The organism is Burkholderia sp. A2 (assembly GCF_001729305.1).
GTDB classification, from domain to species: domain Bacteria; phylum Pseudomonadota; class Gammaproteobacteria; order Burkholderiales; family Burkholderiaceae; genus Burkholderia; species Burkholderia sola.
The window spans coordinates 109,124-165,608 of sequence record NZ_LZXX01000099.1; the positions used below are offsets into that span (position 1 = coordinate 109,124).

Below are 56,485 nucleotides of genomic sequence, written 5' to 3' on the forward strand. Positions count from 1 at the left end.
GGGGCGCTGATCGGCGATTACGAGATCTCGCGCCAGCCGGAAGACATGTACTTCATCGAGCAGATGTCGCACGTCGCCGCAGCCGCGCATGCGCCGTTCATCGCGTCGGCGTCGCCGGAACTGCTCGGCCTCGAGTCGTTCTCCGACCTCGGCAAGCCGCGTGACCTCGGCAAGGTGTTCGACACCGTCGAATACGCGAAATGGAAGTCGTTCCGCGACGCCGAGGATTCGCGCTACGTCGGCCTGACGCTGCCGCGCTTCCTCGGCCGCCTGCCGTTCAATCCGAAGGACGGCCAGACCGCGGAGAACTTCAACTTCGTCGAGGACGTCGACGGCACCGATCACGACAAGTACCTGTGGTGCAACGCGGCATGGGCCTTCGCGGCTCGCCTGACGGCCGCGTTCGACGACTTCGGCTGGTGCGCGGCGATCCGCGGCGTCGAAGGCGGCGGCCTCGTCGAGGACCTGCCGACCCACACGTTCAAGACCGACGACGGTGAAGTCGCGCTGAAGTGCCCGACCGAAATCGCGATCACCGATCGCCGCGAGAAGGAGCTGAGCGACCTCGGCTTCATCCCGCTCGTCCATTGCAAGAACTCAGATTACGCCGCGTTCTTCGCCGCGCAGTCGGTGCAGAAGCCCAAAAAATACAGTACCGACAGCGCGAATGCGAACGCCGTCCTGTCCGCCCAGCTTCAGTACATCTTCTCGGTATCGCGCGTCGCGCACTACCTGAAGGCGATGATGCGGGACAAGATCGGCAGCTTCGCATCGGCGCAGAACGTGGAGACTTTCCTCAACCGGTGGATTTCGCAATACGTCCTGCTCGACGACAACGCCTCGCAGGAACAGAAAGCGCAATTTCCGCTGCGCGAGGCATCCATACAAGTGTCGGAGATTCCGGGCAAGCCGGGCTCGTATCGTTCGGTCGCGTTCCTGCGCCCGCACTTTCAGCTCGACGAACTCTCGATTTCTCTGCGACTTGTCGCTGATCTGCCCAAACCGGCAAATTCATAAGCGAGTAAATCGCCCGGGCGGGCCGCCTGGGTAGGACGTTAAAACCACCTCTTTGGGGAGTCGAAGGGCCATGTTACATATGCACTTGCAGTTTGGTAGTCCCGCGGTGAAGGGCGAATCCGCGGACAAGGACCACCAGGGCTGGATCGAACTGAAATCGTGGGATCACTCGATCGTTCAGCCGCGTTCGGCAACCGCATCGACCGCTGGCGGTCACACGATGACGCGTTGCGAGCACGGCGACATGATCTTCACGAAGGAAATCGATTCGTCGAGCCCGCTGCTGTACCAGCACGCTTCGGGCGGTACCACGTTCGACGAAGTGACGGTCCATTTCTCGCGCGCGGACGGTGAAGGCAAGCGCGTGCAGTATCTGGAAGTCAAGCTCAAGTACGTGATCATCTCGAGCATCGCCCCGAGCGTTCGCGAGGAAGGTCTGCCCCTCGAGACGTTCTCGTTGAAGTACGCAGCCGTGCAGTGGAAGCAAACCCAGCAGAAGATCGGCGGCAACCAGGGCGGTAACACGCAAGGCGCCTGGAGCCTGACGAAGAACGACAAGACCTACGCGGTCTAAGGTCGGTTGCGGCAACGGGGCGCTTCGCGTCCCGTTGCCGTTTTCGCTGTCCACACCGGCCGATGAAACGATTCGAACCCAGTTTTCTCGACAAGCTGTTCGATGACGAACCGCACCTGCCGGCCTCGGCAGCGATGCGGCAATTGTCGCTGGACGAGCTCAAGAACACGGTCGCCCGCGACGTCGAGGCGATCCTCAACACCCGTATCGCCCACACCGAGAACGAGCTGGCCGCGCTGCCGGAATGCCAGAAATCGGTGCTGACCTACGGGCTGAACGATTTCGCGGGGCTGAGCCTCGCGAGCCACTACGATCGCGCATTCATCTGCAAGTCGATCCAGCAGGCGATCGCGCGCCATGAGCCGCGCCTGCAGCAGGTGCAGGTGACGTTCGAGCTGAACGAGCAGGCCACCAACGCGCTCTATTTCGCGATCCAGGCACTGCTCGTCGTACACCCGGCCGAGGAGCCGGTGAGTTTCGACGCGATGCTGCAACCGTCGACGCTGCAATACTCGGTCACGCGCGCACGCGCCGCACGAATGCAGTAAATCAAGTCGCCGAGCGGGCCGGACCGCCCGGTGGTCAATCAGGTCCGGCAGGAAATATTGAGGTTCGGGGTCGTCGATGGAAGAATTGCTGCCGTATTACGAACGCGAATTATCGTTTTTGCGGCGCTATTCGCGAGATTTCGCCGAACGCTATCCGAAGATCGCCGCGCGTCTCGCGGTGTCGGGCGAGCACTGCGAGGATCCGCACGTCGAACGGATGATCGAGTCGTTCGCGCTGCTCGGCGCACGCATCAACAAGAAGCTCGACGACGACTACCCGGAATTCACCGAAGCGCTGCTGGAAGTGCTGTATCCGCACTACCTGCGGCCGTTCCCGTCGTGCTCGATCGCGCAGTTCACGCCGGCTTCGCCCGGCCAGCAGACCGAGCCGGTCGTGATCGATCGCGGCACCGAGCTGAAGAGCCGCCCGATCCGCGGCGTGCAATGCCGGTTCCGCACCGCCTACGACGTGACGCTCGCGCCGATCCGCATCTCGGAGGCGCGCTACACGCCGGTCGCGCTCGCGCCGAGCGCGACGGTGCTGCCGTCGAACGCGACGGGCGTGATCTCGATCACGTTCGAATCGCTCGCCGCGCAGCTCGATCTCGGCGCGCTGAAGCTGTCGACGCTGCGCGCGCATCTGCACGGCGAGCAGTCGTTCGTCGCCGCGCTGACCGACTGCCTGTTCGTCAACGTGCTCGGCGCGTATGTCGAGCCCGAACGCAACGGCCGCTGGACCGCGCTGCGCAAGCTGCCGATCGCGCAGGCCGGCTTCGCCGAGGACGACGCGCTGATCGACTACCCGGCGAAATCGCATCCCGCGTACCGGCTGCTCACCGAATACTTCGCGTTTCCCGACAAATTCGATTTCGTCGACTTCGACCTCGCGGCGATCGCACGCGCATCGGGCCGCTGCCAGCGCGCGACGCTGCATCTCGTGCTGCAGGACGTGCGCAGCGATTCGCATGTCGCGCGCCTGCTGGAGCTGCTGACGGCGAGCCATTTCCGGCTGTTCTGCACGCCGATCGTCAACCTGTTCCGCCAGCACGGCGAGCCGATCCGCATCACGCACCGCGCGGTGTCGTATCCGGTGATCGCCGAGGCGCGGCGCGCGTTCGCGTACGAGGTGTACTCGATCGACTCGGTGAAGCTCGTCCGGCAGCAGGCGCACGAGGAATCGGTGATCGAGTTCCGTCCGTTCTATTCGCTGCATCACGGCGAATCGGCGCGGATCGGCCATTACTGGTTCGCGCGCCGCAACGACTGGGTCGCGCAGAAGAGCCCCGGCTACGAAACCGAGATCTCGATCGTCGACATCGACTTCGAGCCGACGTCGCCGCAAACCGACACGCTGAGCCTCGACCTCACCTGCACGAACCGCGACCTGCCGGCGATGCTGGCGTTCGGCCTCGAGGGCGGCGACCTGTTCCAGGAAGGCGGCGCGCAGACGAGCGGCATCTCGATGCTGCGCCGCCCGACGCAGAGCGTGCGCTTCGAGCGCGGCCGCGCCGCGCACTGGCGGCTCGTGTCGCACCTCGCGCTCAACCACGTGTCGCTCGTCGCGCACGGCCTCGCGCCGCTGAAGGAAATGCTGACGCTGTACGACCTGCGACGCACGGCCGTGTCGATGCGCCAGATCGACGGCCTGGCCGGCGTCGAGCAGCGCGGCGCCGTGCAGTGGCTGCCCGGCAAGCCGTTCGCGACCTTCGTGCGCGGCATCGAGATCCGGCTGACGATCGACGAGGAACACTTCGTCGGCGCGAGCCTCGCATCGTTCGTGCGCGTGCTCGACAGCTTCTTCGGGCTGTACGTCCACCTCAACAGTTTCGTTCAATTGGTCGTCGTGTCGAAGCGCACCGGCGAGGAGATCATCCGATGCAAGCCCCGAACCGGCGAATCGATCCTGGCGTAGTCGACGCGCTGCTCGACGAGCCGCATCGCTTCGAGTTCTTCCAGGCGGTGCGCGTGCTTGAAGGGCTGTTCGCGCGGCAGGCGTCGGATGCGCCCGGCGCGTGGCGGCAGGGCGACGTCGTCGCGCAGCGCATCGCATTCCGCAACACGCTGTCGCTCGGCTTCCCGCCGAGCGAGATCGAAGGCGCGCGCTCGTTCGACGGCGACGGCGCGCCGCTGAACTCGGACGAGCAGCGCGGCGCCGCGCTGGCCGCCGGCGAGCTCGGCCGCGTCGAGCTGACGCCCGCGTTCTTCGGGCTGCTGGGCGGGCAGGGCGCGCTGCCGCTGCACTACACCGAACAGATCGTCGCGCGCGAGCACCTGAGGCGCGACCACGCGGCGCGCGCGTTCTTCGACGTGTTTTCGAACCGCGCGACCGCGCTGTTCTATGCGGCGTGGAAGAAATACCGGCTGCCGTTCCATTACGAACTCGATCGCGACGAGCGCTACCTGCCGCTGTTGCTCGCGATCGCGGGCGTGCCGAGCGACGAGGTGCGCGACAGTCTCGCGGCCGGGCCGGGCGGCGTGCTGGACGAAGCCGTGGCCGGCTACGCGCTCGCGGCGCGGCACCGGCCGATGTCGGCCGCCTACCTGCAGCGCACGCTGTCCGATTACTTCCGCGTGCCGGTGAAGATCGACCAGTTCGTCGGCAAGTGGTACGACGTGCCGCCCGACCAGCTGAGCGTGCTCGGCGAAGTCAATGCGGTGCTCGGTGCGACGGCGCTCGTCGGCGAGCGCGTGTGGCAGCGCGACATGCGCGCGCGGATCGTCGTCGGCCCGCTGTCCAAGCGCGATTATGAGGCGTTCCTGCCCGGCGGCGCGCACGCCGTCGCGCTCGAGCGGATGCTGACGCTGCTCGCCGGCGTCACGCTGGAGTACGAGGTGAAGCTCGTGCTCAAGCGCACGGAAGTCGGCGCGAGCGTGCTCGGCGCGGGTTCGCGGCTCGGCTGGGACGCGTTCCTGTGCACGCGCGACGCGCTCGAGGACCGCTCGGACGCCCGCTACGAACTGCACGTGATTCACTGACCCTAACAACAACACGCAATCGAACCTGAGATCGACGCCATGAGCACGCCTCTGAAGACCCTGATCACGAAACTGAACCCGCTGTGCCGCCACGCGACCGAGCGGGCGGCGAGCGCGTGCCTGGCGCGCGGCCATTACGAGGTCGATCTGGAGCACCTGTTCCTCGCGTTGCTCGACGAAGCAACGGGCGACCTGCCGCTCGCATTGCGCGCGAGCCGCGTCGATCCGCATGCGCTGCATGCCGATCTCGAACGCGAGCTCACGCGCCTGAAGACGGGCAACACGCGCACGCCGGTGTTCTCCGTGCACCTGATCGCGCTGTTCGAGCAGGCGTGGCTGATCGCGTCGCTCGATTCGCAGCTCGGGCGCATCCGGTCGGGGCATCTGCTGCTCGCACTGCTGACCGCGCCGGATCTCGCGCAGTTCGCGCAACGGATGTCGTCGCGGTTCGCGGAAATGAACGTGACGGACCTGAAGCACAAGTTCGACGAAATCATGGCCGGCTCGAGCGAAGCCGAGCCGCGCCAGGCGGACGACGAGGACAGCGACGCCGCGCCGGCCGCCGATGGCCTTGCACCCGCGGCCGGCCCGTCGAAGACGCCCGCGCTCGACACGTACACGACCAACCTCACGCAGCGCGCGCGCGAGGGCAAGATCGATCCGGTGATCGGCCGCGAAGCGGAGATTCGCCAGGCGATCGACATCCTGATGCGCCGCCGCCAGAACAACCCGATCATGACCGGGGAGGCCGGCGTCGGCAAAACGGCGGTCGTCGAAGGGCTCGCGCTGCGGATCGCGGCCGACGACGTGCCGCCGCCGTTGCGCGGCGTGGCGTTGCACGTGCTCGACATGGGGCTGCTGCAGGCCGGCGCGAGCGTGAAGGGCGAGTTCGAGAACCGGCTGAAGAGCGTGATCGACGAGGTGAAGAAGAGCGCGCACCCGATCATCCTGTTCATCGACGAGGCGCACACGATCATCGGCGCGGGCGGCCAGGCCGGCCAGAACGACGCGGCCAACCTGTTGAAGCCGGCGCTCGCGCGCGGCGAGCTGCGCACGATCGCCGCGACGACGTGGAGCGAATACAAGAAGTACTTCGAGAAGGATGCGGCGCTCGCGCGGCGCTTCCAGGTCGTGAAGGTCGAGGAGCCGAGCGAGCCGCTGGCCGCCGCGATGCTGCGCGGGATGTCGGGCCTGATGGAGAAGCACTTCAACGTGCGGATTCTCGACGATGCGATCACCGAGGCCGTGCGCCTGTCGCACCGCTACATCAGCGGCCGCCAGCTGCCGGACAAGGCGATCAGCGTGCTCGACACCGCGTGCGCGAAGGTCGCGCTCGCGCACAGCGCGACGCCGGCGGCGATCGACGATACGAAGAAGCGCATCGAGCGCATCGATGCGGAAATCGCGTCGCTGGAGCGCGAGGCGGCGGGCGGCGCGGCGCACGACGAGCGGCTCGGCGAGCTGCGCGGCGCGCGCGGCACGGCGCTCGAACAACTGGCGAAGGACGAAGCACGCTACGAGGCCGAGCGCGTGATCGTCGCCGAGATCACCGAGCTGCGCGACGCGCTCGACAAGGCGCGCGGCCCGTCGGAAGACCGCCAGCCGGTCGACGTGCAGGCCACGCGCGACAAGCTCTCCGAACGCGTCGCCGCGCTGCATGCGCTGCAGGGCGGCGAGCCGATGGTGCCGCTGCAGGTCGACGGCCACGTCGTCGCCGAGATCGTCGCCGCGTGGACGGGCATTCCGCTCGGCCGGATGGTGAAGGACGAGATCGACACCGTGCTGAACCTGCAGCCGCTGCTGACCGCGCGCGTGATCGGCCAGGATCACGCGCTGGAGGCGATCGCGCAGCGCGTGCGTACCGCGACCGCGAACCTCGAGGATCCGAACAAGCCGCGCGGCGTGTTCATGTTCGTCGGGCCGTCGGGCGTCGGCAAGACCGAGACGGCGCTGGCGCTGGCCGACATCCTGTACGGCGGCGAGCGCAAGATGGTCACGATCAACATGAGCGAGTACCAGGAAGCGCACAGCGTGTCGGGCCTGAAGGGCTCGCCGCCCGGCTACGTCGGTTACGGCGAGGGCGGCGTGCTGACCGAGGCCGTGCGCCGCAACCCGTATTCCGTCGTGCTGCTCGACGAGGTCGAGAAGGCGCACCCGGACGTGCTCGAGATGTTCTTCCAGGTGTTCGACAAGGGCACGATGGACGATGCGGAAGGGCGCGAGATCGACTTCCGCAACACGCTGATCATCCTGACGTCGAACGTCGGCTCGGCCGCGGTGATGCAGGCGTGCCTGAACAAGCCGGCCGAGGAACTGCCCGATCCGGACGCGCTCGCCGAGACACTGCGTCCGCAGCTGTACAAGACTTTCAAGCCGGCGTTCCTCGGCCGGATGAAGGTCGTGCCGTACTATCCGATTTCCGACGACGTGCTGGCCGAGATCATCGAGCTGAAGCTCGAACGCATCCGCCGCCGGATCGACGCGAACCACAAGGCCGCGTTCGAGTGGGACGAATCGCTCGTCGACGCGGTGCTCGCGCGTTGCACCGAGGTCGATTCGGGCGCCCGCAACGTCGACCACATCCTGAACGGCACGCTGCTGCCGGAGATCGCGGGCCACGTGCTCGGCCGGATCGCCGACGGCGCGGCCATCGCGCGCATCGCGGTGCGTGCGGACGAGGCCGGCGAATTCGCGTACACCGTCGAATGAGCGCGGCCGCGCAACCCGCATTGATGAACTGACCGAACCATGCCGATCAATCTCCCCGAGCTGCTGACGCCGATCAGCGACGCGTCGCCCAGCGGCGACGACCTGCTGTTTTCGAACGAATTCGACGCGATCCAGGACGCGCGGCGCTACGACGATCCGACGCTCGACCAGGGCGAATGGGTGACCGAGATCAAGGAGGCCGACTGGGGCTTCGTCGTCGATCATGCGGGCGAGCTGCTGCGCACGCGCACGAAGGACCTGCGGCTCGCCGTATGGCTGACCGAGGCGCTCGCGCTCGAGGACGGCATCACGGGCCTCACCGAAGGCTATGCGCTGCTCGAGGGCCTGTGTCGCGACTTCTGGGACACCTTCCACCCGCTGCCCGAGGACGACGACATCGAGCACCGGCTCGGCAACGTCGCGTGGCTCTCCGGCCGCACGGCCGAGCTGCTGCGCGCGGTGCCGCTGACGGACGGCGCATCGAATGCATTCAGCACGCTCGACTGGGAAGTCGCGCAGCACGTCGCGCAGTCGATCAAGCGCGATCCCGAACACGCGGACGACATCGCGCGCGGCAAGCCGTCGATCGAGCAGATCGATGCGTCGCGGCGCGTGACGTCGATCGCGTTCTACACGGCGTTGCTGGCGAACCTGAAGGCGTTCGAATTCGCGCTCGATGCGTTCGAGGAGCGGCTCGTCGAGCGCGCCGGCGATTCGGCGCCGAGCTTCCGGCAGGCGCGCGACGCGTTCGAGACCGTGTACCGGCTCGCCGAGCGCTTTGCGCGCGAACAGGGCTATACGGGCAGCGCACCGCACACGCAGGCGGCGCCGCAGGCCCAGTCAGAACGCATCGAGCCGGTGTTCGGCCAGCCGATCCAGACCGAGGAGACTCACGTGCAGCAGCAGACCGCTTCGCGTCCTCCGGTGACGCAGATGATCGCCGGCATCCAGAACCGTGCGCAGGCCGTCGACCAGTTGCGTGCGGTGGCGCGCTATTTCCGTCAGACCGAGCCGCACAGCCCGGTCGCGTATCTCGCCGACAAGGCGGCCGAATGGGCCGACATGCCGCTGCACAAATGGCTCGAGAGCGTCGTGAAGGACGACGGCTCGCTGTCGCACATTCGCGAACTGCTGGGGGTGAGGCCTGACGAGCAGGCGTAAACGCAGGACGGGCGGCGCATTGCTGCCGCCGCCCGTCGTGTGCCGTGCCGTGCCCGCTTCGCCATAGCGCGAGCGGCCGGCCGGTTTCCCGTTACTGCCCCACCCGGAACTCGATCCGCCGATTCCTCGCCCTGCCATCCGCCGTATCGTTCGGCGCGATCGGCTGATCCGGCCCGACCCCCGTCGTCGTCATCTGCTGCGGCGGGATGCCCTTCGTGATCAGATACCCCTTCACCGCATCCGCGCGCGCCTGGCTCAGCGCGATGTTCGACGTCCGGTTCCCCGAATTGTCGGTGTGGCCGATGATGTCGACCGTGCGGTTCTGCATCTTCGCGAGCGCGGCCGCCATCTGGTCGAGGATCAGCTTGCCCTGCGGCGTCAGCGTCGCGCTGCCGGTCTCGAACTCGATCGTCCGGTTCGCCAGCGTCTGGTCGAGCACGCCCTGTTCGGACGCCGACACGCGCAGCCCGTTCTTGATCGTATACGTCGGGTTCAGCGTGTTCGCCATGTCGCTCGCGAGCTGCTGGCGCTGCGCCTCGTTGTGCACCTCGCCCTTCATCTCGATCTGCGTCCCGTTGATCTTCAACTGGCCCTTGCTGATCTGCTTGAGCTGCGCGCCGAGCAGCTTCTGCACGTTCGCGCTCCAGTTCGGCGGCGTCGCGACGTCGCCCACCTCGATCTGGTCGACGACGTTCGTCGCGCCGTAGGTGTCGCGCAGCTTCTGCAGCACGGCGGCCTTGGTCGCCTCGTCGGGCACCTTGCCGCCGACCACCACCTGGCCGGGCGTTGCGTTCGCGGGCGGCGGCGCGATCGTGCCGGCGGTGCCGTGCACCACCGTGCCCGACGCACCGCCGGCGTTCGGGTTCGCCTGCGGCAGCGCGGTCGTCGCGACCGTACCGTTGCCGACCGGCGTGACGGTCGCGCCCGTGTTCTGCGCGAACGCCGCGCCGCTCGCGACGAGGCCGGCGGCGAACAGCGCGGCGAGGGCGGGCGAGACGGCGAACGACGAGCGCGTGCGCCGGACCTGAATCGTGCGATGCATGCGGTCAGCCTCCGATGAACGCTTCGCGGAACGCGTCGATGGCGACGCGCAGCGAGAGTTGCGGTTGGTCGAGGTAGCTGACGAGCTTGCTGATCTGATGATCGTTTTGCGCATGGGCGTCGATCCACTCGGGATCGTCGATGTCGATGTTGTGGGCGGCGTAGGTCTGCGGGTCGACGACGCTCAACAGCGTCTTCGCCGACGCGCCGTTGAAGCCGATGATCAGCCGTTCGCGTTCGGCGATCGTGCCGATGAAGATCGCGAGCTCGAAGTCGGCCTGCGCGACGAACGGCGCGATCAGCTCGAGCCAGAACGCGGCGACGAGGCTGCGGTAGAACGGATCGACCGGCAGCGGCAGCGTGAGGCCGCGTTCGATGTGCGACGAGCCGCTCTGCATCACCGGCCGCAGCAGCGAGCCGAGCGCGAGCATCGCGCCGCGCAGCCGCACCGGATGACCGCTTTCGAGCAGCATCTCCTGCAGGCCGTGCAGCGACTGGTGTTCGACGAAATCGTTGAAGGTGCCGTCATGCGACGTGCCGGGGCCGCCGATGTCGATCGGCACCTGCGTGTCGCCGAGCGCCTGCAGCGCGCCGGGCGGCTCGTCCTTGCCGAGCAGCGGCGGGATCTGCGCGGCGACGCGCGACCACAGCCGCGCGAACGCGAGCGGGCTGCGCGCGAGGAACGCGAGCGGCCGGTCGACCTCCAGCGCGGTGGCGCCGAGGAACGGGAAGCGGCGCATCGACACGTCATGGCTCGCGACCATGTGGCCCGCGATCGCGAGCTTGCTGCGCGAACCGAGGAACGCGAAATGCATCGGCTTCGCGTCCTCGTAGACGATCTTCCAGCGCGGATCTTCCGCGAGCAGCTCGAGCGCCTGCGCGATCCAGCGATCGAGCGTCTGCAGCAGCTGCGGATTGTGCGCGCTCTTCACGAAGTCGCCGCGCGACGGAATCTTGCCGAAGTAGGCGATTTGCGCCTGTACGGTTTGCGTCATTGCGCCCTCTGTGCATTCGTTGCGTTGGCGGCCGCGACGGCCGGCGCGGCGCCCGGCGTGCCGGTGCCGGCTTGCGTCGCGTTCTGCGCGGCGCCCGCGCTCGCGTCGGCGACCGACGACGGCAGCTGCAGGCCGCGCAGGCTCTGCTGCTGCGGCTGGTCGCCGCCGCCGGCTGACGGTTGCGACGTGCTGATGATGCGCATCGTCACCGACACGTTCACGCTGCCCTGTGCCCACGTCAGGTCGAAGGTGCCGTCCGGACGGCGCTTGCGCTGCGCCGAGTTGATCAGCTTCTCGAGACCGTAGCGGCCCGGCTCGTTGACGAGCTGCACCGTACGGCCGTCGAAGGTCGTCGCTGACAGCGTCGCGCCCGGCGAGCCCTGCGGGTTCGGCCACACGAAGTTGGTCCACTGCGGCGGCGTGTTGCGGTAACGCAGCTGCTGGCCGTCGATCGCGATCGTGTATTCCGTCGTGCCCGTGCTCGGTTGCGGCAGGATCTGGAACACGGTCTGCGGCTCGGCCGACGCGGCCGCGCTGCCGGCGGCGCCGCCCGCGAGCGGCGCGACCCAGCGGGCGAAGCCGTTCGTGAAGTCCGGCGTGAGCCCGATGCCCATGTCGCCCCACGTGCGGGCGGCGAGCGTGTCGCCGCGGCGCACCGCGAGCGGCCCGAGCGTCGTGCCGACGAACTTCGCGATCGAGCCGTCCGGACCGAACACCTGCGCGATCTCGCCGGCGCCGGCCTCGACCTTCGCGTTCGCCGCGAACGGGTACTTGGTCGCGAGCGAACTCTGGAACGGCTGGTAGACCTGCGCGTTCCACACCTTGTTGACTTCGGCGCTGGCCGGCTGGATCACGACCGCGAACGCCTGCATCAGCGGCCGCACCAGCAGCGGACGCAGCGACTTGCGTTGCGAATCGGTCAGGCCCGTCAGCATCTGCTCGTCGACGAGCTTCAGCGAATCGGCGAGTTCCGAGCCGCTGCCGTCGAGCGTCTGCTGCATCAGCTGGCGCGCGCCCGGCCCCGGGTCGCCCTGGTTCTTGATCACGTTGAAGCGGGTACGGACCTTCGACAGCGACTCCATGTAGCCCTTCAGCATCGACGTGCCGTCATGCGTCGCGACGATCCGCGCGAGCCCGACGAACTCCTGGCCGATCGGCCCCATCGGCACCTCGGCCGGATTGCCGTTGATGTCGATGTTGGCTGCCGCCATCTGGCCGGCCTGCGAGCGCGTGAACAGTTGCTTGACCCAGTTCACGACGCCCGTCTGCGCCTTCTTGATCGTCACGTTCGCGAGCGACGGGTTGTCCCACGACGTCTGGTCGTACGCGGTCTCGAGGATCTTGCGGATCGGCGAATCCTGCGGGTCGCCCAGGCGGTTCATCCCGTCGACGGCCTGGCCGAAGCTCGTGAAGCCCTGCACCGCAATGCCCTGCATGAACTTCTGCCAGTGCTGCGCGTACTCGGTCTTGTACATGCCGACGAGCGTCTTCTGGATCTGCTCGGGGCTGCCCTCGAGCGTCAGGTCGTCCTGCGTCGACGTGTTGAGCACCCAGTCCTTCGCCTGCAGTTCCTTGGTCGCCGCATCGCGGATCGCCGGCTGCACGTAGTCGAACCACGCTTCACGCGTGAACGTGCCCGGAATCGCGTAGCTGCCCGCCACGAGCCCCTGGTTGCCGTCGCCGACGATGCGCGCGATGGTCATCGGCGCGAAGCGGGTCGACGCGCGGGCCTTGATTTCCTCGTACACGCGCTGGCGCGCCGGCATGCCGCGCACCACGCGGCGCAGGTTCTCGCGGGTCTGGTCGACGAGCGCGAGATTCGCGTCGATCATCGGCCAGTCGTCGTCGTTCACGCGCGACAGGTAGAACGAGATCATGCGCTCGGCGCTCCGGATCATCTCGTCGCGCGGCATGTTGCCCCGATTCGTCTCGAGCCAGCCTCGCCAGAAGCGGGCGAGCTGGTCGGTCAGGTGCGCCTGTTCGACGTGCCGCTTGTCGGACAGCATCAGGTAGGTCTTCAGCGCGTTGTACGCGTCCTGCACGTTGGTCGGCGACGCGTCGCTGTAGAGGCCGCCCTGCGGCGCGGCGGGCTGCTGCGGGGCGGCGGCCGGCGCGGCGCCCGACGCGGCCGGCACGGCGCCGGCCTGCGGCGCAGCGCCTGCCGCGTTCGTCGACACCGGCATCGTGCCGCCCTGCACGGCGCCCGATTCCGGCGGGCGCGTCATCGGCACCAGCTGCTCGGGGTGCGCGTTCACGTCCTTCATGAACGACGCGAGGTTCTGCGACACGGGGGCCAGCAGGATCTGGCGCACGCCGTTGTAGTACTCGGTCAGCAGGTGCTGCTCGAGACGGTCGCCCTGGTACAGGCCGAGCGACACCGACAGCGGCTTGTCGCGGCGGAACTGTTCGAGTTGCTCGATCCGGTCCTCGAGGATGTCCATCGCCTGCAGGCGCGACTGCAGGTCGTTGCGGCCCTGCTGCAGGCGCGTGACGTTGTCGAGGTCGGCCTGCACGTTCGACACGAGCTGCTGGTTGCCGATCGTCGACCAGGTCCAGCCGCCCAGCGCGAGCGCGAGCGCCGCGACGAAGCCGAAGAAGGTCGCGTAGCGCAGCCGCGTCTTGGTCGGGCTCGCGAACTGGCGCACCGTCTGGCGGTCCGCGAAGATCACCTTCGAGAACAGGTCGCGCAGGAAGAAGCCGTTCTTCGAGAACGCGCTGTGCGGTTTCGGCAGCGCGCTCCCGTCGAGGCCGAAGCGGTGCGCGATGCGCTGCGCGGCCGCGCTGTTGGTTTCGCCTTCCTGCAGCGCGCTGGTGAAGTAGAAGCCACGGAAGATCGGCTTGTACTGGAACGGGTTGTTCTCGAACAGCGTCGCGAGGAACGCGCGCAGCGACGGCTTGATCGTCGAGAATTCGAGCGGGAAGCTCAGCTGGCCCGGCGACAGCTGGTTGCCGCGCGACAGCGACAGCTGCGCGACGCTGATTTCCTTCAGCCCTTCGTAGAGTTCCTCGAAGTGCGTGTCGAACTGCGCGACGACGTCGCGCTTGTCGTCGGGCTCGTAGGGCAGGGTGGCGCCCCACACGCGGTCGTACTCGTGCTTGTCGCTGCTGCTGAAGAATTCGGTGAAGCCGGTGATCAGGTCGGCCTTCGTGAACATCACGTAGACCGGCGCGAACACTTCGAGCTTTTCCGTCAGCTCCTGAACGCGCTGACGAAGGTTTTTCGCGAGGTTGATCGCGAATTCGGGGCGGTTGCCGGTGAGTTCGGCGATGCTGGCCGTGACGATGATGCCGTTGATCGGCGCCTTCGGACGGTAGCGCTTGAGCAGCCCGAGGAAGCCGAGCCACTCGCTGCGGTCTTCCTCGTGCACCGAATAGCGGCCGGCCGTGTCGAGCAGGATCCCTTCGGTCGTGAAGAACCAGTCGCAGTTGCGCGTGCCGCCGATGCCGTGGATCACGGCGCTGTTCTTGTCCGCGAACGGGAATTGCAGGCCGGAATTGAGCACGGCGCTGCTCTTGCCCGCGGCCGGGTTGCCGATCACGATGTACCACGGCAGTTCGTACAGCGCGGAGCCGCCCGACACCTGGCCGATCTTCGACGTCTTGATCGTCTTCACCGCGTCCGACAGGCGCGTGCGCAGCACGTCGAGGTCGGCCGTCTTCGCGTCCGGCGCGAGCGCGGCGGCGGCCGGCGCGGCGATCTTGCCGGTTTCCGCCTGTTCTTCCAGCACCTGGCCGAGCTGCTGGTTCGCGCGCTTCACGCGCCAGCGGCGCCACAGCGCGACGACGAGCCACAGCGCGAGGACCGCTGCGAATGCGATCGCCGCCCACAGGAGCGGCAGCTGCAGCATGTCGGCGACGATGAACAGAATGGCCGCTAGCGCGACGATCCCGACGATCGAGAGCGTACGCGGATGAGTCAGCACGTTGAGGATGCGTTGCATAGGACGTTCAGGTTCCGGTGCGATTCGATGAGGCGACGCAGGCGCGCCGAGCGGCAAGGGTGGCGCCGCGATGTGTCGCCATGCTGTCAAACGGGATGAAGGAGGCTGGCATCAATGCGCTCGCGGCATCGGAGAAGGCGCGCGCATTAACGAAAGGACGCTGTGAGATTTAAAACGGAAGCGGCGGCCGGAAAAAATCGCGCACCGGAATGCCCGATTGTTTGCGCCGCCCAAATCGTTTCCTGCCGGGTGATTAAAAAGCCCCATGCCGCCCTCATTATTTCTTGTCCGGCAGCCCTGACTAGCTGCCGCGTCCCAGTTTAAAACCGGGTTTATGGTATTCCACGTGCCCGAGATCCATCATTTTCCATCGGCCGCCCCAGGTCAGGCCGACTTGCTCGGCGACCTGGCCGTACAACTGGTAGCCGCGCATCGCCCACGGATCTTTCTCGGAAATGACCAGCTTGCCGTCGCGCAGGAATGCGTTGTCGGCCGCCAGCCCGAACTGGTGATAACTCTGGAACGCCGCCGCATTGGTCACGTTCGTGCCCATCTGCGCGAGCCGGTTCTGTCGTTCCGGGCTCCGGTAGCCTTCCAGCAGCGCCATTTCATAACCATGTTGTTCGTGCATGATCTTGTAGACCAGCAGCAAACGCGTCCGGAAATCCGGGTCCAGCAGGTTCCAGTCGCGGCTTGCGTCCTTCAGCGCCGGGCGGACCTGCTCGACTTCCTTCGTGGCAAAGACTTCCGGCGGCAACGGCGGCGGCGGCACGAGTTGTTCGCCCTGCAACAGCGCGGCGATCTTCTCGTCGGGCACGCGCGCCGTGTCGTCGTACTGAAATAATTGCCGACCGCGTAACGCAATGGCCACCAATGGCGGCGTCGCAAGAATACCTGCCGACACCATAATCATCAAGCGCCGCCGAACCAGTAAATTTTGCACGTCGCTTAATGCGCCGCGCGTCACGGTTGCCGATTTAACAATCTGACTCCGCGCGCGGGCGGCGCGATCGTTCGCCCGGCGCGTCAGGCGGCCGTGAAGCTGGGCGACCGATTCGAAAACGCTCGCGCGGATACCCGGTAAAAGCAACAGTGCCGCAACCGCGACGGCTAGGGCGAAATAGGCGACGAGTGCGACGGCAATCAAAGAAATCCCCGGAAATTGGAATTGATTGTGTTTTGCAATGCTTGCTCTTAGAATCAGGCTGCTTCAAGAGGCCGGGCTATATTATCGCGGTGAATTAAACCAGGATTCAATGAGACGCTGAATGAGTGCGCCGGAAAATTCAAATTCGAAAACTCCGCCCAGCCTGCTGTCCGATACTAAACCGGCAGGGGAGGGAGGGCCTCGGCAGTCGCGCATTCTCGCGGATCTGGAAGGGCGTGTCACGCCGCCCGCCGAGCCGCCGCGCCGTTCGCTGAAGGCGCCGATCGCCGCCGTCGTGGCGTTGGTCGTGGCCGTCGGCGGTTGGGGCGCGTGGCGCATGCAGCAGTCGTCGGGCGAGCGGCCTGCCGCGATCGCGGCCGCGACGGAACCGTCGGCGGCCGCGCCGGCCAAGGCCGCACCGGCCAGCGGCGCCGCCGCGCAGGTCGCGCAGAATGGCGCGTCCGCTGCACCGGCCGCGCAACCGGCCACGATCGTCAACGACGATTCGGCGTCCCAGACCGTTGCATCCGCATCGGCGTCCGGCGCATCCGCTTCCGCCGCGGACAACAGCCGCCTGTCGCGCGCGCTCGCCAACGGCGCCGACGAGGGTTCGGGCGCGGCGGCCACGGCCGGCGTCGCCGCAACTGCGGCCGCCGCGGCAGCGGCGACGACCAAGACGGCGAAGGCCGACGCGTCGAAGGGCACGAAGGTCGCGGCCCACGGCAAGACCGACACGAAAACCGATGCGAAGGCCGAAGCCCGCAAGCATCGCAAGGAACAGCAGGCTGAGCTCGCGCAGGCGAAGAAGCGCCGCGAAACGGCGCCGACCCGAACCGCGAAGGCGGGCGCGAAGGACGATCCGGATGCCGATCTGCTCGCCGCGCTCGTCGCGCGCACGAAGCCGGCCGACAAGAAACTCGCCGCTCAGAAGGCGCAGGCCGTGCCCACCAAGACGGCGGCGACCGGCGGCGCGCTGGCGTCGCGCGTGAAGGAGTGTTCGGAGCGCGGTTTCTTCGAGGATCAGCTGTGCCGCTGGCGCGTGTGCGACGGCCACTGGGGCAAGGACCCTGCGTGCCCGAGCGCCGCGCAGTCGGAGACGCGGCAGTAACGCGTGTCGCGCACGCCCCGGCGTCTTCCCTGTCAGCGCCGCCCATTGGGCGGCGCGTTGTTTTCGGAGGCACGGAGAAGCTGCCGGTATGATGCCGCATGACGCTGTCACGAACGCGTCACGCCCGTCGGGCATACGTTTCCTTTCTTTTCCCGGCGCGGGCCCGCGACCCGCGATGTGCGGCGCGCCGCGCGCCGCATCACCTTCGACACGATGGACCTGATCGTACAGACTTACGGCGCCGATACGTCCGGCATCGTGTGCGGATTCCGCTTCGTTCCGGGCGGCGCCGGCGCGATGCTCGATGCCGACGCGGCCGCCGCGTGGCTGCGCACGTGCCGCGAGCACGGCGCGGCCGCATCGGGCGATTTCGTCTGGCTGCATTTCAATCTCGCGCACGGCGCGAGCGAGCGCTGGATGCGCACGCATCTCGGGCTGCCCGACAGCTTCTTCGAATTCCTGCACGAAGGCTCGCGCTCGACGCGCATCGAGCAGGAGGACGGCGCGTTGCGCGCGATCGTCAACGACGTGATGTTCAACCTCGAACTCACGCCGTCGGAGATCGCGACGCTGTTCGTCCACGTCGAGCGGCGCATCATGGTGACCGCGCGGCTCAAGCCGCTGCGCTCGGTCGACACGCTGCGCGCGTCCGTGCGCGACGGCGAGCGATTCCGCTCGCCCGCGGAGCTGCTCGTGCATCTGCTGCGCGATCAGGCCGACCTGCTGATCCAGATCATGCGGCGCACGAGCATCGACGTCGATCGCATCGAGGATCGCTTCCTGTCGCAGCGGCTCACGTCGAGCCGCATCGAGCTCGGCGCGATGCGCCGCACGCTCACGCGGCTGCAGCGCATGCTCGCGCCGGAACCCGGCTCGATCTTCCGGCTGCTCGCGAAGCCGCCCGCGTGGCTGCACACGGAAGACGTGCAGGAGCTGCGCGAGTCGACCGAGGAATTCTCGCTGGTGCTCGCCGATCTGGCGGGGCTCAACGAGCGGATCAAGCTGCTGCAGGAAGAGATCGGTTCGCGCCTCGACGAGCAGAACAACCGGACGCTGTTCACGCTGACGCTCGTCACCGTGATCGCGCTGCCGATCAACATCGTCGCGGGCTTCTTCGGGATGAACGTCGGCGGCGTGCCGTTCTCGGAGAACAAGCACGGTTTCTGGCTGATGGTGCTGCTCGTTGCCGGCTTCACCGCGCTGGCCGCGTGGTGGGCGTTCCGACGCCGCGACGATCGCTAGCGCCGCATCGGGCGACGCATCAACGCATCAACGCAGCAGCGCGATCGCGCGTTCGCCGATCACCATCCCGAGCAGGCCGACGAGCGCGACGAGCGGCGGGGCCGGCGAGCGTACGTGCAGCAGCGCGTACAACACGCCGACGCCGATGCCCACCGCGAGCGAGGTCACGTAATCCATCATGGCGGTCTCCCGTAGGTTCGGTGTCAGGGCTTGAGGATGACGCGCTCGCGCGCACCGGCCAGCACCGCGCGATACGCGTCGTGCGCACGCTCGAGCGGATACACGTAGTCGTCGCCGATCGGGAACGGGCGCAGCGTGCCATTGCCGAAGCCGGGCGCGAGCGTGTCGAGGATCTGCGCGACCGCGGCCGCGCCGAGCTGCAGCGAATCGATGCCCACGAACGTATGCTGGCCGCGATAGAACGAGAAGATGTCGAACGGCACGCTGCGCTCGATCGTCGAGATGAAGATCTGCCGCGCGCCGATCGCCATCGACGCGTTCGCCGCTTCGAAATACGGGCTGCCGACCGTGTTGTAGACGACGTCTGCGCCGTGGCCGCCGGTCAACTCGCGCACCGCGTCGGCCACCGTCCGGCTCGACGCGTCGATCATGTGGACGTCGCCCGACGCGTGGCCGCGATAGTCGCCGGGCCGGCGCTCGACGCCGATCACGGTCGCGCCGCGCGCGCTGGCGAGCTGGATCGCGGCCTGACCGACCTTGCCGTTCGCGCCGAACACGAGCACGACGTCGTCGGCCGTCGGCATGCCGGCCCGGCGCAAGCCTTCGTACGCGGTGACGAACGGCACGCCGACGCCGGCGGCCTCGTCGAGCGTCAGCACGCCCGGCTTGCGGCGCACGTGCGCGGCGTCCAGCACGAGCCATTCCGCATGCGAACCGTCGCGCCCGACGCCGAGATCGCCGCCCGAGCCCCACACCGGCGCGCCGATCCAGTCGTCGGGGCCGCTGCGCACGATGCCCGCCCAGTCGCGCCCGGGCGTGCGCGGCCACACCGCGTGCGGCATGCGGCCGAGCGCGGCCTTCACGTCACTCGGGTTCACGCCGGCCGCGCGCACCTCGATCAGCATCTGGCCGTCGGCCGGTACGGGCGGGGCGATGTCCCGGACCCGCGCGTCGAGCGACTCGATGTCGGCGGCGGGGGTGTCGAAGCGGATGCTGCGCATGATGATCTCCGTGAAGTGGCGGCCGCCCGGCCCGGCGGGCCGGCGCGTGCGGCGGATGAAACCGGTGAATGCAGTCTAGTGGGCCCGATTTGACGCGGAAACGTGCAAAGGCGGATGATAGTTTTGCGTTTTCCGCATAGCCAACGCCACAGGCTCCCGAATGGACGACTTCCTTTCCCCGCACCTGGCGCTGTTCGTCGACGTGGTCGACCAGCAGAGCTTCTCCGCGGCCGCGCGCCGGCTCGGCGTCGCCGCGTCGTCGGTCACGCGGCGCATCGACCGGCTCGAGACGCAGCTCGGCATCCGCCTCCTGCATCGCACCACGCACGCGTTGCGGCCGACCGAGGCCGGGCAGCTGCTGTACGGGCGCGCGACACGCATGCTGGCCGAGCTGCGCGGATTGCAGGAAGACCTGCACAGTCAGCACGACGAACCGGGCGGGCTGCTGCGCATCGACTGTCCGGCGCCTTTCGGCCGGCGGCACCTGATGGCCGCGCTGGCCGCGTTCATGCAGCGCCATCCGGCGCTGCAGGTCGATCTCGTGCTGACCGACAGCATGGTCGACCTGCAGGGCGCGCGCCTGGGCTCCGACGTCGATCTCGCGGTGCGCATCGGCCCGCTCGAGGACACGCGTTTCGTCGCGACGGTGCTGGCGCCGCAGCGGCGCGTGCTGTGCGCGAGCGCGGCCTACCTCGCCCGGCGCGGCGAGCCCGCATCGCCCGACGCGCTCGCCGGCCACGACTGTCTCGCGTGGCATGGCGCGCCGCCGCCCGGCGCATGGCGCTTCGGCGAGCGCCGTCACGCGCCGGCGCAGCCGCGGTTTCGCAGCAATCATTCGGAAGCGTTGCTCGAGGCGGCGATCGACGGGCTCGGTCTCGCGCACCTGCCAACCTGGCTCGTGGCGGACGCGCTGCGCGACGGACGGTTGCGCGCGCTGTTGCCGCAGTACGCGGCGGCGCCCGAGGCGGCGACGATTCACGTGCTGCGCCAGCAGCCGCGCGGCAGTGCGCGCACGTCGCGGCTCGTCGCGTTCCTCGCCACGTGGTTCGCGCAGCCGGCGTGGGATGCCGCGTGGGCGTGACGGCCGGCGAACGCCGTGCCGCATGAAAAAAGGGCCTCGCATGCGAGGCCCGTCAACAGGTCGGAGAAACCGGTACGCCGGCCGGCGCCGCGGGTCGCGCGGCACCGGCCGGAGCCGCACCGTTACTGCGTCACTACCTTGCGCGGCTTGAAGAGGCCCTGGTATTGCCGTGCCGGGCGTTCCTTCGTCACCGGTTCGATGCCGCCGAAGGTCGGCGTCTGGCGCAGCTTCATCGCGGCGGGCGAAGCGACCGAGCCGATCGACGTCGAGCGCGAGGCCGGCGCGAGGTTGTTCGCGACCAGCAGCGCCGCTTCGCTCTTCAGGTTCGCCAGCAGCACCGGATCGGTCGAGCTGTTCACCTGCGTCAGCAGCCCGCTCCAGGCCGCGTCGCTGTAGTTCACGACGTAGTAGTCGAGACCGCTCGGGTCGGCGACCACGCCCGTGCAGCCGTCGATCCGCGTCTGCGCCTGCGTATCCTTCAGCGCGAGCGTCGTGCGTTTCGCGAGGCCCTGGCCGTACGCGAGCGTGATCGGCACCGTCCACTGCAGGCCCGGATACGCGTTCTTGTTCGGGAACGGCTGCTGTTTCAGCGTGACGATCGTCTGGTTCTTCGTCATGTCGCACTGCGTGTCGAGCGAGATCAGCGGCACGCCGGTCTGACGCACGTAGCTGTCGCCGATCGGGCCGACCGACTGGCCGCTTTCCTTCGACAGCGCGTCCCACAGACGCTTCGGCGTCCCGTTGCCGAACGAGTAGTCGACCAAGTACTGCTGCAGGCCCTTGCGGAGCGTCTGCTCGCCGAGATAGTTCTCGAGCGTCTTCAGCACGTGGCCGCCCTTGTCGTACGTGAACGCGCTCGCGCTCAGCACGAAGTCGTTCGACGCCCAGTCGTTGAAGTTCGGCGCGACCGGGAACGCGTTCGGGCCGATGTCACGATTGATCACGCGGTACTTGTTCTTCACCTGGTCGAGCCAGCTGAACTCGTCGGGGAAGAACTGGATCGTCGTCTTCGTCTCGAAGAACGTCGCGAACGATTCGTTGAGCCACACGTTGTCCCACCAGTCGGTCGTCACGAGATCGCCGAACCACTGGTGCGCCACTTCGTGCGTCAGCACCTCGTTGCCGTAGCGCGACATCGGCTGGCCCGGCTGCGGCAGGATGTCGTCGGCGAACTCGAGGATCGACCCCCAGTTCTCCATCCCGCCGAAGTTCAGGTCCTTCTGCTCCTTGAACGCGTCGTTCGCGGCCACCGTGTCGAACTTCGTCAGCGGCAGCGGGATGCCCGTGTAGCGGTAGTAATAGTCGAGCGCCTGCTTGGTGCGGTCCATCGCCGGCTTCGCCCAGTCGCTCATGCCCGGCGGCGTGAACACGCGCAGGTGCAGGCCGCCCTTGCCGCCCGGCAGCGGGCTCGTGAAGTCGTCCTCGTAGGTGTCGAACAGGCCGCCGCCGAAGAACAGCAGGTACGACGGCATCGGCGGCGTCTTCTCGAACTGCACGAGCTTGTAGCCGCCGCCGACGTTGGTCGACGGCTTCTCGGCCGCGTTCGACACGACGCGCCAGCTTTGCGGCACTTCGGCCGTCACTTCATAAGTCGGGCGGAACGCCGGCTCGTCCCAGCCCGGGAACCACTGGCGCGACAGGTTGGTTTCGCCCTGCGTCAGGATCGCGCCGCTCGTCTTGCCGTCGGTGCCCTTCAGGTCGACGCGGAATACGCCCTCCGCGGCCGAGCAGCCCGGATACGGATCGTCGCCGCAGCTGCCGCCCGTCTGCGTGGCCGGATCGTCGTACGACTTGAAGTTGATGATGCCCGACCACTCCATGTGCAGCGAATAATTGCCCGGCGCGATCGTGCCGGCGGCGGGGCGCAGCTGATAGAAGTCGCCCTTGTCCTGCGGCGTCGCGATCAGCTGGATGTTGCCCGGCTGCAGCGTGATGCGGCCGTTGGTGAACTTGATCCGGTGGCCGGCGATCACGATGTTGTTGACCGGCTTCAGCACCTTGATCTCGACGTCGGCGCGGCCGTCGAACGCGTCCAGCGCGTCGTTCGGGCGGAACCACAGCCGGTAGTTCACGGGCACCACGGTGTCCGGCAATTCGACAGGCGAGACGCTCTTGTCGACATTCGATGCGCTCGGCGGCGCGGTGACGGCGGGCGACGAGCCCGTATGCGGCGCGCCGGCGGAGCTGAGTGCGGAAGCGGAGCCTGCACCGCCGTCGTCGCCGCCGCACCCGGCTAGCGCGAGTGCGGCGACGAGCGGCAGATAACGCATCTTGCGAATATGAATCGACATGACTGAAACCTCGATTGTTGAAAGAATCGTTCAGTGCTGCGAAAACGCCGGCAAAAGCAATCCCCTCGCCGTTTAATCAACAGCGAAAAAATGCCAATGACGGATTATTCGAAAAAGACGGCGGCCGACTACGTGAAGGTAATCATGGTTTACTGCCCCCTCTGGATTTCCGGATGTCGTTTAACTGGCCGGTTCAAAATGGCCGGGCGCGTGTTGTACTGAATTGATTTCGCGCGCACGACACGGGGCCGCACGCCCGGCACGGGCGCGCAATCCCTTTGAACCGACGACCTACGGGGCTGGCCGGGCCAGGCCGCAGGACGGATGGACAGCGTATCGCCGTCCCGTAAATTCGCCGTCATGCGGCTTCAAGGTTTGTCGGCTTGCTCCAAGGATGCGTAAATATACTTGATGGTTTTGGGTAAAGGAAACGAAAAATTTAGAAAGAGCATCTATTGAAATCCGGGCGCTTCATTGAATGCTGGAAGTCATTAATGCGCTTTCCGTTTGTCCGGCAATTTCGTAGTTTTAATCTATTAACGATCTCGCGCCGCCGCGAAAACTACGAAATCCCGTGACGGGCGGCACGGCCGGTACAGGCACGGTCGGTACAATGCAGCGACGCGCCCCGTTCACCGATTGCCGCGAGGAGGCCTTCCCATGCCGCGAACCCTGTCCCGTCTCGCGCCGCTGCGCGCCGTGCTGCTGCTGTTCGCGGCCGTGTTCCTGCTGGGCGGTTGCGCGGGGCTCATGCGCGAGCCGGTGCGCGTGTCGGTCGCCGGGCTCGACCCGCTCGTCGGGCAGGGTCTCGAGATGCGCTTCAGCCTGAAGTTGCGCGTGCAGAATCCGAGCGATGCGCCGATCGACTACGACGGCATCTCGGTCTCGCTCGACCTGAACGGCACGCCGTTCGCGAGCGGCGTCAGCGACCGGGCCGGCACCGTGCCGCGGTTCGGCGAGGCCGTGCTCGACGTGCCGGTTTCGGTGTCGGCCTTCGCGGCCGCGCGGCAGGCGTGGAACCTGCCCGGCGCGGCCGCGAACGGTGAGCTGCCGTATGCGCTGCGCGGCCGGCTCGCCGGCAGCGGGCTGGGCACCGTGCACTTCAACGGCGCGGGCATGCTGCGTCTGCCGAGCCTGCCGGGGTGGGGCGGATAGATTGTGCGGCCAACTTAAACGTCGGTCAAATGTGTCGGAAAATTCACCATTTGACAGTCTTTAACGTCTATTTCGCCGGGATGTCGACTTTTGTCGGCGCACCCCCTTACACTTGCCGATGTCCGAGGGTCGGACATTCTTTTAGGGGAACGCCATGGCGGCAAAATTCGAGCTCAAGAAGGCCACGAACGGCCAGTACTACTTCCACCTGAAGTCGGCGAACGGCGAGATCATCCTCGCGAGCGAGCGGTACGAGGAGAAAAGCGGCGCGAGAAACGGGATCGCGTCCGTGCGGGAAAACGCGCCGCTCGACGAGCGCTACGAGCGCAAGCTCGCCCACAACGGTGAGCCCATGTTCAACCTGAAGGCAGCGAACCACCAGGTCATCGGCACGAGTGAAACGTACAGCAGCGCGCAGGCACGCGACAACGGCATCGCGGCCGTCAAGCGCGATGCGCCCGTGGCGGAAACCGTCGATCTCGCCTGATTGACGGCGGCGCCGCGACGGATGCCTTCGGGCGATCGTCGCGGCGCCTGTTTTTGCCGGGTCGGGCAAAGCGCGGTATGGTGTGGTCCGCGCGGTGAATTCTCGCCGCCGTTGAAGCCAACCGTACCGAGTTCGCGTGACCGATTTCCCCCTTTTCCACTGGACCGACGCCGACGGCGTCGATCATGCCGTGCGCTGGCGCTCCGAAGCCGGCGTGCAACCGCCGAAGCGCGCGGTGCCCGCCGACGACCGCCTCACGGCCGATGCGGCCTACCGCCTCGCTTGCGAGGGCACCGCGCTCGTCTGGCAGGGCGACTTCCAGAATGCGCGCCAGCTCGTGCAGGCGATGGCGCGCCGTGTCGAACGCAAGCCGAAGAAGGCGAAGGCCGGGGCCGGCGTCGAGGCGTTCAACCTGCATCGTCTCGCGCAATCGCAGCGCGCCCGCACGCTCGGCATGCTGCTGATCCCGCTCGACGCCGATTACACGATCCCGCTGCGCCGCGCGCCCGACGTGCGGGCGGCCTGCGAAGAGGCGTACGGCCCCGGCGGTGTGCCGTCGGTCGTGTCGCTGCGCGAACTGCTCGGCCTCGTCGGCGCGCACGAGTGGCGCAAGAAGGGTGTGCCGATCCCGGCGCTCGGCGGTGCGCCGATCCATCCGCACTACGGCGTGTTCTCGCCGGTGCGCGGCGAATACGTCGAGCTCGTCGCGCGTGCGCCGCTGCCGGCGACGTCGCTCGCGTTCGATATCGGCACGGGCACCGGCGTGCTGGCGGCGGTGCTCGCGTCGCGCGGCGTCGAGCGCATCGTCGCGACCGACCAGGATCCGCGCGCGCTTGCCTGCGCGCGCGAGAACGTCGCGCGGCTCGGCCATGCGGGCCAGGTCGAGATCGTCGAGGCCGACCTGTTCCCCCCCGGCCGTGCGCCGCTCGTGGTCTGCAACCCGCCGTGGGTGCCGGCCCGGCCGAGCGCGCCGATCGAATACGCGGTCTACGACCCGGACAGCCGCATGCTGCGCGGTTTCCTCGCGGGGCTGGCCGCGCATCTGGAGCCGGGCGGCGAGGGCTGGCTGATCCTGTCCGATTTCGCCGAGCATCTCGGGCTGCGGCCGCGCGACACCTTGCTGCAGTGGATCGACGAAGCCGGTCTCGTCGTGCTCGGCCGCGACGACATCCGTCCCGCGCATCCGAAGTCGGCGGACGCCGACGATCCGCTGCATGCGGCGCGTCGCGCCGAGGTCACGTCGCTGTGGCGGCTCGGCGCCCGGGCCTGACCGCGTATTTTCGGTAAACTACCGCCATTCCTCACGAATTTCCGCCGCCGGGCCGTGGTCGACCGACCGTGGCCCGGCGTCGCTTCACGATGTCGAACAAGACCCACGAAATCCGCCCGGAGCAGTCCGTCGAGCTGCTGAAGGAACTGCACATCCTCACCCGCGACGGGAAGCTGAACCAGGACAGCCGCCGCAAGCTGAAGCAGGTCTATCACCTGTTCCAGTTCATCGAGCCGCTGCTCGCCGGCGTGCAGGCCGACAAAGGCCACGTGACGCTCGTCGATCACGGCGCCGGCAAGTCGTATCTCGGTTTCATCCTGTACGACCTGTTCTTCAAGCAGCAGCCGGGGCACGGTACGCCGGCGTTCGCGTCACACGTGTACGGCATCGAGACGCGCGAGGAACTCGTCACGCGCTCGACCGAGCTCGCCGCGCGGCTCGGGTTCGGCGGCATGTCGTTCCTGAACCTGTCGGTCGCCGATTCGATCACGTCGCCGCGACTGCCCGACACGGTCGACGTCGTCACCGCGCTGCACGCATGCGACACGGCGACCGACGACGCGATCCGCTTCGCGCTCGCGAAGCGCGCGCAGCACATCGTGCTGGTGCCGTGCTGCCAGGCGGAAGTCGCGGGCGTGCTGCGCAGGAACAAGGGCAAGTCGCTCGCGAATGCGCTGACCGAGGTGTGGCGGCATCCGCTGCATACGCGCGAATTCGGCAGCCAGATCACCAACGTGCTGCGCTGCCTGCAGCTCGAGGCGCACGGCTACCAGGTCAGCGTGACCGAGCTGGTCGGCTGGGAGCATTCGATGAAGAACGAGCTGATCATCGCGCAGTACAAGAACCTGCCGCGCCGCAAGCCGGGCGAGCGGTTGAACGAAATCCTCGCGATGTTCGGGCTCGCCGAGCTGAACGAGCGCTTCTTCGTCGCGCAGGCCGCCGCGGCGGGCGACGCCGCCGTCGAGCCTGCCGAAGGCTGACGCGCGGGCAGCGCGCCCGCCCGCCGCATCACACGTCGTCGCCCGGCCGGCGCATCCATTCGCGCCAGCCTTCGTGGCCGAGGCGGCGCAGCGTTGCCTGATTCTTTTCGTAGATCGCGGACGCGTCCGGAAACGCGTCGACCGCTCGGGCGATGCTGTCCTCGCGCAGCAGGTGCAGGATCGGATAAGGCGCGCGGTTCGTGTAGTTCTCGATGTCGTCGGGTTCGGTGCCGTCGAATCGGTATTGCGGATGGAAGCTCGCGATCTGCAGCACGCCGTCGAGCCGCAATTGCCGCACGAGCCGCTCGGCGAAGAACAGCGCATCGTTGTAGTCGACGAAATCGGCGAACGCGTGCGGGTAGATCACGAGCGTCGTATCGACCTGCTGCGGGTCCGCCGCTTCCAGCGCGCGCAGCTCGGTTTCGAGTTCGGCGAGCGCGTCTTCCAGCGTCGTCGCTTCGCTGATCGCGTAGCGCACCTGTTCCTTCACATAGACGCTTTTCGCGAACGGGCACAGGTTGAGTCCGATCACCGCACGCGCGAGCCAGTGTCGCGTGGCGGCGAGGATGTCGTCGTGCGAGTCGGGGCGGGTGTCGATCATCGTAATACCAGTCGGGCGGAAGTGCGAAGAGGGCCGCATTGTAGCCGGCGCGCCGGGGACGCACGCGCGCGGCCCGTCACGCGCAGGCCGCTTCGATCAACTGCGTGACGAGCGCGGGTGCGGTGCCGATCGGCGTTTCGCCATGCCGGTAGGTCTGGCTCGCCGCATAGATGCCTTCGACCACCAGCGCGAGCGCATCGGCGAGCGCCTTCGGCTGTCGCGCGCCGGCGCCTTCGCACAGCGCGACGAGGCGTTTCATCAACTGCTCCTTGTTCTGCGCGACGCGTTCGCGCGCCGGGTGCGACGCATCCGGGAATTCGGCGGCGACGTTGACGAATGGGCAGCCGCGGTAGTCCTTTTGCGTCGCACGCTCGGCGAGATCGACGAAGTACTGGATCAACTGCGCCTTCGGCTGCCCCGGATGCTTCGCGGCGCTCGTGTCGAGCCGCTCGAAGAAGCATGCGTCCATCCGTTCCAGATACGCGAGGATCAACTCGTCCTTCGACGAGAACTGGCGGTACAGGCTCATCTTGTTGACGCCTGCGCGTTCCACCACCGCCTCGACGCCGACCGTTCGCACCCCTTCCTTGTAAAACAGCTCCTCGGCGGCACGCAGCAGGTGCTCCTGCGCGGTGGCGCCGTCGATCGGCCGGCGCGTGCGCCGCGCCAGCGGTTTGGCGACCTCGATGCCCGACATGATGACCCTCGACTACGTAATGGATTGCTTGACATGTTACCGACTGGTAACTACGATCGCAACACAGTTGTGACCGGTCGGTAACAATCGCGGCCGGATCGACAGACGAATGCCAAGCGTCGGCCCGGGTCAGCCGATGTTGAAATGCGCGGCGGAGGTGGCCTGATCGGGGCGGAGCGGGTGCGACGACACCGGAACGCCAACTGGAGAACATGAAGATGAACTGGGCGGTGACACGAATCGGCGGGCGCTTCCATTACGGGTGGCTCGCGGCGGCGGTGGTATTCCTGATCCTGCTGGCGGCAGCCGGCACGCGCGCGACGCCGAGCGTGCTGATGGTGCCGCTCGAACGCGAGCTCGGCTGGAGCCGCGCGGCGATTTCGCTGGCAATTTCGGTGAACATCGCGCTGTACGGCCTGACGGGCCCGTTCGCGGCCGCCGCGATGCAGCGCTTCGGGTTGCGCCCGACGATCCTCACCGCGCTCGTGACGATGAGCGCGGGCGTTGCGCTGTCGTCGATGATGACGCAGAGCTGGCAGATGGTGGTGATCTGGGGGCTGATGGTCGGCTGTTCGACGGGCGTCGTCGCGCTGACGCTGTCCGCGACCTTCGTCACGCGCTGGTTCCATGCGCGGCGCGGCCTCGTGATGGGAATTCTGACCGCGAGCACGGCCACCGGCCAGCTCGTGTTCCTGCCGATGCTCGCGGCGATCGCGCAGCGCCACGGCTGGCGGCCGGTCGTGCTGGTCGTCGCGGTGGCGGCGGCGATCGTGATTCCGCTCGTCGCGTTCCTGCTGCCCGAGCGGCCGGCCGACGTGAAGCTGCGCCCGTACGGCGAGCCGGCCGATACGCCGGCGGCGCCCGATGCGACGAAGGAGAACCCACTCTCGGTCGCGTTCCGCACACTGCTGATGGCGAGCCGCTCGCGCGACTTCTGGCTGCTGTTCTTCAGCTTCTTCATCTGCGGCGCGAGCACCAACGGCTATGTCGGCACGCACCTGATCGCGATGTGCAGCGACTACGGGATGACCGAAGTGCAGGGCGCGTCGCTGCTCGCGGCGATGGGCGTGTTCGACCTGTTCGGCACGACGCTGTCGGGATGGTTGTCCGACCGTTACGACAACCGCGTGCTGCTGTTCTGGTACTACGGGTTGCGCGGGTTGTCGCTGATCTACCTGCCGCATGCGTTCGGGATCGATTTCTTCGGGCTGCCGCTGTTCGCGATGTTCTACGGGCTCGACTGGATCGCGACCGTGCCGCCCACCGTGCGGCTCGCGACCGACGTGTTCGGCAAGGCCGCGGCGCCGGTCGTGTTCGGCTGGATCGTCGCCGGCCACCAGCTCGGCGCGGCATTCGCGGCGCTCGGCGCCGGGCTGCTGCGCGCGAGCCTCGGCACCTACACGATCGCGTCGATGATCTCGGGCGGCCTGTGCATCGTCGGCGCGCTGATCGTGCTGCGGATCAATCGCGGCCCGTCGCGCGCGGCCGCGCAGGCGGCCTGAGCGCGGCCGACCGGCCGGCCGCACGCGCTGCGGCCGGCCATTGCACGCGCGGAGATTTGCATAGCGCGGCAGGATCGGGCGCGCTGTCGCTCAAGCGGGTATGCTTGCGGTTCGCCGGGCGTTCGCGCCCCTTCATCGATGTCAGCGAGGAACCGCATGTCCGTCAAACCTGCTCCCACCACTGTTTCGATTCACGATCTGATCGCGGGCCGCTGGAGCCCCCGCGCGTATTCGGATGAAGCCGTCAGCGCCGGCGATCTCCACGCGGTGCTCGAAGCGGCACGCTGGGCCCCGTCCGCGTACAACGCGCAACCGTGGCGTTTCATCGTATTCGATCGCACCCAGGACGAAGACGCGTTCAAGCGCGCGTTCGCGACGCTGGTGCCGTTCAACCAGGGCTGGAATGCACCGGCGCCGGTGCTGATCGCGGTCACCGCGCACACGCTGACGCCGAAGGGCGAGCCGGCGCCGACCGCGCTGTACGACGCCGGCGCCGCCGCGATGTCGCTCGTGCTGCAGGCGCACGCGCTCGGCCTCGCCGCGCACCAGATGAGCGGTTTCGACGCCAAGGCATTCCGCGACGCGTTCGCGATTCCGGCGGATGTCGCGATCGTGTCGATCATTTCGCTCGGCCACTACGGCAACGTCGACAAGCTCGATCCCGTGCTGCGCGATCGCGAGAAGGCGCCGCGCACGCGCCACGCGCTCGGCGAAGTCGTCTACGCGGGCGCGTGGAAGAAGAGCTTCGACGCGGCGGCCTGACCCCGCGGGCGGGCAGGCTGCGTCGCGCATCCTGCCCGCGCCTGTTTCCGGCGCGCCACGCCGCGCGCCGCCGCCTGCGCCCGTTGCGCGGCTCCGGTGGCCGGCCCCGGTTGTGATCCCGCGGGCTTCATGTTAAAAAGCCCGTCCTTTCCGTTTTCGCGCCGGCCCTGCTGCGGCAATTTCCCATGACTTACTGCGCGATCGATTTCGGCACGTCCAATTCCGCCGTGGCGCTGCCCGACGGCGATGGCATGCGCCTCGCGCCCGTCGAGGGCGACCACCTGACGCTGCCCACCGCGATCTTCTTCAACAACGACGAAGAGACGGTCGAATACGGCCGGGCGGCGCTGGCCTCCTATATCGATGGTTTCGACGGCCGACTGATGCGCTCGATGAAGAGCATCCTCGGCTCGCCGCTCGCTGAAACGACGACCGATCTCGGCGACGGCAGCGCGATCGCGTACACCGAAATCATCGCGCGCTTCCTGACGCACCTGAAGCGCAAGGCCGAAGCGCGCGCGGGTGCGCCGATCGGCCGCGCGGTGCTCGGCCGGCCGGTGTTCTTCGTCGACGACGATCCGCGCGCGGACCGTCTGGCCCAGGATCAGCTCGAGGCGGCCGCGCAATCGGTCGGTTTCGCGGACGTTCACTTCCAGTACGAACCGATCGCTGCCGCGTTCGACTACGAATCGCGTCAGCCGGCCGAGCGTCTCGTGCTGGTCGCCGACATCGGCGGCGGCACGTCCGACTTCTCGCTGGTGCGCGTCGGCCCGCAGCGGATGGCGCGGCTCGAGCGCAAGGACGACGTGCTGGCGCACCACGGCGTGCACGTCGCGGGCACCGACTACGACCGGCGTGTCGAGCTGGCCGCGATCCTGCCCGCATTCGGCTATCGTTCGCTCGACCCGGAAGGGCGCGAGCTGCCGAACAAGATCTACTTCGATCTCGCGACCTGGCACCTGATCAACACCGTCTACACGCCGAAGCGGATCGGCGAACTGAAGCTGATGAAGCACCTGTACCAGGACGTGCGGCAGTACGAGCGGCTCACGAGCGTGGTCGAGCAGCGGCTCGGGCACGCGCTGATGGCGCGCGCGGAGGAAGCGAAGATCGGCGTCGCGGCGGGCGGGGAGACGATGATCGACCTGAACGACGTGGAAGAAGACCTGCTGATCGCATTCGACGCGAATCGCCTGGTCGACGCGAGCCGCGACGATACCGCGCGCATCGTCGACGCCGCGCGCGAGACCGTGCGGCTCGCGGGCGTGGCGCCGCGCGATGTCGGTGCGCTGTACTTTACCGGCGGTTCGACGGGGCTCGCGTTCCTGTCGGGCGCGCTCGCCGGCGCGTTCCCGGATGCGCAGCCGGTGTTCGGCGATCGCCTCGCGAGTGTCGCGACGGGGCTCGGCATTCACGCGCAGCGACTCTTCGGCTGAACGGCGGGCGGCTACGGGCCGCCCTGCGCTGCCATGTAGGACAACCCGGCGCCCAAAAACAAAAAGCCCCGCCGAAGCGGGGCTTTTTTACACGAATGATCGCGCCAAGCTTAGACCGGACGGATGTTCGCAGCTTGCAGACCCTTCGGGCCCGTCTTCACTTCGAATTCAACCTTCTGGTTTTCTTGCAGCGTCTTGAAGCCTTCGACGCGGATTTCCGAGAAGTGCGCGAACAGATCGTCGCCGCCGCCTTCCGGGGTGATGAAGCCGAAGCCCTTTGCGTCATTGAACCACTTGACGGTACCGGTTGCCATGTTACTTGTTCCTAAAAAGATAAAACGGGGCCGAAGCCCATGGGGTGCGGAAAATCAAGGAAGGGGTAATAGGACCAACCGGAGTACCGTTGATGGGCGAACTACGAAAGAACCAATTCACTCGCCACTTGAAATCCTGCGAAGTTCTTTATACGGCTAATCCGTCTGACGGTCAACCGTATTCCCATGCTCTCAGGGTTATTGCGGATATCCGGTTTACAAAGCTTGCAAGCGATGCGAATTTTTTGTAGGGGTCGATCGATTTTGGCGCCATGTTCGAGGTGCAACCGTTAAACTACGCGCCGCGTGGACGGGTTGCCCCGATCGGGTGACCCTCCCCCCAAGAATGCGTGCGCGGTGCGCTCCGAGCCGATCCCGGACCGTAGGCCGACCATGCTTTTTGAGACACAGGAGAGGATGTGAAGAGTTCTATTCAACGGAACATCGGCCCGTTTGCATTGATGCTGACGGGGCTGGGTTCGATTATCGGCTCGGGCTGGCTGTTCGGTGCCTGGAAGGCCGCGAAGATCGCCGGTCCGGCGGCGATCTGCGCATGGATCATCGGCGCCGTCGTGATTCTCGCGATTGCGCTGACGTATGCGGAACTGGGGGCGATGTTCCCCGAATCGGGCGGCATGGTGCGTTACGCGCGCTACTCGCACGGTTCGCTGGTGGGCTTCATCAGCGCATGGGCCAACTGGATCGCGATCGTATCCGTGATCCCGATCGAGGCCGAAGCGTCGATCCAGTACATGAGCACGTGGCCGTATCCGTGGGCGCACGCCCTGTTCGTGAACGGCGAATTACAGACGCTCGGGCTGCTGCTGTCGGCCGTGCTGGTCGTCGTCTACTTCATGCTGAACTACTGGGGCGTCAAGGCCTTCGCGCGGGCGAACACCGCGATCACGATCTTCAAGTTCCTGATCCCCGGCCTCACGATCCTCGGCCTGATGCTGTCGAGCTTCCATGCGGAGAACCTCGGCACTGCGTCCAATGCCAGCTTTGCGCCGTACGGCTGGTCGGCCGTGCTGACCGCGGTCGCGACGAGCGGCATCGTGTTCGCGTTCAACGGCTTCCAGAGCCCGGTGAACCTGGCCGGCGAGGCGCGCAATCCGTCACGCAGCGTGCCGTTCGCGGTGATCACGTCGATCCTGCTCGCACTCGTGATCTACGTGCTGCTGCAAATGGCGTACATCGGTTCGGTGAACCCGGCCGATGTCGCGAAGGGCTGGGAGCACTTCAACTTCTCGTCGCCGTTCGCGGAACTCGCGATCGCGCTGAACCTGAACTGGCTCGCGATCCTGCTGTATGTCGACGCGTTCATCAGCCCCAGCGGCACCGGCACGACCTACATGGCGACGACCACCCGCATGATCTACGCGATGGAGCGCAACAACACGATGCCGAAGATGTTCGGCAACGTGCACCCGATCTACGGCGTGCCGCGCCAGGCGATGTGGTTCAACCTGCTCGTGTCGTTCATCTTCCTGTTCTTCTTCCGCGGCTGGAGCTCGCTCGCGGCGGTGATTTCGGTCGCGACGGTGATCTCGTACCTGACCGGCCCGATCAGCCTGATGGCGCTGCGCCGTTCGGCGACCGACATCGAGCGTCCGCTGTCGATTCCGCTGATGAAGCTGATCGCGCCGTTCGCGTTCGTGTGCGCGTCGCTGATCCTTTACTGGGCGAAGTGGCCGCTGACGGGCGAAATTATCCTGCTGATGATCGTCGCGCTGCCGGTGTATTTCTACTTCCAGGCGAAGTCGGGCTGGACCGGCTGGGGCGCCGACCTGAAAGCCGCGTGGTGGCTGGTCGCGTACCTGCCGACGATGGCCGTGCTGTCGCTGATCGGCAGCAAGGAGTTCGGCGGTCATGGCTACCTGCCGTATGGCTGGGACATGCTGATCGTCGCGGCGATTTCTCTGGTGTTCTACTTCTGGGGCGTGAATACCGGCTACCGGACCCAGTATCTCGACGAGCGCGAGTCGCACGACGAGATCCTCGAAGGGGTCGGTGTCTGACGCGTGACCTGTCGCCGGATTCGGCGGCGGCAGGGTGCAGCGAAAAAAAGCCCGCCCGAGCGATGCTCGGGCGGGCTTTTTGCTGGCTGCCTCTGCGGTTGCGTCGCCGTTCGGGTTCAGGCGTCGGCGCTCGCGAGCACGTAGTTCGTCATCGCGAGCACGCGCTGATAGGTGCCGAGCGACTGGATGCCGAGCCGGTAGTCGTCGTCCGCCGCGCCGAGCGCCGTGAACACCGGCAGCAGGTGCTCGTCGGTCGGATGCATCAGCGCCGCATGCGGCGCCTGCCGGCGATAGTCGAGCAACGCATCGACGTCTCGCGCGGCGAGTTTCGCCTCGAACCAGTCGGTGAATTCCGCGACGCGCGGGTCCGCATCCTCGGGCGCCGCGCCGAAATCGGCGGCGCGCAGGTTGTGCGTGATCTGGCCCGAGCCGATCACCATCACGCCTTCGTCGCGCAGCGGCCGCAGCGCGCGGCCGAGCGCGAAGTGATGCGCGGCGTTCGCGCGCGGCTGGATCGACAGTTGCGCGACCGGCACGTCGGCTTCGGGAAACATCAGCAGCATCGGCACCCACGCGCCGTGATCGAGGCCGTGTTCGGTCGTCGCGGTCGCGATGCCGGCCGCGTTCAGCAGCGCGGCCGCGCGTTCGGCGACGTCGGGTGCGCCCGGTGCCGGATAGCGGATGTCGTACAGCGCCTGCGGGAAACCGTAGAAGTCGTGGATCGTGTCCGGATGCGCGGCGACGCTCGCGACCGGCTGTTGCGTGCCCCAGTGCGCGGACAGCATCAGCACCGCGCGCGGGCGCGGCAACTCGGCGCCGAGATGCGTGAACGCGCCGGACGGCAGCGCCGGGTCGATCGGCAGCGTGGGGGCGCCGTGGGACAGGTACAGCGAAGGCAAGCGGTTCATGGTGGTGACCTGCAAAAAGGGGGTTGCCCGTGACTATAGGCGCGTACCGTACATTGATAAATCCGCGCCTTGGAATTTGATTGACGCTTCTTTGTTGATAATGGTGACGACGGCACGCGTTCGAGTGCTGGTTCGCATCAAAAGGCGGGAAATCGGCGGAATTGACGTGCGGATCGGCGGAGATCCGCGCAGAAGGGGTGCAGCTTACTGCGCGTGACGGATGCCGGCCCACGGTGTCGTGAGCGGCGCGCTGAGCGCGAACAGGTCGAGCACGCGCGCGACGGTCTGGTCGACGAGTTCCTCGATCGTCTTCGGCATTGCATAGAACGCGGGCAGCGGCGGGAAGACGATGCCGCCCATTTCGGTGACGGCGGTCATGTTGCGCAGATGCGCGAGGTTGAACGGGGTTTCGCGCACCATCAGCACGAGACGGCGGCGTTCCTTCAGCGTGACGTCGGCCGCGCGCGTGATCAGGTTGTCGGACAACCCGTGCGCGACGCTCGCGAGCGTCTTCATCGAGCAGGGTGCAATCACCATGCCGTCGGTCGCGAACGAGCCCGACGCGATCGTCGCGCCGACGTCGCGCACCGAATGCACGACGTCGGCACGGCGTTCGACATCGGCCTTCGGCAGCTTCAATTCATGCTGGATGTTGAGCCAGCCGGCGTTCGAAATCAGCAGGTGCGTTTCGACGCCGCCGGCGGCGCGCAGCAGGTCGAGCAGCCGCACGCCGTAGATCGCGCCGGTGGCGCCGGTGATCGCGACGATCAGCCGGCGTGGCGGCGCGCTGGGAGATGCCATCGAAACGAGGACGGGTGCCGCGTGTTAAGCGGCGGCGAACAGTTGCTGCAGTTCGCCCGACTGGTACATCTCCATCATGATGTCCGAGCCGCCGATGAATTCGCCCTTCACGTACAGCTGCGGGATGGTCGGCCAGTTCGAGAATGCCTTGATGCCCTGGCGGATTTCGTCGTCCTCGAGCACGTTGACCGTCTTGAACTGGTCGACGCCGCAGGCCTTCAGCACCTGCACGGCGCGGCCCGAGAAGCCGCACATCGGGAATTGCGCGTTGCCCTTCATGAAGAGCACGACCTGGTTTTCGTCGACGATTTGCTTGATACGTTGTTGGGTGTCCATGACTGACCTTGCGTTTGCGGGGCGTTAGATCGAAATGATAGCGGATTTCAACCGGGCGGGCCGGGCATCAGCCCGGCAGGCGTCCGCCGGTCGTGCGTTCGATCGCGGCGAGATCGGCGAGCGACTCGACCGCGACGAAGCCGTGCGACGCCAGGATCGCGCGGACGGCTGCGGCCTGGTCGTAGCCGTGCTCGATCCAGAGCGTGCCGCCCGGTTTCAGATACGCGCCGGCGCCCGCGACGATCGTGCGGATCGCGCTGAGGCCGTCGGCATCGTCGGTGAGCGCGCCGCGCGGCTCGAAACGCAGGTCGCCTTGCGCGAGGTGCGGGTCGTGCTGCGCGATGTACGGCGGGTTGCTGACGATCGTATCGAACGCGAGCGCGGGATCGAGCGCCGCGTACCAGTCGCTCTGCAGCCACCGCAGCGGGCCGCCGGGGCGCCGCGCGTCGAGCAGTTTGTCGGCGTTGCGTTGCGCGACCGCGAGCGCGGCCGGCGAACGGTCGAGCGCCCAGACGCGCGCATCGGGACGCTCGGCCGCGATCGACACGGCGATCGCGCCGCTGCCGGTGCCGAGGTCGAGTACGGCGGCGTGCGGCAGCCCGCCGATCGCATCGAGCGCGGCTTCGACGAGCAGCTCGGTTTCGGGGCGCGGGATCAGCACGTCGGGCGTCACGTCGAACGGGCGGCCGAAGAACTCGCGCATCCCGACCAGTTGCGCGACGGGCTCGCCGGCGACGCGGCGCGCTTCGAGCGCGCGGTAGCGCTCGACCGCGGCCGCGTCGAGCGGCGTGTCGCCGCGCGTGATCAGCTGCGTGCGGGTCCAGCCGAGCGCATGGGCGAGCAGCACGCGCGCATCGACCGGATCAAGCGGCGATGCGCGCAGCAGCGCGTCGGCGGTGGTGTCGGACATCGCGGCCTCAGTCGGCTTCGCCGAGCGACGCGAGCAGCTCGGCCTGATGCTCGGTGACGAGCGCGCCGATCAGTTCGTCGAGATCGCCGTCCATGATCGCCTCGAGCCGGTACAGCGTCAGGTTGATCCGGTGGTCGGTCATCCGGCCCTGCGGGAAGTTGTACGTGCGGATTCGCTCCGAGCGGTCGCCGGAACCGATCAGGCTCTTGCGCGTCGCCGCTTCCTTCGCGTGCTGCTCGTGATACTGCTTGTCCTTGATGCGCGCGGCGAGCACCTTCAGTGCGCGATCCTTGTTCTTGTGCTGCGAGCGGTCGTCCTGGCACTCGACGACGATTCCGGTCGGGATGTGCGTGACGCGCACCGCCGAATCGGTCTTGTTGATGTGCTGGCCGCCCGCGCCGGACGCGCGGAACGTGTCGATGCGCAGGTCGGCCGGATTGATCTCGACCTCGCCGATTTCGTCGGCTTCCGGCATCACGGCGACCGTGCACGCGGACGTATGGATGCGTCCCTGCGTCTCGGTGGCCGGCACGCGCTGCACGCGATGGCCGCCCGATTCGAACTTCAGGCGCGAATACGCGCCCTGGCCCGCGATCCGCACGATCACTTCCTTGTAGCCGCCGAGATCCGACGCGCTCTCCGACATCATTTCGACCTGCCAGCGCTGGCGTTCCGCGAAGCGCAGGTACATGCGCAGCAGGTCGCCCGCGAACAGCGCCGATTCGTCGCCGCCCGTGCCCGCACGGATTTCGAGGAAGATGTTGCGGTCGTCGTTCGGATCCTTCGGCAGCAGCATCTTCTGCAGCTCGGTCTCGAGGCGCGCCATGCCCTCGCGCGCGCTGCGGATTTCGTCTTCCGCGAAATCGCGCATCGACGGATCGGCGAGCAGTTCCTGCGCGGCCGTCTCGTCGCTGCGCGACTGGCGCCATAACGCGTATTGCTCGACGACCGGGCCGAGTTCCGCATGTTCGCGCGTCAGCTTGCGGTACTGGTCGAGGTCGGCCGTGACGTTTTCGCGGCTCAGCAGGTCGTTCAGTTCGGCCAGCCGTGTGGACAGCTGGTCGAGCTTGCGTTGCATGCTCGTCTTCATGGTGTGGAGCGGCGCTCCCGGGCAAGGGGTATTCGGAAAGGATAGGCCGGCGGCAGGACAACGACAGGCCGGCCGCAGGGCGACCGGGCGGCGCTAGTGGCCGGATTGGTCGTTCGAGCGCGGCGCGTGCTGGTAGAAGCCGCGCATCAGGTCGATCAGCGAATCGCGATCGGCGCCGTTGACGCGATTGAGCGCGCTCGTCGGGCCGTGGATCAGCTTGTTGGTCAGCGCCTGCGACAGCGCTTCGAGCACCGCAGCCGGGTCGTCGCCGCGCGCGAGCAGCTTCTGCGCCTTCTCGACTTCGGCCCGGCGCAGCGCGTCCGCCTGCGTATGCATGTGACGGATCACCGGCACGACGCTGCGCGTGTCGAGCCATTGCATGAAATTCTGCACGCGCGTCTCGATGATCGCTTCGGCCTGGGCGACCGCGGCCTGGCGCGATGCATTGCCCTCGCGCACGATCGCGCCGAGATCGTCGACGGTGTAAAGGAACACGTCCTTCAGCTTGCCGACTTCGGGCTCGATGTCGCGCGGCACCGCAAGGTCGACCATGAAGATCGGCCGGTGACGGCGCGCCTTCACCGCGCGCTCGACCGCGCCGAGGCCGATGATCGGCAACGTCGACGCGGTGCACGACACGATGATGTCGAATTCGTGCATGCGCGTGGGCAGGTCGGCCAGCGGCATCGCGCGGCCGTTGAAGCGTTCGGCGAGCCGCTGCCCGCGTTCGGCCGTGCGGTTCGCGACGACGAGTTCGCGCGGGCCTTGCGCGGCGAAGTGCGTCGCGCACAGCTCGATCATTTCACCGGCGCCGATGAACAGCACGCGCTGATCCGACACCTTTTCGAAGATCCGCTGCGCGAGGCGAACCGCGGCGGCGGCCATCGACACCGACTGCGTGCCGATTTCGGTCGTGCCGCGCACTTCCTTCGCCACCGCGAACGTGCGCTGGAACAGCTGGTTCAGGTAGGTGCCGAGCGCACCCGCTTCCGTCGCGGTGCGAACGGCATCCTTCATCTGGCCCAGAATCTGGGTCTCGCCGAGCACCATCGAATCGAGGCCGGATGCGACGCGAAACGCGTGCCGGACCGCTTCCGACTGCGGCAGGGCATAGACGTGCGGCGCGAGCTCGTCGACCGGAATCCGGTGATATTCCGATAGCCAGCGGACCGCGCCTTCACGGGCCGCGCGATCGTCGGTCGCGCAATACAGTTCGGTGCGGTTGCAGGTGGAGAGGATCGCCGCCTCGGGCGTATTGGGCGCCTGCGGGCCGAGAAACACGTTCTTGAACGTGACGAGAGCCGGTTTGATTTGCTCGAGCGGAAACGCCACGCGTTCGCGCAGGGCGACAGGCGCAGTGTGGTGGTTGATTCCGATCGTGAGGAGTTGCATATCGAGGGCTATCGTTTAGCCCCATATTATAGCGTTTCGGTGATTTCCTCACTCGTTGCATACCGGGCATCCGCGTGGCGGGGCCGCGAATTTGGGGGCTCGATCGGTACGCGATCGAGCTGATAGCCGAAGCCGTAGAGCGGCAGCAGCCGGTAGCCGCGCTCCGGAAGCAGTTGCAATTTGCTGCGCAGCCGGGACGCGTGCGTGTCGAGCGTGCGCGACTTCATGTCGCGGCGGCGGCCCCATACCGTTTCGAGGATGTGGGCGCGCGACACGGGCCGCGACACGTTCGTGAGCAGCAACTGCGCGAAACGGAACTCCTTCGGCGTGAGTGAAACGATTGCGTTGCCGAAACGCACGAGGCAATGCGTGGCGTCGAATGCGTATTCGCCATACGTTTCGCGCGAGCGGGCGGGTGTCCGCCGTACGCCCGCGCGCCGGCTCAATGCATTGACGCGCGCGAGAAACTCGGGCCCGCTCACGGGGCGCACGAGGCAATCGTCGGCGCCCGCGTGCAGGCACGAGACGACTTCGCTCTCGCGCGCCGACTGCATCATGGCAATGGCCGGCAACCCGGGCAGGATCGCCTGCGCGCGCGGAATGACTTCCTGCGCCGGCTGGTCCCCGGCCCAGTGGCCGGTGATCAGCATGTCGCAGGTGTTGTCGGCGGCGAGCCACTCGAAGAATGCGGTGCTGGACGGAAACGCGTGGCACACGTGACCGCCTGCGAAGAGCAGGCGGTTCAGGAGTGCGCTATGACGCGGCTCCGGATCGATCAGAGCGATTCGCATGACGATTTCTTCAATACGGCAGCCGGTGTGCGCTTGCCATAACGTCGAGTCGGCCCCTACACTCGAATGTTCGCGGCGCCCGGCTGGTCTCGGGTTCGATGGATGAATCGATGCTAGCCGCTGGCAACGTTCACGCCTATGGGACGAATCTGAATTTATAGAAGGCGTTGAATGAACTGGTTTGGAATCCTTGTCCTGGGAGCGGCCGTCGGGCTGTTCGGCCGCTGGCTGCATCCGATGCGGCGCACGGGGCGGCCGGCGTGGTGGATCGCGGTGCTCGTCGGCATCGTGGGCGCGGCCGCCGCCCGCATGGTCGGCAATCTCTCGGGACTGTTTTACGATGGCGAGACGCTCGAATGGCCGGTCTGCACCGGCGTCGCGTTCCTCGCCGTAGCCGTGACGGTCGCGCTGTCGGCCCGTCGCTGAATGCTCTCAGGTGAAATCATGAATGCCCGTCTCCCCGAAGTCTCGCCGGTGCCGGCCCGTCTCGCGCTGCTGCGCGGCGCCATGGCCCGCGAGAACCTGGCCGCCTATCTCGTGCCGTCCGCCGATCCCCATCTGTCCGAATACCTGCCGGAACGCTGGCAGGCGCGCCGCTGGCTGTCGGGCTTCACGGGCTCGGTCGGCACGCTGGTCGTGACCGCGGAGTTCGCCGGGTTGTGGGTCGACAGCCGCTACTGGGTGCAGGCCGACGCCGAGCTGGCGGGCACGGGCGTGCAATTGATGAAGATGACGGGCGGGCAGCAGAGCGCACCGCACGTCGACTGGCTCGCGCAGAACGTGGCGGCCGGCGAGACGGTGGGCGTCGATGGCGCCGTGCTCGGCGTCGCGGCCGCGCGCGGGCTGACGGCCGCGCTGAGCGCGCGCGGCATCGCGCTGCGCACCGACGTCGACCTGCTCGACGCGATTTGGCCGGAGCGGCCGGGGCTGCCCGGCGACGCGGTGTTCGAGCACGTGGCGCCGCAGGCCGACACGACGCGCGCGGCCAAGCTCGCCGACGTGCGCCGCGCGATGCACGCGCAGGGCGCGCAATGGCACTTCGTGTCGACGCTCGACGATCTCGCGTGGCTGTTCAACCTGCGCGGCGCCGACGTCAACTTCAATCCGGTGTTCGTTGCGCACGCATTGATCGGTGCCGATCGCGCGACGCTGTTCGTCGCCGACGGCAAGGTGCCGTCGGCGCTGGCCGCGTCGCTCGCGCAGGATGGCGTCGACGTCCGCGCCTACGATGCCGCGCGTGCGTCGCTCGCGGCGCTGCCCGACGGCGCGACGCTGCTGATCGATCCGCGCCGCGTGACGTTCGGCACGCTCGAGGCCGTGCCGGCCGGCGTGAAGCTCGTCGAGGCCGTGAATCCGTCGACGTTCGCGAAGTCGCGCAAGACGTCCGCCGAGATCGAGCACGTGCGGGTGACGATGGAGCACGACGGCGCCGCGCTCGCGGAATTCTTCGCGTGGTTCGAACAGGCCGTCAATCGCGAGACGATCACCGAGCTGACGGTCGAGGAGAAGCTCACGGCCGCGCGCGCCCGCCGCCCCGGCTACGTGTCGGCGAGCTTCGCGACGATCGCCGGCTTCAACGCGAACGGCGCGATGCCGCACTACCACGCGACGCGCGAGTCGCACGCGACGATCGCCGGCGACGGCCTGCTGCTGATCGATTCGGGCGGCCAGTACATGACGGGTACGACCGACATCACGCGCGTCGTGCCGGTCGGCGCCGTCAGCGACCTGCAGCGGCGCGATTTCACGATCGTGCTGAAATCGATGATGGCGCTGTCGCGCGCCCGCTTCCCGCGCGGCATCCGCTCGCCGATGCTCGACGCGATCGCCCGTGCGCCGATGTGGGCGGCCGGGCTCGACTACGGCCACGGCACCGGGCATGGCGTGGGTTACTTCCTGAACGTGCATGAAGGTCCGCAGGTCATCTCGCACTACGCGCCGGCCGAGCCGTACACGGCGATGGAAGAGGGGATGATCACGTCGATCGAGCCGGGCGTGTACCGTCCGGGCCAGTGGGGCATCCGGATCGAGAACCTGGTCGTGAACCGTGCGGCCGGGAAGACGGAGTTCGGCGATTTCCTCGCGTTCGAGACGCTGACGCTGTGCCCGATCGACACGCGCTGCGTGCTGATCGAGATGCTGCACGACGAAGAGCGCGCGTGGCTGAACACGTATCACGCGATGGTGCGCGAGCGCGTCGGCCGGCATCTGAGCGGCGACGCGAAGGCGTGGCTGGATGCGCGCACGCAGCCGATCTGACGCAGCGCGCGAGAACGGCCGGATGGCGATCCGGCAACGATCGGACGACGTCCGGACAATGACAGCGAGGGCAAGCCATGGCGGACACTGCGGTGATCGTGGTCGACATGCAGCGCGGGCTGGTGGAGCGGACGCAGCCCGCGTACCGGCTCGACGATGTGGTGTCGGGCATCAACCGGTTGACGGCGGCGGCGCGCGCGGCGAACGCGCCGGTGTGCTTCGTGCAGCACGACGGCGACGCGGACGACGACATCGTGCCCGGCACGCCGGGATGGGAACTGCATGCGGGGCTGGTCGTCGGCCGCGACGACTGGCGCGTGCGCAAGCAGGCGAGCGACGCGTTCCACGACACGCCGCTCGCCGCGCAGCTCGATCGCCACGGCATCCGTTCGGTACTGATCTGCGGCTATGCGACCGAGTTCTGCGTCGATTCGGCCGCGCGCCGTGCCGCGCTGCTCGGCTACCGGACGACCGTCGTGTCCGACCTGCACACGACGAACGAGCGCGCCCACCTGTCGGCGGCGCAGATCGTCGCGCACCATCAGTTCATCTGGCACAACAATTCGCTGTCGGGCAACGCGGTGACGCCGCGTCCGCTCGCGGACGTGCTCGCCACGGAGTTCGCATGACGATCAAGGCAGTGGTGTTCGATTTCGGCGGCGTGCTGATCGACTGGAGCCCCGAGTACCTTTACCGTCAGCTGATTCCCGATGCCGCCGAGCGCCGCTGGTTCCTCACACACGTGTGCGCGATGGAGTGGGTGGTCCGCCAGGACGGCGGGCAGACGATCGAGGAAGGCACGGCCGAACTCGTCGCGAAGTTTCCGGAGCACGAGGCGCTGATCCGCGCGTTCTACGCGCGCTGGCACGAGATGATCGGCGGCGTGCTCGAAGAGGGCGCGGCCCTCGTCGACCGGCTGGACGCGCAGGGGATGCCGCTGTTCGGGCTGACGAACTGGTCCGCGCAGACGTTTCCGTATGCATGGGACAACTTCCCTGTGCTGCGCCGGTTCAAGGACATCGTCGTGTCCGGCCGCGTGAAGCTCGTGAAACCCGATCCGGCGATCTATCGCGAGATGCATGCGCGGATCGATCCGCACCTGCCCGGCATCGCGCCGCACGAGCTCGTGTTCATCGACGACAACGCGCACAACGCGGCGGCTGCGACGGCGCTCGGCTGGCACGGCATTCATCACACGAGCGCGGCGGCGACCGAGACCCGACTGCGCGAATTAGGCGCGCTGGTGTAAGCGGCGGGGAAGCGACGCGGGATAAAAAAAGCGAGCCAAGGGCTCGCTTCTTCGTTGTGCCGCTCCTGAAGCGGCCAGCTTCGGCGCCGGCCCCGCGTGATCGCGGCGCCGGGCGCCCGGGCCGCGCCGCTCAGCGGCTGATCGGCTTGTAGCGCAGGCGCTTCGGCTTCGCGGCTTCCTCGCCGAGGCGCGCACGCTTGTCGGCTTCGTACTCCTGGTAGTTGCCGTCGAAGAATGTGACCTGCGAATCGCCTTCGAACGCGAGGATGTGCGTCGCGATCCGGTCGAGGAACCAGCGATCGTGCGAGATCACCATCACCGAGCCCGCGAATTCGAGCAGCGCGTCTTCCAGCGCACGCAGCGTTTCGACGTCGAGGTCGTTCGACGGTTCGTCCAGCAGCAGCACGTTGCCGCCCGAGATCAGCGTCTTCGCGAGGTGCAGGCGGCCGCGTTCGCCGCCGGACAGGTTGCCGACGATCTTCTGCTGGTCGCCGCCCTTGAAGTTGAAGCGGCCGATGTACGCGCGCGACGGCGTTTCGTACTTGCCGACCGTCAGCACGTCGGCGCCGCCGGAGATTTCCTCGAACACCGTCTTCGAACCGTCGAGCGCGTCGCGGCTCTGGTCGACGTACGCGAGCTTCACCGTCGGGCCCATCACCACTTCGCCCGAATCCGGCTGTTCCTTGCCCGTCAGCATCTTGAACAGCGTCGACTTGCCGGCGCCGTTCGGGCCGATGATGCCGACGATCGCGCCGGCCGGGATCTTGAAGCTCAGGTTGTCGATCAGCAGGCGGTCGCCGAACGACTTGCTGACGTTCTTGAACTCGATCACTTCGTTGCCGAGGCGTTCGCCGGCCGGAATGAAGATTTCCTGCGTTTCATTGCGCTTCTGGTATTCCTGGCTGCTCAGCTCCTCGAAGCGCGCGATACGCGCCTTCGACTTCGCCTGACGGCCCTTCGGATTCTGGCGCACCCACTCCAGTTCCTTCTTGATCGCCTTCTGGCGCGCCGATTCCGACGCTTCTTCCTGCTTCAGGCGCTCTTCCTTCTGGTCGAGCCAGCTGCTGTAGTTGCCCTTCCACGGAATGCCGTGGCCGCGGTCGAGTTCGAGAATCCACTCGGCCGCGTTGTCGAGGAAGTAGCGATCGTGCGTGACCGCGACGACGGTGCCCGGGAAGCGCACGAGGAACTGCTCGAGCCAGTCGACCGATTCGGCGTCGAGGTGGTTGGTCGGTTCGTCGAGCAGCAGCATGTCGGGCTTTTCGAGCAGCAGCTTGCACAGCGCGACGCGGCGCTTTTCGCCGCCCGACAGGTGCTCGATCTTCGCGTCCCACGGCGGCAGGCGCAGTGCGTCGGCGGCCACTTCGAGCTGCTGCTCGGGGCTGCCGCCGTCGCTCGACGCGAGGATCGCCTCGTACTTCGCCTGCTCGGCCGCGAGCGCGTCGAAGTCGGCGTCCGGTTCGGCGTAGGCCGCGTAGATTTCTTCCAGCTTCTTGTTGGCCTGGAACAGGTCGCCGAGGCCTTCCTCGACGGCTTCGCGCACGGTCTTCGTCGGGTCGAGCTGCGGTTCCTGCGGCAGGTAGCCGATGTTCAGGTTCGGCATCGGCGTGGCTTCGCCCTCGATGTCCTTGTCGACGCCCGCCATGATGCGGATCAGCGTCGACTTGCCCGAGCCGTTCAGGCCGAGCACGCCGATCTTCGCGCCGGGAAAGAACGACAGCGAGATGTCCTTCAGGATCTGGCGCTTGGGCGGCACGATCTTGCCGACCCGGTTCATCGTGAAAACGTATTGGGCCATTTCGGTGTGAAAGTCAGAAGTGGTTGAGACTGCCGCGCAGCGCGCGCGGGCGTGGCGGCGTCGGGTGATTCGGTACGGAGCGTGCCGCGCGGGGCGCGGCGGTGCGAGCGCGTATTGTACTTCGCCGCCGGCTGCCGCTGGCGCGGCACAGGCCATTCGGCCGACCCGCGCTCACAGCCACGCGGCGACGCCGCCGTGCCCCGAGCACGTGCCGCGCCGGTGGCGGCTGAAGCTGTACGTGCCGTCGCGGCAACGCGCGCTCGCGCCGTCCGGCACGCGGCCCGATTTCGAATGCGCGGGCGCATGCACGGTTTCGCCGTCGCGGTTGCGATACGTGTCGTGACGGTCGAGATCGGCTTCGTTGCCGTAGCCGGGCGGCGCGCGATAGGCGTGCGCGGGAAGCGGCAGCGCGGCGCCCGCGACGAAGAGCGCGGCGGACAGGGTCGCGACATGGGTCGCGCGGCGGAGCAGGGTGCGCATGGTCTCTCTCGTTCCGTTCGTTGTTATCGACGTCGGGCCGATCGCCCGCGCCGCATGTTAGCGGATCGGCGCCGGTGCCGGCGCGACGCTACGCCGCGCCGTCGGCCTGCGCGGCATCGAGAATCCAGCGGCGGAACGCGGCAACCTTCGGCCGTTCCGCGTGATGCGGCGGAGAGTGGGCGCGTCGCGCGGTTTCCGGTACGGTGACCGGACCGTCGACCAGCGACGCACGGTCGGGGAGGCATCGTGAGATTCGACGAAGTCCGGCAGATCGCACGGACGTGGCGCGGCGTCGAGGAAGGCACGTCGTACGGCACGCCCGCGCTCAAGGCGAAGGGCAAGCTGCTCGCGCGGCTGCGCGAGGACGGCGACACGCTCGTCGTGAAGGGCGTCGGCCCCGACGAGCGCGCCTGGCTGATCGAGTCGGCGCCCGACGTGTATTACGTGACCGATCACTATGTCGGCTGGCCGATCGTGCTGGTGCGCCTGTCGGCCGCGCATCCCGACGCCGTGAAAAACCTGCTCCTGCGGGAATGGCGCGCAATCGTGCCGGCGAAGTGGCGGAAGGAAGCCGCCGGCGACACGAACTGAACGGCGCGCGCAGCACGCGAGCCGCCGCCGAAACCGGATCAAGCGTTGCATCGGTTCGTGTCGATGCAACGAGTGGTTCCATCGAAATTCTCCAATTGGTTCTTAGTGAAGAACCGTTTGGTGCTTACACTCCTTCGCTTCGAAGGCGGCTGACGACGGCCGACGGAACGGGCGTACGCGATGCCCGGCGCCCGGTGCGCCGCATCGCACCCGCAGCTTCGCAGACTGCGCGGACGACCCGACCGGAACGGCCCCATCCGGCCTCATGCCCGCGTGCGCCGCACGCGCGGCCGCGGCCGGATTCAAGAACGACAACTCCCGCGCCGCCTTCACGCGACACCGGTCGTACCGGAACCGTTTTTTGGAGAGAGACAGATGAGTGGAAGCAACACAGGCCTCGGCACCGGCCTGAAGCAGCGTCACGTCACGATGATGTCGATTGCCGGCGTCATCGGCGCGGGCTTGTTCGTCGGCTCCGGCCACGCGATCGCGGAAGCCGGGCCGGCATCGATACTCGCGTATGCGATCGCGGGCGTGCTGGTCGTGCTGGTGATGCGCATGCTCGGCGAAATGGCCGTCGCGCATCCGGACAGCGGGTCGTTCTCGACCTATGCCGATCGAGCGATCGGCCACTGGGCGGGCTTCACGATCGGCTGGCTGTACTGGTGGTTCTGGGTGCTGGTGATCCCGATCGAGGCGACCGCCGCCGCGACCATCCTCAATGCGTGGTTTCCGGGCGTCGCGACGTGGATCTTCGCGCTCGGCATCACGCTGCTGCTCACCCTCACCAATCTCTTTTCCGTCAAGAACTACGGCGAATTCGAATTCTGGTTCGCGCTGATCAAGGTCGTCGCGATCGTCGTGTTCCTGTGCATCGGCGGCGCGGCGATCGTCGGCATCATTCCCGCGCCGGCCGTGTCGGGCGTGTCGAACCTGTTCGTGCACGACGGCTTCATGCCGCACGGCGCGAGCGCGGTGCTCGCGGCGATGCTCACGACGATGTTCTCGTTCCTCGGCACCGAGATCGTGACGATCGCGGCCGCCGAATCGGACAACCCGCAACGCCAGATCGTGCGTGCGACGAACTCGGTCATCTGGCGTATCACGCTGTTCTATCTCGGCTCGATTCTCGTCGTCGCGGCCATCGTGCCGTGGAACGACCCGCTGCTGCCGAAGCACGGCTCGTATCAGCGCGCGATGGAATTGATCGGCGTCCCGAACGCGAAGGCGATCATCGACGTGATCGTGCTCGTGTCGGTCGCGAGCTGCCTGAATTCGGCGCTGTACACGGCGTCGCGGATGCTGTTCTCGCTGTCCAGGCGCAAGGACGCGCCCGCCTTCCTGCATCGCACCGATTCGACCGGCACGCCGCGCGCGGCCGTGCTCGCGTCGACCGCGTTCGGTTTCCTGACCGTGATCGCGAACTATCTGATGCCGGAACAGGTGTTCGGCTTCCTGCTCGCGACGTCGGGCGCGATCGCACTGCTCGTGTATCTCGTGATCGCGATTTCGCAGCTGCGGATGCGCAAGACGCTCGAAGCGGGCGGCGCGGACCTGACGCTGCGGATGTGGCTGTTCCCGTGGCTCACGTGGGCGGTGATCCTGTTCATCTGCGGCACGCTGACCGTGATGTTCGTCAGCGAGGAACACCGGATGGAGGTTGGCGCGACGGCCGTGCTGGCGTTGATCGTGCTGCTCGCGTCGTGGCTGAACAAGCGTGGGCGCGATGCGCGGGCGGATGCGGGGCGGCGGGTGTCGGCGACGTGATCTGATCGAATGAGGTGACGACTGGGTGCGAAGTCCCGGGCGTGAATATGGCCTGATCGGCGGTTGCTGGTCGGGCCATTTGCTTTTTTGAGCGAGTACGCGGATACACGGAACGTCACGCTGCCCGATCTTTCGTACCCTGCGATCGTTGATGTACGAACGCGTCAAAATCGAACTCGTCTGATTTCATCGCGAACGGCAACGCCATACATTGATCGCTTCGAGAACCGAGGTGAACGATGAGGCCGACTCGCGTTAGCGGTCGCGCCAGGAGAGGCAAATGGCGAACGAAAGCCTGCGATTGAGTGACGCAGGCTGGGCCGAGCTGCGGAGACGGGAAAGCGCAGTCATGGCTTACTACAACGACCAAGCGAACAACTGTACCTATGGTATCGGAACGCTGGCTCACACCGGGCCGTGCACCCCGGAAGAATTGCGCACGCCGGTTGCGACGACGCAAGTCAATGCACAACTCGCGGTCCGGGTCCGTCGGGCAGAAGCCGCCGTGCGGCGACATGTCCCGCTTCGGCAATTGACGCAGTTGCAATTCGATGAGCTCGTCAGCCATGCCCACAATACCGGCAACACAGGTGCGCTGGCCGTGTTCCGTTCAGCGAATCAGAGCGACGACGCGGGCGTCGTGTCGCACATGAATCAGCGCGTCTGGATTCATCCGCGAGACGATAACGGGCGTCGTCTGGCGCCCGTTCGTTCAAACGGGCTTGTCAACCGGCGCCGACTTGAATCGGTGCCGTTCCAGTCACAACAGAGGGCACCGTGAGAACGGCCATGATCGGTTTGCTCGTGCTGACGTCGACGCATGCATTTGCCGGCCCGACGGCAGCGGACGAGATAGCGGCGCGCAGCGGCTTGCCGGCAAGCGAGGTCAACGCGCTGCTCAGTGACTGTGAATCGAGCCAGACGAGCATGAATTTTTGCGCGTGGCGCGATCAGCTCGTCGCCGAGCGGGAATTGCAGCGGATCGTCGACAAACAGGTGAGCGAGCAGCCACGGCGCAAGGCGGCGCTCGACGCGCAGATGGCGAAGTGGAAGAAAGCGCGCGACACATCCTGCGAAAAATCGGCGCGTAACGCATGGGGCGATGGTTCGATGCGACCTGCGGCACGGGCGATCTGTGCAACGGAGGCAACGAAGGAAATGGTGAAAAGGTTGTCGGCTCGCGCTTCCCGCAAACCTTCATGAATCGGTCCGACATGACAAAAGGCCGCTGCGTTCGCGATCTCGTCACTGCCGATGCGTGTTCGCCATGTCATGCAGGAGTGATACCCTGGCGTACTCGCGTCCTGTTATCAGGAGATCAGGTCGGCTGGCGTCCGCTTAAACGACCATGCCCCGATGTGTGACGATCGATTCGTTCCCGTTGGGAAATAAATCGTCGACACGTGGGATATTTGTTACTGAGACGGTTTCATTTATTCTACGGGCTCACCACCAATCAAGAGTCCGACCATGTCGATCCGTCATCTGTTTTCTTCCGCATTCGCGGCGAGTGCACTATTCGGCGCCGCATCCGCGAGCATCGCCGCCCCGCTGACCGTCGATGTCTACAATCCGGGCGCGCATGCGATCTTCCCGGTTTCGTCCGAAATCGTTTCGGGCAAGACCGAGGCGATCCTGATCGACGCCCAGTTCCAGCGCAACGACGCGCAGGCGCTGGTGAGCCGGATCAAGGCGAGCGGCAAGACGCTCAAGGCCGTCTACGTGAGCCACAGCGACCCCGACTATTACTTCGGGCTGGAGACCATTCACGCGGCGTTCCCGGATGCGAACGTCATCGCGACGCAGCAGACCGTCGCCGCGATCGAGGCCAGCAAGGACGGCAAGCTCGCCTACTGGGGCCCGATCCTGAAGGACAATGCGCCGACTTCGGTGATCGTACCGCAGCCGCTCGACGGCAATACGCTGCGTGTCGACGGCGAGCCGCTGCGCATCGTCGGGCTTGACGGCCCGACGCCCGATCGCACGTTCGTGTGGATTCCTTCCACACGGACCGTGGTCGGTGGCATCCCGGTCGCCGCGAACATTCACGTGTGGATGGCCGACACGCAGACGCCGCTGTCGCACGCGAACTGGCTGGCGACGCTCGACCGGATCGATGCGCTGAAGCCGGCGCGCGTCGTGCCCGGCCATTTCCTGCCGAACCGTGACGGCAGCCAGCCGTTCACCACCGGCGTCGCGTTCACGCGCAATTACGTGAAGGCGTTCGACGAGGAAGCGGCGCGCGCGAAGGATTCGGCGGCGCTGATCGCGGCGATGGAGGCGCGCTACCCGGATCTCGGCGAGAAGTCGTCGCTCGAGCTGGGCGCGAAGGTCGCCAAGGGCGAGATGCAATGGCCCGCGCCGGCGCCGTTCCCCGCGGCGGGCAAGACGGTGCGCGTGCAGCTCGGCTCTGCCGCGTTCGACCTGCACTTCCAGGACGACAAGACGATGTCGTTGGTCGGCACGGCCGGCCAATTCAACGGTGTGACGGATACGGTGCAGTACATGGCGCGCGAGATCCGTCCGCAGGTGTACATGGTGTACTGGCATGAGCCGTCCACCGGCTCGAACGTCGTGCACGTCGAGGATTTCGAACGCGGCACGGTGGACACGAACATCGTGACGAAGGACGGGCAGTTCCTGCATATGTCCGGGACACTGAAGATCGTCGGGCGGGAATGAGTCGGTCTTCCGTCATCGAAAAAGAAAAAGCCCGCATTCAGCGGGCTTTTTTACGGTCGATGCCGCAGCAACGCTCAAACGTTGAACAGGAAGTTCATCACATCCCCGTCGTGCACGACATATTCCTTCCCTTCCGCGCGCATCTTGCCGGCTTCCTTCGCGCCTTGCTCGCCCTTGTACGTGACGAAGTCGTCGAACGCGATCGTCTGCGCACGGATGAAGCCGCGCTCGAAGTCGGTGTGGATCACGCCGGCCGCCTGCGGAGCGGTATCGCCGATGTGGATCGTCCACGCGCGCACTTCCTTCACGCCCGCAGTGAAATAGGTCTGCAGGCCCAGCAGCTTGAAGCCCGCGCGGATCACGCGGTCGAGGCCCGGCTCTTCCATGCCCATGTCGGCGAGGAACGCTTCCTTGTCCGCGTCGTCGAGATCGGCGATTTCCGCCTCGATCGCCGCGCACACGGCGACCACCGGCGCGTTTTCGCTTTCCGCGTACTTGCGCACCGCCTCGAGGTGCGGGTTGTTCTCGAAGCCGTCGTCCTTCACGTTGGCGACATACATCGCCGGCTTCGCGGTGATCAGGCAGAACGGCTTGATCAGCGCCTGTTCGTCGTCCGACAGCGCGAGGCCGCGCACGGCCTTGCCCTGGTCGAGCTGCGCGCGCACTTTTTCGAGCACCGCGACGAGCTTCGCCGCTTCCTTGTCGTTGCCCGACTTCGCCGCCTTCGAATAGCGCGTGAGCGCCTTCTCGATGGTGCCGAGATCGGCGAGCGCGAGTTCGGTGTTGATCACTTCGATGTCGTCGATCGGGCTGACCTTGCCGGCGACGTGAATGACGTTGTCGTCCTCGAAGCAGCGCACGACGTGCGTGATCGCGTCGGTTTCGCGGATGTTCGCGAGGAACTGGTTGCCCAGGCCTTCACCCTTGCTCGCGCCCGCGACGAGGCCCGCGATGTCGACGAACTCGACGACGGCCGGCACGACGCGCTCCGGCTTGACGATCTCGGAGAGCGCCTTCAGGCGCGTATCCGGCACTTCGACGATGCCGACGTTCGGCTCGATCGTGCAGAACGGGTAGTTCTCGGCGGCGATGCCGGCCTTGGTCAGCGCATTGAACAGGGTGGACTTGCCGACGTTGGGCAAGCCGACGATGCCGCATTTGAGACTCATGGAATCCTTCGGACGGGTGAGGCGGCGCGGCCGGACAGGGCACGGCGGCGCGGGAAAAAAGGGCGGCCGGCGCGTGGAGCGCGGCGGGCCGACGGTCAAAAACGCTATTGTACCGTGCCGGCGCGCCGGATTCCGGGCCTGGCGCCGAACGGCCGATGCGGCGGGCCGTCGCGCGGGCGCGCCGGCCTGCGATTCTGCTGATTTCCCGCAAAGTCCGGCCGCGTAAGGGTTTGGCCCCGCGGCTATAATGCCCGCCATGACTGCCCACCACTCCTTCGACGTCGCCGTGGTCGGCGGCGGGCTCGTCGGCAAGACGGCCGCGCTCGCGCTGACCCAGTCCGGCTACAAGACAGCCTTGCTCGCCCAGCCGGCCACGCCGCGCCCCGCCGATCTCGCGTTCGACACGCGCATCTACGCGCTGTCGTCCAGTTCGCAGGCGTTGCTCGAGCGGCTGCGGGTCTGGCAGGCGCTCGATCACGGCCGGCTCGCGCCGGTCTACGACATGCGCGTATATGGCGATGCGCACGCCGAACTGCATTTCTCCGCCTACCAGGCGTCCGTGCCGCAGCTCGCATGGATCGCCGAATCGTCGCTGGTCGAGGCGTCGCTCGACGCCGCGCTGCGGTTCCAGCCGAACCTCACGTGGTTCGACGCGCGTGCGCAGGGCTTCGACGTGCGCGACGACGCGGCCGTGCTCACGCTGTCGTCGGGACAGGTGCTCGAAGCCGATCTCGTCGTCGGCGCCGACGGCGCGCATTCATGGGTGCGTTCCCAAATGGGGGCCAGGGTGGAGCGGCGCGACTACCGGCAGACGGGCGTCGTCGCGAACTTCAAGGCCTCGCTGCCGCACCGCGAGACGGCGTACCAGTGGTTCCACGAAGGGGAGATCGTTGCGCTGCTGCCGCTGCCGGACGGCCATGTGTCGCTGGTATGGTCCGCGCACACCGCGCATGCGGACGAACTGCTCGCCCTCGATCCGGCGCAGCTCGCGGCCGAGGTCGAGCGCGTGTCGCACGGCCAGGTCGGCACGCTCGAATGCGTGACGCCGGCCGCCGGCTTCCCGCTGGCGCTGCAGACGGTCGACAAGCTGATCGCGCCGCGCGTCGCGCTCGTCGGCGATGCCGCGCACCTGATCCATCCGCTCGCCGGGCAGGGGATGAACCTGGGGTTGCGCGACGTCGCCGCGCTCGCCGACGCGATCGCGCGCAAGGAAAGCTTTCGCAACCTCGGCGATCCGGTGCTGTTGCGCCGCTACGAGCGTTCGCGCCGCGAGGACATCCGCGCGCTGATGGTCGCGACCGATGGCCTGCAGCGGCTGTTCGCGGTGCCGGGCTCGCTCGCGAAGGCGGTGCGCAATGCGGGCATGGCGTTCGTCGGCGCGCAGCCGCTCGTGAAGCGCTGGCTCGTGTCGGCCGCGCTCGGCTGATCGAACCTTCCGCCACTGCGTGGGTCGGAGACGGTTCCGTTACGGCGTACACTGTGCCGTGCACTCCGATTGAGCTGAAGGAAGATTTCGATGAAAAAAACGATCCGCATCGCGTCGCTGGCGCTGGCCGTCACGATGGCGACGCTTGGCTGCACCGCGCAGGCCGACCAGACCACCGACAAGCTGAAGGCCACGCTGCAAGCCCGTCTCGGCAACGACGCGCCGATCAAGAGCGTGTCGAAATCGCCGGTTGCAGGCCTTTACGAAGTGAACCTCGGCTCGCAGATCATCTATAGCGACGCGGCGGGCGACTACGTGCTGCTCGGCGATCTCGTCGACACCAAGTCGCACAAGAACCTGACCGACGCCCGCCTGTCCGAAATCAACAAGATCGACTTCGCGAGCCTGCCGTTCGCGAATGCGATCAAGGTCGTCAAGGGCAATGGCGCCCGCAAGATCGCGGTGTTCTCCGATCCGAACTGCCCGTACTGCAAGAAGCTCGAGACGACGCTGCAGTCGGTCGACAACGTGACCGTCTACACGTTCCTGTACCCGGTGCTGTCGCCGGATTCGACCGCGAAGTCGAAGGCGATCTGGTGCGCGACCGACCGCGCGAAGACCTGGGAAAGCTGGATGCTCGACCACCGCGCGCCGTCCGGCGCCGGTACCTGCGACACCACCGCGCTCGACAAGAACCTCGCGCTCGGCCGCGGGATGAACGTCACGGGCACGCCGACGATCTTCTTGCCGGACGGCCGCCGCCTGCCGGGCGCGGTATCGGCGGACCAGCTCAACCAGGCGCTCGCCTCGAGCAAGTAACCGACTGCACGCCGGGCGCATGGCCCGGCCAGCGAGGGGCGCCCGCACGATCTGCCGGCGCCTCTCTTCGTTTTCGCCGCCGTATTCGACCGACCGATTGCCACGATGACCCAGCCGATCCGCTATTCGATTGTCCCGAAAGATCTTGCCGCCCACCTGTTCGAAGTGACGGTGACGGTTGCCGATCCCGATCCCGAAGGCCAGCGCTTCTCGCTGCCGGTATGGATTCCCGGCAGCTATCTCATGCGTGAGTTCGCGCGCAACATCGTGACGCTGCATGCGTTCAACGACGCGGGCCGCAAGGTGCGCATCGCGAAGACCGACAAGCATACGTGGCAGGCCGCGCCCGTCGCCGGCGCGCTGACGCTGCGCTACGACGTCTATGCGTGGGACCTGTCGGTGCGCTCCGCGTATCTCGACGACTCGGGCGGCTTCTTCAACGCGACGGCTGTGTTCCTGAGCGTGGCCGGCCGCGAGGCGGCGCCGTGCGAAGTCGATATCGCGAAACCGGCCGGCCCGGCGTTCCGTACGTGGCGCGTCGGCACCGCGCTGCCCGAGGCGCGCGGCACCAGGCGCTACGGTTTCGGCGCGTATCGCGCGGCGAACTACGACGAACTGTCCGACCATCCGGTGACGATCGGCGAATTCGCGCTCGCGACGTTCGACGCGCACGGCGTGCCGCACGACATCGTGATCGCCGGGCGCGTGACGCAGCTCGACCTGGAGCGGCTGCGTACCGATCTGAAGCGCGTATGCGAAGCGCAGATCGCGCTGTTCGAGCCGAAGTCGAAGAAGGCGCCGATGGATCGCTACGTGTTCATGACGCTCGCGGTCAGCGACGGCTACGGCGGCCTTGAGCATCGTGCGTCGACCGCGCTGATCTGCAACCGGACCGACCTGCCGGTGAAGGGGCGCGCGGAAACGACGGAAGGCTATCGCACCTATCTCGGCCTCTGCAGCCACGAGTATTTCCACACGTGGAACGTGAAGCGCATCAAGCCGGCGGCGTTCGTGCCGTATGACCTCACGCGCGAGAACTACACGTCGCTGCTGTGGCTGTTCGAAGGCTTCACGTCGTATTACGACGACCTGATGCTGGTCCGCAGCGGGCTGATGTCGCAGGACGACTATTTCGCGGCGCTCGGCCGTACCGTTGGCGGCGTGCTGCGCGGCACGGGCCGGCTCAAGCAGAGCGTCGCGGAAAGCTCGTTCGACGCGTGGATCAAGTACTACCGCCAGGACGAGAACGCGACCAACGCGATCGTCAGCTATTACACGAAGGGCTCGCTCGTCGCGCTCGCGTTCGATCTCGCGATCCGCGCGCGGACGCGCAACCGGAAGTCGCTCGACGACGTGATGCGCCTGCTGTGGCAACGCTACGGCCGCGACTTCTATCGCGGCAAGCAGGCGGGCGTGGACGAAAACGAAGTCGAGACGCTGATCGAAGAGGCGACGGGCGTCGCGCTCGGCCGACTGTTCGCCGACGCCGTGCACGGCACGCGCGACCTGCCGCTCGGCGAACTGTTCGCGCCGTTCGGCGTGACGCTGGCCCCCGACGTCGCGCTCGGCGCGGCCGCGAAGCCGACGATCGGCGCGCGCCTGCGCGGCGGCGCGGACTGCACGTTGGCGGCGGTCTACGAAGGCGGCGCCGCGCATCGCGCGGGGTTGTCGGCCGGCGACACGCTGATCGCGGTGGACGGGCTGCGCGTGACGGGCACGAACCTCGATGCGCTGCTCGCACGCTACCGGCCGGGCGACAAGGTCGAGGTTCACGCGTTCCGCC

Annotated in this window: 51 protein-coding genes (2 of these 51 cut by a window edge); 31 read left to right on the forward strand and 20 right to left on the reverse strand. The window is 67.1% G+C overall.

Features of this window, described 5'->3' with window-relative positions; genetic code table 11:
• The 7 genes from tssC to tssA form a co-directional block, all read left to right on the forward strand.
• Positions 1–1,017, forward strand: the 3' portion of a protein-coding gene (gene tssC / locus A9Z05_RS19055) for a type VI secretion system contractile sheath large subunit (RefSeq protein WP_006484397.1). It extends 474 nt beyond the left edge of the window; only the last 1,017 of its 1,491 coding nucleotides appear in the window; its start codon lies beyond the left edge, outside the window; it ends in the stop codon at positions 1,015–1,017.
• A 70-nt stretch (positions 1,018–1,087) separates the two neighbouring features.
• Entirely contained in the window at positions 1,088–1,591 is a 504-nt protein-coding gene (locus tag A9Z05_RS19060; RefSeq protein WP_006477093.1) for a type VI secretion system tube protein Hcp, read from the forward strand.
• Positions 1,592–1,653: 62 nt separating this feature from the next.
• The gene (gene tssE / locus A9Z05_RS19065; protein ID WP_006477092.1) at positions 1,654–2,139 is read left to right on the forward strand and encodes a type VI secretion system baseplate subunit TssE; all 486 of its coding nucleotides are present in this window, start codon (positions 1,654–1,656) and stop codon (positions 2,137–2,139) included.
• 76 nt (positions 2,140–2,215) lie between these two features.
• A complete protein-coding gene (gene tssF, locus A9Z05_RS19070; protein WP_069619457.1) occupies positions 2,216–4,051 on the forward strand; it encodes a type VI secretion system baseplate subunit TssF in 1,836 nt (611 codons plus the stop codon).
• Positions 4,015–5,115 carry a type VI secretion system baseplate subunit TssG gene (gene tssG, locus A9Z05_RS19075; protein WP_069619458.1) on the forward strand — a complete coding sequence of 367 codons (1,101 nt, stop codon included), beginning with the start codon at positions 4,015–4,017 and terminating at the stop codon, positions 5,113–5,115. The genes tssF and tssG overlap by 37 nt, the downstream gene beginning before the upstream one ends.
• 39 nt (positions 5,116–5,154) lie before the next feature.
• Complete coding sequence (gene tssH / locus A9Z05_RS19080) at positions 5,155–7,824, forward strand: type VI secretion system ATPase TssH (RefSeq protein ID WP_069619459.1); 2,670 nt, start codon at positions 5,155–5,157, stop codon at positions 7,822–7,824.
• A 39-nt stretch (positions 7,825–7,863) separates the two neighbouring features.
• Positions 7,864–8,985 carry a type VI secretion system protein TssA gene (tssA, locus tag A9Z05_RS19085; protein WP_050013098.1) on the forward strand — a complete coding sequence of 374 codons (1,122 nt, stop codon included), beginning with the start codon at positions 7,864–7,866 and terminating at the stop codon, positions 8,983–8,985.
• A gap of 91 nt (positions 8,986–9,076) precedes the next feature.
• Here tssA and A9Z05_RS19090 read toward each other — a convergent pair whose 3' ends face one another.
• The 4 genes from A9Z05_RS19090 to A9Z05_RS19105 form a co-directional block, all read right to left on the reverse strand.
• Positions 9,077–10,027 carry an OmpA family protein gene (locus A9Z05_RS19090; RefSeq protein WP_069619460.1) on the reverse strand — a complete coding sequence of 317 codons (951 nt, stop codon included), beginning with the start codon at positions 10,025–10,027 and terminating at the stop codon, positions 9,077–9,079.
• Between the two features lie 4 nt (positions 10,028–10,031).
• Complete coding sequence (tagF, locus tag A9Z05_RS19095; RefSeq protein WP_069619461.1) at positions 10,032–11,021, reverse strand: type VI secretion system-associated protein TagF; 990 nt, start codon at positions 11,019–11,021, stop codon at positions 10,032–10,034.
• The gene (gene tssM / locus A9Z05_RS19100) at positions 11,018–14,962 is read right to left on the reverse strand and encodes a type VI secretion system membrane subunit TssM (protein ID WP_069619462.1); all 3,945 of its coding nucleotides are present in this window, start codon (positions 14,960–14,962) and stop codon (positions 11,018–11,020) included. The genes tagF and tssM overlap by 4 nt, the downstream gene beginning before the upstream one ends.
• Before the next feature lie 301 nt (positions 14,963–15,263).
• Positions 15,264–16,109 (reverse strand): M15 family metallopeptidase, encoded by an 846-nt coding sequence (locus A9Z05_RS19105; RefSeq protein WP_069619463.1) that lies wholly within the window; start codon positions 16,107–16,109, stop codon positions 15,264–15,266.
• A gap of 121 nt (positions 16,110–16,230) precedes the next feature.
• On the opposite strand from A9Z05_RS19105, the gene A9Z05_RS19110 reads away from it, so the two are divergent.
• Complete coding sequence (locus tag A9Z05_RS19110; protein WP_069619464.1) at positions 16,231–17,217, forward strand: phage tail protein; 987 nt, start codon at positions 16,231–16,233, stop codon at positions 17,215–17,217.
• A gap of 213 nt (positions 17,218–17,430) precedes the next feature.
• The gene (locus A9Z05_RS19115) at positions 17,431–18,459 is read left to right on the forward strand and encodes a transporter (protein WP_069619506.1); all 1,029 of its coding nucleotides are present in this window, start codon (positions 17,431–17,433) and stop codon (positions 18,457–18,459) included.
• A 27-nt stretch (positions 18,460–18,486) separates the two neighbouring features.
• Here A9Z05_RS19115 and A9Z05_RS34970 read toward each other — a convergent pair whose 3' ends face one another.
• The gene (locus A9Z05_RS34970) at positions 18,487–18,639 is read right to left on the reverse strand and encodes a DUF1427 family protein (RefSeq protein WP_080334215.1); all 153 of its coding nucleotides are present in this window, start codon (positions 18,637–18,639) and stop codon (positions 18,487–18,489) included.
• A 23-nt stretch (positions 18,640–18,662) separates the two neighbouring features.
• Positions 18,663–19,640 (reverse strand): zinc-binding alcohol dehydrogenase family protein, encoded by a 978-nt coding sequence (locus A9Z05_RS19120; RefSeq protein WP_069619465.1) that lies wholly within the window; start codon positions 19,638–19,640, stop codon positions 18,663–18,665.
• A 160-nt stretch (positions 19,641–19,800) separates the two neighbouring features.
• On the opposite strand from A9Z05_RS19120, the gene A9Z05_RS19125 reads away from it, so the two are divergent.
• A complete protein-coding gene (locus A9Z05_RS19125) occupies positions 19,801–20,721 on the forward strand; it encodes a LysR family transcriptional regulator (protein WP_069619466.1) in 921 nt (306 codons plus the stop codon).
• 122 nt (positions 20,722–20,843) lie between these two features.
• On the opposite strand, the gene A9Z05_RS19130 is transcribed toward A9Z05_RS19125, so the two are convergent.
• Positions 20,844–23,012 carry a M1 family metallopeptidase gene (locus A9Z05_RS19130; RefSeq protein WP_069619467.1) on the reverse strand — a complete coding sequence of 723 codons (2,169 nt, stop codon included), beginning with the start codon at positions 23,010–23,012 and terminating at the stop codon, positions 20,844–20,846.
• 17 nt (positions 23,013–23,029) lie between these two features.
• On the opposite strand from A9Z05_RS19130, the gene A9Z05_RS36985 reads away from it, so the two are divergent.
• The 5 genes from A9Z05_RS36985 to A9Z05_RS19150 all read left to right on the forward strand — a co-directional run bounded on the left by A9Z05_RS36985 (position 23,030) and on the right by A9Z05_RS19150 (position 26,904).
• Positions 23,030–23,239, forward strand: coding sequence for a hypothetical protein (locus tag A9Z05_RS36985; RefSeq protein ID WP_176730225.1), 210 nt, complete (start codon positions 23,030–23,032; stop codon positions 23,237–23,239).
• Between the two features lie 433 nt (positions 23,240–23,672).
• Positions 23,673–24,167: an LEA type 2 family protein gene (locus tag A9Z05_RS19135; protein WP_069619468.1), complete on the forward strand. Its 495-nt coding sequence runs from the start codon at positions 23,673–23,675 to the stop codon at positions 24,165–24,167.
• A gap of 154 nt (positions 24,168–24,321) precedes the next feature.
• Entirely contained in the window at positions 24,322–24,654 is a 333-nt protein-coding gene (locus A9Z05_RS19140) for a YegP family protein (RefSeq protein ID WP_069619469.1), read from the forward strand.
• A gap of 136 nt (positions 24,655–24,790) precedes the next feature.
• Positions 24,791–25,924, forward strand: a complete 1,134-nt coding sequence (locus tag A9Z05_RS19145) for a class I SAM-dependent methyltransferase (RefSeq protein WP_069619470.1) — start codon at positions 24,791–24,793, stop codon at positions 25,922–25,924.
• Positions 25,925–26,013: 89 nt separating this feature from the next.
• A complete protein-coding gene (locus tag A9Z05_RS19150; protein WP_069619507.1) occupies positions 26,014–26,904 on the forward strand; it encodes an SAM-dependent methyltransferase in 891 nt (296 codons plus the stop codon).
• Positions 26,905–26,932: 28 nt separating this feature from the next.
• On the opposite strand, the gene A9Z05_RS19155 is transcribed toward A9Z05_RS19150, so the two are convergent.
• The gene (locus tag A9Z05_RS19155) at positions 26,933–27,505 is read right to left on the reverse strand and encodes a DUF1415 domain-containing protein (protein WP_069619471.1); all 573 of its coding nucleotides are present in this window, start codon (positions 27,503–27,505) and stop codon (positions 26,933–26,935) included.
• 76 nt (positions 27,506–27,581) lie between these two features.
• A complete protein-coding gene (locus A9Z05_RS19160) occupies positions 27,582–28,202 on the reverse strand; it encodes a TetR/AcrR family transcriptional regulator (protein WP_069619472.1) in 621 nt (206 codons plus the stop codon).
• 218 nt (positions 28,203–28,420) lie between these two features.
• Here A9Z05_RS19160 and A9Z05_RS19165 point away from each other — a divergent pair, with 218 nt between their 5' ends.
• The 3 genes from A9Z05_RS19165 (at position 28,421) to A9Z05_RS19175 (ending at position 31,902) form a co-directional block, all read left to right on the forward strand.
• Positions 28,421–29,704: an MFS transporter gene (locus A9Z05_RS19165; protein WP_069619508.1), complete on the forward strand. Its 1,284-nt coding sequence runs from the start codon at positions 28,421–28,423 to the stop codon at positions 29,702–29,704.
• Between the two features lie 156 nt (positions 29,705–29,860).
• Positions 29,861–30,466, forward strand: coding sequence for a nitroreductase family protein (locus tag A9Z05_RS19170; protein ID WP_069619473.1), 606 nt, complete (start codon positions 29,861–29,863; stop codon positions 30,464–30,466).
• A gap of 185 nt (positions 30,467–30,651) precedes the next feature.
• Positions 30,652–31,902 carry an Hsp70 family protein gene (locus A9Z05_RS19175; RefSeq protein ID WP_069619474.1) on the forward strand — a complete coding sequence of 417 codons (1,251 nt, stop codon included), beginning with the start codon at positions 30,652–30,654 and terminating at the stop codon, positions 31,900–31,902.
• Between the two features lie 110 nt (positions 31,903–32,012).
• Here the strand turns inward: A9Z05_RS19175 and A9Z05_RS19180 are convergent, their stop codons facing one another.
• A complete protein-coding gene (locus tag A9Z05_RS19180; protein WP_006477070.1) occupies positions 32,013–32,216 on the reverse strand; it encodes a cold-shock protein in 204 nt (67 codons plus the stop codon).
• A gap of 419 nt (positions 32,217–32,635) precedes the next feature.
• On the opposite strand from A9Z05_RS19180, the gene A9Z05_RS19185 reads away from it, so the two are divergent.
• Positions 32,636–34,234, forward strand: coding sequence for an APC family permease (locus tag A9Z05_RS19185; RefSeq protein WP_069619475.1), 1,599 nt, complete (start codon positions 32,636–32,638; stop codon positions 34,232–34,234).
• A gap of 116 nt (positions 34,235–34,350) precedes the next feature.
• On the opposite strand, the gene A9Z05_RS19190 is transcribed toward A9Z05_RS19185, so the two are convergent.
• From A9Z05_RS19190 to A9Z05_RS19220, 7 genes are all read right to left on the reverse strand, one after another.
• Positions 34,351–35,142 carry a class III extradiol ring-cleavage dioxygenase gene (locus tag A9Z05_RS19190; RefSeq protein ID WP_069619476.1) on the reverse strand — a complete coding sequence of 264 codons (792 nt, stop codon included), beginning with the start codon at positions 35,140–35,142 and terminating at the stop codon, positions 34,351–34,353.
• 204 nt (positions 35,143–35,346) lie between these two features.
• Positions 35,347–35,943, reverse strand: a complete 597-nt coding sequence (locus A9Z05_RS19195) for a UbiX family flavin prenyltransferase (protein ID WP_069619477.1) — start codon at positions 35,941–35,943, stop codon at positions 35,347–35,349.
• A 24-nt stretch (positions 35,944–35,967) separates the two neighbouring features.
• Entirely contained in the window at positions 35,968–36,279 is a 312-nt protein-coding gene (gene grxD / locus A9Z05_RS19200) for a Grx4 family monothiol glutaredoxin (protein ID WP_006477066.1), read from the reverse strand.
• 67 nt (positions 36,280–36,346) lie between these two features.
• Entirely contained in the window at positions 36,347–37,189 is an 843-nt protein-coding gene (prmC, locus tag A9Z05_RS19205) for a peptide chain release factor N(5)-glutamine methyltransferase (RefSeq protein ID WP_069619478.1), read from the reverse strand.
• Positions 37,190–37,196: 7 nt separating this feature from the next.
• Positions 37,197–38,279, reverse strand: a complete 1,083-nt coding sequence (gene prfA / locus A9Z05_RS19210) for a peptide chain release factor 1 (RefSeq protein WP_006477064.1) — start codon at positions 38,277–38,279, stop codon at positions 37,197–37,199.
• A gap of 93 nt (positions 38,280–38,372) precedes the next feature.
• Positions 38,373–39,671 carry a glutamyl-tRNA reductase gene (gene hemA, locus A9Z05_RS19215; RefSeq protein ID WP_006477063.1) on the reverse strand — a complete coding sequence of 433 codons (1,299 nt, stop codon included), beginning with the start codon at positions 39,669–39,671 and terminating at the stop codon, positions 38,373–38,375.
• A gap of 26 nt (positions 39,672–39,697) precedes the next feature.
• Entirely contained in the window at positions 39,698–40,462 is a 765-nt protein-coding gene (locus A9Z05_RS19220) for a response regulator transcription factor (protein WP_069619479.1), read from the reverse strand.
• Between the two features lie 171 nt (positions 40,463–40,633).
• On the opposite strand from A9Z05_RS19220, the gene A9Z05_RS19225 reads away from it, so the two are divergent.
• The 4 genes from A9Z05_RS19225 (at position 40,634) to A9Z05_RS19240 (ending at position 43,970) form a co-directional block, all read left to right on the forward strand.
• Positions 40,634–40,888, forward strand: coding sequence for a hypothetical protein (locus tag A9Z05_RS19225; protein WP_006477062.1), 255 nt, complete (start codon positions 40,634–40,636; stop codon positions 40,886–40,888).
• Positions 40,889–40,906: 18 nt separating this feature from the next.
• Positions 40,907–42,721, forward strand: a complete 1,815-nt coding sequence (locus A9Z05_RS19230) for an aminopeptidase P family protein (RefSeq protein WP_069619480.1) — start codon at positions 40,907–40,909, stop codon at positions 42,719–42,721.
• A 77-nt stretch (positions 42,722–42,798) separates the two neighbouring features.
• Positions 42,799–43,350: a cysteine hydrolase family protein gene (locus A9Z05_RS19235; protein WP_069619481.1), complete on the forward strand. Its 552-nt coding sequence runs from the start codon at positions 42,799–42,801 to the stop codon at positions 43,348–43,350.
• On the forward strand, positions 43,347–43,970 hold the full coding sequence (locus A9Z05_RS19240) for an HAD family hydrolase (protein WP_069619482.1): 624 nt from the start codon (positions 43,347–43,349) through the stop codon (positions 43,968–43,970). The genes A9Z05_RS19235 and A9Z05_RS19240 overlap by 4 nt, the downstream gene beginning before the upstream one ends.
• Positions 43,971–44,100: 130 nt before the next feature.
• Here A9Z05_RS19240 and ettA read toward each other — a convergent pair whose 3' ends face one another.
• Positions 44,101–45,768: an energy-dependent translational throttle protein EttA gene (gene ettA, locus A9Z05_RS19245; RefSeq protein ID WP_006494122.1), complete on the reverse strand. Its 1,668-nt coding sequence runs from the start codon at positions 45,766–45,768 to the stop codon at positions 44,101–44,103.
• Positions 45,769–45,939: 171 nt separating this feature from the next.
• Positions 45,940–46,248: a DUF3761 domain-containing protein gene (locus A9Z05_RS19250; protein ID WP_069619483.1), complete on the reverse strand. Its 309-nt coding sequence runs from the start codon at positions 46,246–46,248 to the stop codon at positions 45,940–45,942.
• A gap of 246 nt (positions 46,249–46,494) precedes the next feature.
• On the opposite strand from A9Z05_RS19250, the gene A9Z05_RS19255 reads away from it, so the two are divergent.
• The 5 genes from A9Z05_RS19255 (at position 46,495) to A9Z05_RS19270 (ending at position 51,288) form a co-directional block, all read left to right on the forward strand.
• Complete coding sequence (locus A9Z05_RS19255; protein WP_069619484.1) at positions 46,495–46,839, forward strand: MmcQ/YjbR family DNA-binding protein; 345 nt, start codon at positions 46,495–46,497, stop codon at positions 46,837–46,839.
• A 375-nt stretch (positions 46,840–47,214) separates the two neighbouring features.
• A complete protein-coding gene (gabP, locus tag A9Z05_RS19260; RefSeq protein WP_069619485.1) occupies positions 47,215–48,606 on the forward strand; it encodes a GABA permease in 1,392 nt (463 codons plus the stop codon).
• Between the two features lie 280 nt (positions 48,607–48,886).
• Positions 48,887–49,387, forward strand: coding sequence for a lysozyme (locus tag A9Z05_RS34990; RefSeq protein WP_084044328.1), 501 nt, complete (start codon positions 48,887–48,889; stop codon positions 49,385–49,387).
• Positions 49,388–49,395: 8 nt separating this feature from the next.
• Positions 49,396–49,809: a lysozyme inhibitor LprI family protein gene (locus A9Z05_RS19265; protein ID WP_069619486.1), complete on the forward strand. Its 414-nt coding sequence runs from the start codon at positions 49,396–49,398 to the stop codon at positions 49,807–49,809.
• Between the two features lie 267 nt (positions 49,810–50,076).
• The gene (locus A9Z05_RS19270; RefSeq protein ID WP_069619487.1) at positions 50,077–51,288 is read left to right on the forward strand and encodes an MBL fold metallo-hydrolase; all 1,212 of its coding nucleotides are present in this window, start codon (positions 50,077–50,079) and stop codon (positions 51,286–51,288) included.
• Positions 51,289–51,362: 74 nt separating this feature from the next.
• Here A9Z05_RS19270 and ychF read toward each other — a convergent pair whose 3' ends face one another.
• Entirely contained in the window at positions 51,363–52,457 is a 1,095-nt protein-coding gene (ychF, locus tag A9Z05_RS19275; RefSeq protein WP_006477050.1) for a redox-regulated ATPase YchF, read from the reverse strand.
• Between the two features lie 247 nt (positions 52,458–52,704).
• On the opposite strand from ychF, the gene A9Z05_RS19280 reads away from it, so the two are divergent.
• The 3 genes from A9Z05_RS19280 to A9Z05_RS19290 all read left to right on the forward strand — a co-directional run.
• Positions 52,705–53,883 (forward strand): UbiH/UbiF family hydroxylase, encoded by a 1,179-nt coding sequence (locus A9Z05_RS19280; RefSeq protein WP_069619488.1) that lies wholly within the window; start codon positions 52,705–52,707, stop codon positions 53,881–53,883.
• A gap of 90 nt (positions 53,884–53,973) precedes the next feature.
• Positions 53,974–54,702 (forward strand): DsbC family protein, encoded by a 729-nt coding sequence (locus A9Z05_RS19285; protein WP_069619489.1) that lies wholly within the window; start codon positions 53,974–53,976, stop codon positions 54,700–54,702.
• A 105-nt stretch (positions 54,703–54,807) separates the two neighbouring features.
• Positions 54,808–56,485, forward strand: partial view of a M61 family metallopeptidase gene (locus tag A9Z05_RS19290; RefSeq protein WP_069619490.1) — the 5' portion only. Its footprint extends 122 nt past the window's final position; 1,678 of the gene's 1,800 nt are visible here — the first part of the coding sequence; it begins with the start codon at positions 54,808–54,810; its stop codon lies beyond the right edge, outside the window.

Coding starts and splice junctions, on each gene's coding strand:
- A9Z05_RS19180 (WP_006477070.1), bottom strand. CDS start 32,216: ATGGCAACCGGTACCGTCAAGTGGTTCAATGACGCAAAGGGCTTCGGC.
- A9Z05_RS19115 (WP_069619506.1), top strand. CDS start 17,431: ATGGACCTGATCGTACAGACTTACGGCGCCGATACGTCCGGCATCGTG.
- A9Z05_RS19160 (WP_069619472.1), bottom strand. CDS start 28,202: ATGTCGGGCATCGAGGTCGCCAAACCGCTGGCGCGGCGCACGCGCCGG.
- tagF (WP_069619461.1), bottom strand. CDS start 11,021: ATGACGCAAACCGTACAGGCGCAAATCGCCTACTTCGGCAAGATTCCG.
- A9Z05_RS19140 (WP_069619469.1), top strand. CDS start 24,322: ATGGCGGCAAAATTCGAGCTCAAGAAGGCCACGAACGGCCAGTACTAC.
- A9Z05_RS19190 (WP_069619476.1), bottom strand. CDS start 35,142: ATGAACCGCTTGCCTTCGCTGTACCTGTCCCACGGCGCCCCCACGCTG.
- A9Z05_RS34990 (WP_084044328.1), top strand. CDS start 48,887: ATGGCGAACGAAAGCCTGCGATTGAGTGACGCAGGCTGGGCCGAGCTG.
- A9Z05_RS19265 (WP_069619486.1), top strand. CDS start 49,396: ATGATCGGTTTGCTCGTGCTGACGTCGACGCATGCATTTGCCGGCCCG.
- A9Z05_RS19165 (WP_069619508.1), top strand. CDS start 28,421: ATGAACTGGGCGGTGACACGAATCGGCGGGCGCTTCCATTACGGGTGG.
- A9Z05_RS19225 (WP_006477062.1), top strand. CDS start 40,634: ATGAACTGGTTTGGAATCCTTGTCCTGGGAGCGGCCGTCGGGCTGTTC.
- A9Z05_RS19060 (WP_006477093.1), top strand. CDS start 1,088: ATGTTACATATGCACTTGCAGTTTGGTAGTCCCGCGGTGAAGGGCGAA.
- A9Z05_RS19175 (WP_069619474.1), top strand. CDS start 30,652: ATGACTTACTGCGCGATCGATTTCGGCACGTCCAATTCCGCCGTGGCG.
- tssE (WP_006477092.1), top strand. CDS start 1,654: ATGAAACGATTCGAACCCAGTTTTCTCGACAAGCTGTTCGATGACGAA.
- A9Z05_RS19285 (WP_069619489.1), top strand. CDS start 53,974: ATGAAAAAAACGATCCGCATCGCGTCGCTGGCGCTGGCCGTCACGATG.
- tssM (WP_069619462.1), bottom strand. CDS start 14,962: ATGCAACGCATCCTCAACGTGCTGACTCATCCGCGTACGCTCTCGATC.
- tssF (WP_069619457.1), top strand. CDS start 2,216: ATGGAAGAATTGCTGCCGTATTACGAACGCGAATTATCGTTTTTGCGG.
- A9Z05_RS19195 (WP_069619477.1), bottom strand. CDS start 35,943: ATGGCATCTCCCAGCGCGCCGCCACGCCGGCTGATCGTCGCGATCACC.
- A9Z05_RS19280 (WP_069619488.1), top strand. CDS start 52,705: ATGCCCGCCATGACTGCCCACCACTCCTTCGACGTCGCCGTGGTCGGC.
- ettA (WP_006494122.1), bottom strand. CDS start 45,768: ATGGCCCAATACGTTTTCACGATGAACCGGGTCGGCAAGATCGTGCCG.
- gabP (WP_069619485.1), top strand. CDS start 47,215: ATGAGTGGAAGCAACACAGGCCTCGGCACCGGCCTGAAGCAGCGTCAC.
- A9Z05_RS19130 (WP_069619467.1), bottom strand. CDS start 23,012: ATGTCGATTCATATTCGCAAGATGCGTTATCTGCCGCTCGTCGCCGCA.
- A9Z05_RS19155 (WP_069619471.1), bottom strand. CDS start 27,505: ATGATCGACACCCGCCCCGACTCGCACGACGACATCCTCGCCGCCACG.
- prmC (WP_069619478.1), bottom strand. CDS start 37,189: ATGTCCGACACCACCGCCGACGCGCTGCTGCGCGCATCGCCGCTTGAT.
- A9Z05_RS34970 (WP_080334215.1), bottom strand. CDS start 18,639: ATGATGGATTACGTGACCTCGCTCGCGGTGGGCATCGGCGTCGGCGTG.
- A9Z05_RS19090 (WP_069619460.1), bottom strand. CDS start 10,027: ATGCATCGCACGATTCAGGTCCGGCGCACGCGCTCGTCGTTCGCCGTC.
- A9Z05_RS19240 (WP_069619482.1), top strand. CDS start 43,347: ATGACGATCAAGGCAGTGGTGTTCGATTTCGGCGGCGTGCTGATCGAC.
- A9Z05_RS19270 (WP_069619487.1), top strand. CDS start 50,077: ATGTCGATCCGTCATCTGTTTTCTTCCGCATTCGCGGCGAGTGCACTA.
- tssA (WP_050013098.1), top strand. CDS start 7,864: ATGCCGATCAATCTCCCCGAGCTGCTGACGCCGATCAGCGACGCGTCG.
- A9Z05_RS19150 (WP_069619507.1), top strand. CDS start 26,014: ATGTCGAACAAGACCCACGAAATCCGCCCGGAGCAGTCCGTCGAGCTG.
- ychF (WP_006477050.1), bottom strand. CDS start 52,457: ATGAGTCTCAAATGCGGCATCGTCGGCTTGCCCAACGTCGGCAAGTCC.
- A9Z05_RS19250 (WP_069619483.1), bottom strand. CDS start 46,248: ATGCGCACCCTGCTCCGCCGCGCGACCCATGTCGCGACCCTGTCCGCC.
- A9Z05_RS19110 (WP_069619464.1), top strand. CDS start 16,231: ATGAGTGCGCCGGAAAATTCAAATTCGAAAACTCCGCCCAGCCTGCTG.
- A9Z05_RS19230 (WP_069619480.1), top strand. CDS start 40,907: ATGAATGCCCGTCTCCCCGAAGTCTCGCCGGTGCCGGCCCGTCTCGCG.
- A9Z05_RS19135 (WP_069619468.1), top strand. CDS start 23,673: ATGCCGCGAACCCTGTCCCGTCTCGCGCCGCTGCGCGCCGTGCTGCTG.
- A9Z05_RS19125 (WP_069619466.1), top strand. CDS start 19,801: ATGGACGACTTCCTTTCCCCGCACCTGGCGCTGTTCGTCGACGTGGTC.
- tssG (WP_069619458.1), top strand. CDS start 4,015: ATGCAAGCCCCGAACCGGCGAATCGATCCTGGCGTAGTCGACGCGCTG.
- hemA (WP_006477063.1), bottom strand. CDS start 39,671: ATGCAACTCCTCACGATCGGAATCAACCACCACACTGCGCCTGTCGCC.
- tssH (WP_069619459.1), top strand. CDS start 5,155: ATGAGCACGCCTCTGAAGACCCTGATCACGAAACTGAACCCGCTGTGC.
- grxD (WP_006477066.1), bottom strand. CDS start 36,279: ATGGACACCCAACAACGTATCAAGCAAATCGTCGACGAAAACCAGGTC.
- A9Z05_RS19220 (WP_069619479.1), bottom strand. CDS start 40,462: ATGCGAATCGCTCTGATCGATCCGGAGCCGCGTCATAGCGCACTCCTG.
- A9Z05_RS19235 (WP_069619481.1), top strand. CDS start 42,799: ATGGCGGACACTGCGGTGATCGTGGTCGACATGCAGCGCGGGCTGGTG.
- A9Z05_RS19120 (WP_069619465.1), bottom strand. CDS start 19,640: ATGCGCAGCATCCGCTTCGACACCCCCGCCGCCGACATCGAGTCGCTC.
- prfA (WP_006477064.1), bottom strand. CDS start 38,279: ATGAAGACGAGCATGCAACGCAAGCTCGACCAGCTGTCCACACGGCTG.
- A9Z05_RS19170 (WP_069619473.1), top strand. CDS start 29,861: ATGTCCGTCAAACCTGCTCCCACCACTGTTTCGATTCACGATCTGATC.